The following is a 57,671-nucleotide window of genomic DNA, read 5'->3' on the forward strand; positions in this document are numbered from 1 at the left end:
ATAAACTATTAACTTGAGTACAAACTACCAACCATAACGTTGCCTTCTGCACTCTTGTTGGTACCTCTTTTTTTTAGCTTCAGCTTTCTTTTTAGCTCTTTTTTCTGATTTTTTTTCATGATATTGTTTTTTCATTTTCAACCCTCTTCCTTCCTTTTGAATTGTTTTTTTCAATACTGGAAGAGCTCTGTCTACATCACCATAATGGACTGATACTTCTATCAAACTCTATACCTCCTTCGGTAATCATTTCAAAATCTATTTATAAATTAGAAAATTAACATTGTCAATTATTTTATAAACTTGAGCGTTAAAATGTAATATGCCATAATTTACATGGTAAATAATGTCATTCCAGTGTCAGCTACTTGCTTACTGATGGAGATTGCTCTTATGTTACAGCGTTCTTACGATTATGCTAACATCGGGGCGGAGAGATTTGAACTCCCGACCCTTTGGTCCCAAACCAAATGCGCTACCAGGCTGCGCTACGCCCCGACTTCTTTACTCAGAGTATCAATAACTCAGGCAAAATGCAAGATTCATTTGTTTACTTTAGAAAAAATATAATATGAGATTTAATATTATCTTAGAATATGTTTTTTATTAGCTCCTCTTTAACAACAGACTGCTTCGTAGAAAGTCTACAGGGTTTTTGTGCGCGCAACACTGAACCAGATTTCTTTATGACCCAAACCTTAGCCATATTTAAAAATCTAGCTACACCAATTGGTGAAAGTGAGTGCAGCAACTACAGCAGTATCGACCCTTAAAATTCTTTTTCCTAGACTCAATTTTTGACAAAACTTATCGGCAAGATCAAGTTCATAAGATGAAAAACCACCTTCAGGACCAACAATAATAGCAACATTTTTTTTGCCTTTCAGCACTTTATCAGCTTTACCTGTTTCATCACACAAAACAAAATTTTTACTTTGGGAATCAGGTAACTCACAAAAGTTAATAGGAGGCAAAATCTCTGGTATACTTATCCTACCTGATTGTTCCGCTGCTTCGATTGCTTGTAATTTTGCTCTACTTAGGTTAATATTTTTTACCACTGTACGTTCTGTTGAAATAAATTGAATGCAGATTACTCCCATTTCAGTTGCCTGTCTTACTATGTTGTTCAAAGCAGCACTTTTTACCATGGCACAATACAGGTATAAATTTTCCTCATATTGCTGTTGTTTAGTGCATTCTTTGGGTGTAACTTCTGTCAATTTACGCGATATATTAACTACTTCTCCTAACCATTCTCCATCTTTTCCATTAAAAAGAGAGAGATTATCATACTTCTTAAGCCGCATTACATTGCAAATATAGTGACTTTGTTGTGGATTAAGTGCTAAACTCACGCCTTGTGATAAAGCTTCTTCAACATAGAGCCTAATTTTTCCCATTCAAAACTTTAATTATATTCTACTTGAGTGACTCTTACGGGATTTGAACCCGTGTTACCACCGTGAAAGGGTGGTGTCCTAACCACTAGACGAAAGAGTCAACTTGAATCTAACTAGGTTATATCGATTACATATATAAAGTCAATTCAATTATTTTGAATCACATAGTTAGAGGGATATATCAGTAATCTTATATCGACAGCCTCCTATTACTCCATGCTCAATACTCACTGAACCTATCTCAGATTTAGGAGCTAATTCTAATTGTTGTTCAACTTTTGTATCGGAATCATAGCCAGAATCGTAGCCAGAATCTCTACGCTCATATTTCTGCCTTATTTCTTCTACACTAAAGCCAGCCTTGGTCTTAATTTTTTGATCATTAGTCTGTTGCTGACTTATCGACTTATTAGCACTTAGCTCATTTAGCTTCACTTGCCAATCATTCACTTTATCTTGCACTAACCCATGGCAAGTTCCAGAATTAGCTTTTATGTCTTTTGCTTTTCTTTCTGCTCTTTTCTTGGACAAATCTACCCTAGCATAAATAGGTTCTGACGACTGTTCTGGCTCTTTCTGTTTTAGGCTAGTAGGCTTTTTTGTTCTGAAAGATCATCTATAGTGCAATAAATAGGTTCTTCTGATATACTCAAATAACCACTATCTTCCAATGATAAATTTTCAGTGGATTTTTTATGTGAATCATATATTTCAGCATAAATAGATTCTTCTGATACACTCAAATAACCATTCTCCCCTAATGAGTTACTAACCTTAGTGTCATACACCTCAGCGTAAATGGGCTCTTTTGAAGGCAAAGCATCATAGCTAGTATTCTTTGACTTATACTCAAAAGTTCTAGGAGGTTTTTGTTGTATAGCTTCAATATTCAAATCATCTGTAGAATAATACTCTGCGCCTTTTCCTAGTAAAAAGGAAACTGTGGGGTGAAGAATTATCTCTGCTGGTAAGTTTTTCTCACTATCCAATTTTAGATTTTTTGATTCTGCTAAACTCTCAATAACACGAATTATAACATTCTTTCCATTCTCATCTATTGAGTGGATATCAGCTCCACGATTAATCAGCAATTCCATTATTTTGTGATCTGTAGCATGTCCTAAAGCCTGATTTAAAGCTTGATTATTATTTATATCAAATGATCCTGTATTCTTGAGAGACATAGTCTTTGAAAAGAATTTTCTAAAACTATTTAATGCATCATAGAGAATGAGAGTCAGTTTAACACCTTTTATGTCATTGTTTTTGACAGATTTAATTAAAAAATTATCTATTATGCCCATGATTATACCCCCTATATAAAAGCTCACTACCATGGTACAATTTTAAACTATGATGATTTATTTTCTACTAATAGCAGCTCTCTATAACCACTTAACAAGTGGTGGCATTGACATCATAATTGCATCTGGATTGCCGTCAGTCATTAAACCAAACCTTGTGCCACGATCGTATAACAGATTGAATTCTACATATCTGCCACGTTTTATTAATTGATTTTCTCGTTGTTCTTTTGTCCAAGATTTTTGCATATGTTTACGTATGACGTGCGAATAAATTTCCAAAAAGGCTTCACCTACTGCTTTTGTGAACTCAAAATCGTTTTCCCAGTTGCCAGAACTCAGATTATCATAGAAAATGCCACCAATGCCACGCGGCTCTTTTCTGTGTTGTAAGAAAAAATAATTGTCACATTGCTCTTTAAATTTTGGATAATATCCGGTGTCAAATCTATCACATGTCATTTTGATTGATTCATGGATATACTTGCAATCTTCTTCATTTTTATATATTGGCGTAAAATCCATTCCTCCACCAAACCATTGTTTTGAAGTATATATCAGCCTTGTGTTCATATGTGCTGAAGGGATAAGGGGCGATTGCATATGAGACACTAAAGATATGCCGCTTGCCCAAAACTCTCCGTTACTTTCACTTGCACCAGGAATTTCATTAATGGCTGAATCTGCAAATTTTCCGTGTACTTTTGAAACGTTTACTCCAACTTTTTCAAAAACATTACCAAAAATAATTGTAGATTCACCACCTCCACCACCTGGGCGATCCCACTTTCTCTTTTCGATCTTTGGCTCTGCGGATGATTGTTTTTCAATTAATAAGAAAGATTCTATGATCTTATCTCTTAGTGCACAGAACCATTTAAATGCTTGTGTTTTTTGTTTTTCCATAATATCCTCTTGCTAGCTTATTAACATTGTTATATCTGATATTTAAGGAACTTAATTAGATTTGGATGATAATTATCTATCAAAGACGTTAATAAATCTATAATAATTAAATCAATATAATAGAACATTTTCGTATGTACAACAATGCCAAGTAACAATAATGAATAAAAGATACATAGATAACAAAAAAGAGAACAGGGTTGACTTCATACTAAGAAATTATGGAATGTCAATTGTTGTGATGGCAGTTATTATGCTCTTACCTCCAGTAGCAATATCGATACTCTACTTTTTTGATATATATAGTCAGCATATTAATATAGAGATTAATTTATTAGTTAGCATTCTAACAACTCTCTTTATGATGTATAATGTAAAACGCTACAGATACCTACTTAATACTATAGAATTTCAAAATGCAATATTTGCAAATGCACTAAATCATAATACAGAATTTTGCCTTATTTTACATAAGGATGAAGGTATTATTTATGCTGATGCAAGGTTCTACGAAAGGTTTAAAGATCATATAGATGATGACATTACGTTAGCCAAGATTCTTGAAATAGGAGATGTTTCAGAAGCAGACAAAAAAGTACTCTATCATGCACTAAAAAATAACTCTTCTGTACAGGTATGCATTTCCTTAAACAAGAAGAATAGAGTATCTAACTTTCTTTTGCTCTTTGAGCCGATACCAGATAATCCCCAAATTGCTATAAATAGTAATAAGATTTTAAATTTATCATTAGTGCCAATAGCAAGGCCAGATGGGTATTTTGTATTAAAAGCAACACAGATAAACAAGGAGCAGATATATGAAGAGTTAATAGAAAAACACAGCATAGGAACTTACATTGCAAATGCCAAAGGGGTGATTTTATCTGTAAATAAAAGATTTTTAGACATATTTGAACTAAAAAAACTGGAAAAAGGTAGCTCAATCAGTGATTTTATATCTCAATCTAAATATAACAATACAACAACCGATAATGAAATTTTGTTTTTTACTATAAGTGGTATTCCATTCAAGGCTTATATGAGCACTGCTATATTTTGTGATAAATACAACCATAGCTATATATATGGCTTTATAACACCAACCGAATCAAATATTGTTGATTATCAATTACACCCTTGTTTTGCAAATTCATCAATTGCTATTGCACAATGTGACATAAACGGCAACTTTGTAAAGAAAAATACGGCACTAATAAAGCTTGCAGGGTCAGATAATAATTCAATCTTTACGTTGATATTGGATAGTTATCATGTGAAAATACGTGAATATTTTTCGAGTAATAGAATAAATAATGCGTCTTTTGATGTACAGCTCAACGGCGGTAATAACATAAAAATATATTTCAATAAGTTTCTTCATAATAAAATGATCTTCATACTTTGTTATTTTATTGACAATACTGAACACAAAAACCTAGAGATAAAGCTTGAGCATTATCAAAAGATGCAAGCTATAGGGCAGTTAGCAGGTGGTATTGCGCATGATTTCAACAATATATTGACTGGGATAATAGGATTTTGCGATTTGCTTTTACTCCAACACTCAGCTGGTGACCCATCTTTTGGAGATATAATACAGATACAGCAAAATGCAAAGCGTGGATCAAATTTAGTAAGACAATTGCTTGCTTTCTCAAGAAGACAGACCTTGCAGCCAAAAATTATTGATGTAAATAATACTATAGCTAATCTTTATGAAATGATAAAAAGATTAATAGGTGAAAATATAAAATTTAATATTTATTATGGTAGAGACTTGGGTGCTGTTAGGGCTGATCAAGGGCAATTAGAGCAAGTTATACTTAACTTAGCAGTCAATGCTAGTGCTGCTATGGAAAAGGGCGGAGAATTAACTATACGAACCTTTAATCAAAAGATTGACTCATTAAATTCTACACCTCAGGATATGTTTTCTCCAGACAAGGAAGCGATTGAACATGGAAATTATGTTGTGATTGAAGTAATTGATACTGGATGTGGAATGACGAGTGATACAACTGAAAAGATCTTTGATCCATTTTTTTCTACCAAAGATATTACCTCTGGTACAGGTCTTGGCCTCTCTACTGTATATGGCATTATTAAACAAACTGAAGGATACATCTATGTTGCTAGCAAAGTAAATCATGGAACTAAATTTAGCATATTTTTGCCCATGGTTTACATATCAGATGAAAATGATAGAGAGGAAGATAGTGAAGAAACAGAAAAACCGGTAGTAAGTGAAATTAAAGGTAATGGTATAATTTTATTAATCGAAGATGAAGATTCAGTAAGGGAATTCATCTCTAAAGCACTCAAAAGAAAAGGATTTGATGTAATAGAAGCAAGCATAGGCAGCGAGGCGCTAGAAATAATCAGTAAAAAAAGTCAACACATAGATCTTATAATCACTGATGTAATCATGCCAGAGGTGAGCGGCCCAGAAATAGTTAAAGAAGCATTGATCCATAGGCCAAATATCAACGTTATTTTTATTTCTGGGTATGCAGAAGATGCTTTTTTAAAGAGTGATGACATCAATATAGAAGATTTTCACTTTTTGCCAAAACCATTCACTCTGAATGAATTAGGAAACAAGGTTCAAAGTGTGTTACACAAAGTAAAAAAGACAGTCTAATTTTAGTGTGGTTAGCAACAAAAAAATTTTCTAATGCAAAAGTTTCTTGCATATATACAATGGAATTATTTTATACATAAGATAAAAGGCGTGAGCAAGATTATTGCAATAGTAAATCAAAAGGGTGGAGTTGGCAAAACCACAACTAGTATAAATTTGTCGACAGCCTTTGCTGCTGTAGGAAAAAGCACTTTATTGGTAGATCTTGATCCTCAAGGAAATGCTAGCACCGGACTCGGGATTTCTTATCGTAGTAGGGAAGAAAAAAACATATACAAAATACTACTAAGCAGCGAAAATAGATTGATAGAATCGGCAATTTTCAATATAAAGGAAATTCCAAATTTATCACTAATTTCGTCAGTAGTTGATTTATCAGCTGCAGAAATTGAATTATCGCAACTTGAGCGAGGAAAATTTGTGCTAAAAAGCGCATTAGAGAAGATACGCGATAATTATGAGTATATAATCATCGATTGCCCTCCATCACTTGGGCTTCTAACCATAAATGCTTTGACTGCTGCTAATTCTATTATTGTCCCTCTTCAGTGTGAATTTTTTGCTTTGGAGGGATTGAGCCATTTAGTTAAAACTGTAGAGCTGATAAAAAGAAATAACCTAAACCCTTTTTTGGCAATAGAAGGGATAGTGTTAACAATGTATGACAGGCGCAACAAACTCAGTGAACAGATTAAAAACGATATTTGCCAGTATTTAAATGATAAAGTATACAAAACTATCATCCCATTGTATGAGACTGTTATTCCACGTAACGTACGGTTATCAGAAGCGCCTTCTCATGGAAAACCCGCTATTGTGTATGATCTTAAGTGTCCTGGTGCACAAGCATATATAAGTTTGGCAAGGGAAATTTTAAAAAAGCATGCCAGCAGTTGTAAGGAGAAGAAACTAGTAAGCGAGGGCGTAGTATGAAGGATGATAGACGCCTCGGCAGAGGTCTTGCCGGCCTCATAGGCGATAATTATGATAATAAAGAAGATCGACAAGAGCATTTGCCTATTTCATTACTGCACCCAAGCAAATTTCAACCGAGGAAACATTTTGACGAGGAGTCATTAAGAGAACTTGCAAATTCGATAAAGAAAAGTGGCATTATACAGCCTATCGTGGTACGCAAAGATTCAAATGATGATGGTTATGAAATAATAGCTGGAGAACGTCGTTGGCGAGCAAGCAAGATTGCAAATCTTGATAGTGCGCCGGTTATCATAAAAGATCTGAGCGACAAGGAATGCTTGGAAGTATCCATTATTGAAAACATACAAAGGCAAGATATTAATCCAATAGAGGAAGGTGAAGCTTACAGAAAACTGATAGATGAGTTTTTCTATACACATGAGGAATTAGCTTCAGCTATAGGCAAAAGCCGCAGCCACATAACCAATATGATTCGGATGTTGTTGCTCCCTGATAGGGTGAAAACAATGATCAATGAGAAAAAATTGTCTATGGGTCATGCAAGAGCGTTGATTAATGTTGAAAATGCGGAAAGTATTGCAGAAAAAATAGTTTCTCAGGGCTTAAGCGTTAGACAAACTGAAAAACTGATAAAGGACCTACATCAAAACAACAATCAAAAAGAGCAGAGATATACTAGAAATCAAGATATGACAGTAATAGAAGGCGCTATATCTTCTCAACTTGGTTTAAAGATCAAAATTAATGACAACAATTCTAAGGGTAAAGTTATGATACGGTATGATAATCCAAATGAATTGGATTTGATATTGAAAATTTTGAATAGGAAACTTGAGGCATAGCTAGTAGTTGGCTAGCAAAGCAACAAACCAATATCAACTGTTGGTGTCATGAAAGTAGCTGACACTGGAATCCAGGAATTTTATTAAGTTGGTAAGCATAAAAGTATAACTTCTACGTCATACCGCCGCGGTATCCGCTAACAAGCAGCGGGATGACGATTGTCAGGGTAGCTGTCATCCCAGTGCCCTGACTACTTGGATCCAGGAAAAAGAATGGTGTCATCCCAGTGCGTGATACCCTAGTAGAAATCGTTTTTGTAATTGCAACATTCGTGCAATCTTTAGCCATAAATATTTAAAAAATTTACCAAATGAAAAAAAAGGCAAAAGAAACCCCGTGGTGGTTGGCTATTTACCATGTACTAAAATATCGGCGTTTTTTTTATTCTAAAACGCTTGATTAAGAGCGATTTAGCTGCTTTTAACTTGCAACTAACCTACACCGCAAGTGTTTAAGAAATTTACTAAGCAGGAAAAAAGGCAAAGAAACCCCGTAGTAGCTAGCATTCAAATTCTCCCTTGTCAATTTGACGTTTTTTGCTGTCTTAAACGCTTTGTAAGCGCGTTTCGGCTTATATAGGTAAAAACCTAAAAATTTTTAAAGACATGCGATGCACGTAGTGCGAAAAATTAAACATGAGACGCCAAATACCCTAAGTTTTTTGTCATTAACCTGCACAGATTGCGAAGATAAATAAATAGCTTCAGTTTTATGATAAGGGAGCTGGCGAGGCTTGTCAAGGAAGTTTTTCGTTTCATCCAATGCGCTGCCAAAAGCTATGCAAAAAGTCCAATGAGTTAACTCCCATATATCCTGAGTAATTCTTGTGCATTAGCTTTGATTAGGATAGGGCATTTTCTATCATTTAATAGGGAACGCAATATTTCAGTTGCACCCTTAACGTCGTTATTGTGTATCTTTACTATAGCGATGGCTTCTTGGCTTGAATAAGGGTATACTGTGCTTGATTCTAAATTATCAATTTTGTCTTTATTTATTTTTTCACCGTTGGAGTGAAGTAAGCTCATTACTTCTAAATATTGTGCTAACTCACGCAAAACACCAGGAGCATCTTTATCATCTGCCAAATCATTATAAATAGATGCTGTGTCTGTTGGCATTGAATCTGAGATATGATTGAATGCGCGTTCAAAATTTGCTAAATACTCCCAATTTGAATCTATTTCTTCTAGCAGCGGCTTATTATCTTTTTTTAAGAATAATACTTCGTAAAACTTGTCACCTGCAGTTATAGATTGTTTTGTGTTATCAATGTTGCGCAATAAGTATAATGTGATGCCAACTAACATTGGCGCGAGTGCAAGCAGAAAGATGTATTTTTTCATGGTAATATTCCAAATAGTTATATATTTATACATTAATGCTTTTGATTTGCAAAAACATATTGACATAGTGATTATATCATATAATAATATTCTTAAAGTTGTTTGAATAGTTGGAGATTAAAATATTTCTAAAGTAGAAATAAAGACAGCAGTATTAAGCTAAATTATTTTTTGTCGGATTTATCCGATGTACCCTCAACCTTTTATAGGTTGAAGTCTAAATTTGAGAGTTTGATCCTGGCTCAGAATGAACGCTGGCGGCAGGCCTAACACATGCAAGTCGAACGGAGTTATATTGTAGCTTGCTATGGTATAACTTAGTGGCAGACGGGTGAGTAATGTATAGGAATCTACCTAGTAGTACGGAATAATTGTTGGAAACGGCAACTAATACCGTATACGCCCTACGGGGGAAAAATTTATTGCTATTAGATGAGCCTATATTAGATTAGCTAGTTGGTGGAGTAATAGCCTACCAAGGCAATGATCTATAGCTGATCTGAGAGGATGATCAGCCACACTGGAACTGAGATACGGTCCAGACTCCTACGGGAGGCAGCAGTGGGGAATATTGGACAATGGGCGAAAGCCTGATCCAGCCATGCCGCATGAGTGAAGAAGGCCTTTGGGTTGTAAAGCTCTTTTAGTGAGGAAGATAATGACGGTACTCACAGAAGAAGTCCTGGCTAACTCCGTGCCAGCAGCCGCGGTAATACGGAGAGGGCTAGCGTTATTCGGAATTATTGGGCGTAAAGGGCGCGTAGGCGGATTAGTAAGTTAAAAGTGAAATCCCAAGGCTCAACCTTGGAATTGCTTTTAAAACTGCTAATCTAGAGATTGAGAGAGGATAGAGGAATTCCTAGTGTAGAGGTGAAATTCGTAAATATTAGGAGGAACACCAGTGGCGAAGGCGTCTATCTGGTTCAAATCTGACGCTGAGGCGCGAAGGCGTGGGGAGCAAACAGGATTAGATACCCTGGTAGTCCACGCTGTAAACGATGAATGTTAAATATGGGAAGTTTTACTTTCTGTATTACAGCTAACGCGTTAAACATTCCGCCTGGGGACTACGGTCGCAAGATTAAAACTCAAAGGAATTGACGGGGACCCGCACAAGCGGTGGAGCATGTGGTTTAATTCGATGCAACGCGAAAAACCTTACCACTCCTTGACATGGAAATTATACCTATTCGAAGGGATAGGGTCGGTTCGGCCGGGTTTCACACAGGTGTTGCATGGCTGTCGTCAGCTCGTGTCGTGAGATGTTGGGTTAAGTCCCGCAACGAGCGCAACCCTCATCCTTAGTTACCATCAGGTAATGCTGGGGACTTTAAGGAGACTGCCAGTGATAAACTGGAGGAAGGTGGGGATGATGTCAAGTCATCATGGCCCTTATGGAGTGGGCTACACACGTGCTACAATGGTGGCTACAATGGGCTGCAAAGTCGCGAGGCTAAGCCAATCCCTTAAAAGCCATCTCAGTTCGGATTGTACTCTGCAACTCGAGTGCATGAAGTTGGAATCGCTAGTAATCGTGGATCAGCACGCCACGGTGAATACGTTCTCGGGTCTTGTACACACTGCCCGTCACGCCATGGGAATTGGTTTCACTCGAAGCTAACGACCTAACCGCAAGGAGGGAGTTATTTAAAGTGGGATCGGTGACTGGGGTGAAGTCGTAACAAGGTAGCAGTAGGGGAATCTGCAGCTGGATTACCTCCTTAGGCTTTGCGCATAACTTACCATTTTTAATGATGGTGTTGTTATGTGCTGTACTGCTGTCTTTACTTCTACTTTATTTTAATTTCCCGATAACGGAATTTTATGAGTGATAGACCTCTTTCTCCACATTTACAAATATATAAAGTACAAGTTACTAGTTTTTTCTCTATTATGCATAGATTGACTGGTATCTTGCTATTCCTTTTATTAATGATACTTTCTTGGTATTTCATATTACATGTTTACTTTCCTGAGTTACTTATAGTAAGGTACTTAAATGCATTATTATTCACTCCTGTTGCTAAATTAGCTTATGTCTTATGTTTTATAAGTTTTGTATATCATTTTCTTAATGGTATTCGTCATTTATTGTGGGATGCTGGGCTTAATTTAGAAATTACTGGCGTTTCAAGGAGTGCTATACTGCTGACAGTAACGCTACTTCTTTCTACTATGGCTTTTTTATTTATGTTTATATGAGTCAGTCTGGAAATTCAGTACATCATTGGTGGGTTCAGCGTGTTTCTGCGGTAATTTTACTGTTCCTGTTTCCTTGGTTTATCTATTCATTTTCTTGCACATTTTATACTGATAGCTCTTTGTCTTTTAGTGAAAAATTTATTAATCACCCTCTAGAGCTTTTATTTTTTGTTGTGTTGTTGTTTTGCATTTTTTGGCACGCAGTTCTTGGAATGCAGGTAGTATGCGAAGATTATATACACAGCGTACCTTTGAGGATTTTTACAATTACATGCATAAAGTACTTATCAAGCATTACTTATATAACCCTCGCTTTTACAATCTTTATCTTCTACAGGCATATTTTCTTGTAAAATCACCGGTGCTGTGTTAATATATCATTAGTGTACTAGTTTTATTATTGAACTATAGCATTATAGCGATTTTGGTTTGACAATATGTTTGAAGCATTAAAAAAGGGAGCAATAGATCTTACACTTAAAGCAAAAGGTCTGCTTACTTCACCTGAATCTCAAGTTTACGTCGAAGACCTTAGAAAGGTAATGATGTATGATGGAAGGAAATGCCAGTATCCAAAAAATTATGATCAAATTGTACAGTCTGCTAAAATCATAGAAAACAGGGATATGCATGGAAATGCTATACTAGATAAAGATAAAAATCCAACCTATAAACTTTTGTATGGTCAAAAAGATGAGAATGGAGAACAACCAAGTTTCAGATTATCTTTAGTTACCAAAGATAAAGATAATGATAGATCTTATTTTACTATCAATTATATAGACAATCAGGGTAAGCAAATTCCGATAAATGAGTTGCATAAGTCATATTTTGAGCCATTAGGCTTTTCGAGAATGGATTTGAAAAAACACGTGCCAATTTTTGAAGCTGAAAAAACTAAGGATCCTCAATATCCATTTGAATTAACTAATTCTTCTGTGCTAACTAAAGAGGTAAAAAATAAAGAAGGTAAAGTTCAGGAAGTTGTTGATGAAAAAGGAAGAAATGGAGAATTATTATACACTAGTGATTACAAGAAGCTAAGCACCCATTTTTCAGAAATTAGAGATCAGGATGGTAATCTAGAGCTAGATAAAAGTCTTATATCTGTTCCTATCGTTTTTGCTACAAGCTTGGCTAAAGTTTGTACTAAATTGTTGACTTCTCTTCCTATAAAGTTAGGGGAGCATTTAATAAGCAAACAAAACCCAATTGCAAAGTCTTTTGGCTATCTTTTGTTCACCCCTGCGATGGCAGTGAAGAATTCAGTAAATATGGTAGCTACAATACTTAAGGCCCCAATTTTATTGTTTGTAGCAAATGAGAAAAAATATGGTGATGCTTACTTTACTATGTGGAAACACCAATTGAAAGGATGTTGGGAAGAAGCAAAAAGTGACTTTAATGTTATTAAAGGTGAAGAAAGGCTAAAGCCGGATCATGGGAATCGTGATTCACTAGTGGGCACATGGGATGAGCTTAACGCTAGAAGGCCAAAGAAACAAGGGGATGATAAAGAAGTTAGCAAGAGTAATGAAATACTAAAGAGTCCTGAGGAAGAACAAAATAAGGGTAATGAAATATTAAGTGATAAAAGAAAAGGTCATGTTGAGGAATTACAAAATAGAAGAAATTCACAGCAAGGGCAAGGCGCTACACATGATCACTCTCATTAGCAATTACTTTAAATCAACATTTACTTTCTTTATTAACTATTCCACAACAAAAACTTGCATGTATTTTGCCCTCAGTATAAGATATTAATTATTTAATTAATATCTTAACTAAATGCGCCCTGTAATATTGTGTGGTGGTAGTGGTAGCAGACTTTGGCCTTTATCTAAGCCAAAGCAATTTCAGAAAATATTTAGTCAGAACACTATGTTTCACAACACTTTGTTGAGGCTAAAAAGCGATTATATGCCGCCCATAATTGCTACAAATATACAGTACGAGTCATTAGTGATGGAGGAATTGCATGCACTGCAAGAATATAAAGTGATTTTCGAACCAGTGAAAATTGGAACAGCAGCGGCAATATTAATTGCTGCACTTCTCTGCAATGAAAACGAGACAATGTTAATTCTGCCTTCAGACCATTTTATAGGTGATTTGAATAGTTTTTATGCTTCTACTCAAAAAGCGTCTAAGTTAGCCTCTGAAACTAACTCTATAGTCACTTTTGGGGTTAAGCCTCATGAATTCAATTCTGAATACGGCTATATAAATGCAGTATATGATCAGAAAGAAAAATGTTATATAGTGAAAGATTTTACAGAAAAGCCCGAGCGTAAGTTAAGTAACGATCATTATTGGAACTCTGGAATATTTGTGTTTAAAGCAAAACGCTACATAGATGAGATTAAAAAATCTGCCCCGAATCTTTACAATTTATGTTTTAAATATTTCACACCGCAAGAGAGATTTCTGTATTTAAAACAACGAGATTTTGCAGGAATTGAAGGCATATCCATTGATTACTTGGTGATGGAGAAAGCAAAAAACGTTGCAATGATAGAAGCTAATTTCGATTGGTTGGATGTTGGAACTTGGAATTCAGTTTTAGAATTGAGTGAGAAGTTTAGTAAAGAACCGGCATCATTTCAGCATGTGATTAGAGAAAAAGAACCAGTTTCAACGACAGAAAGTAATAAAAATTTATTGAGTGGAGCTTGTAAGCAACCAAACAAAAGTCTAATTTCATTTATTCATAAAGTTAAGAAAGTAAAGGTGATAAGGAAAGAAGTTAAACCATGGGGATTTTGTAGTATAATTTTAATGAGCGAAAATTTTCTTATAAAATATCTTTTTATCAATCCATTAAGCTGCACTTCTAAGCAATTCCATCACTATAGAGATGAATACCATATAGTGCTATCAGGAGTTGGATATGTTAGTTTAGAAGACAAAGAATATGCTATAGCAAAGGACCATATGATAGAAATCCCAAGGGAAGTTTCCCATAGGATTGAAAATAGAAGCACAAGCTTTCCACTTGAAATAGTTGAATTTCAGATAGGAGAGCATTTATCTGATAATGATATAGTGAGATTGGATGATGTATATGGAAGAATATGGTAACGCCATAAATGCATTTGTTGGCAATTTATAATATGGGTATAGCTGCTTTATGTAAAAAATAATATTTACTAAATCTTAATATTTTAAACCTATACCCATATTTTAATAAATAATGAGTTGTAATTAATATGAAGGATCCATTTAAAAGTGACAATTATAGAGAAAATCTCGGTTTCCTTAAAGAAGCTATAAAAGCAAGAGATGAGTTAGTAACTATTAGACATTATAATAAAACGGTAAGGGATTTATCTCAGGCATTAAAGCGTTTTACAGATAAGGCAGAAGATGTAGCTAAGTTTGTTATACGTAGTGACTCAATTGATTATGTAAAATCGATGAATGGAAAGCCATCAGGTCTTAAGATATTAAAGGAAATATTGAATAGAATCTCGGGAAGAAATGTTCCAGTTAAGAATATAAGTAGTTTTATTGATAAATTACCTCCTCCTACTTCAATGACAATCTTTGAATATCTAGAGGCTTATCGTAAAATTTCAGGTTTGGAGCAAGTTGAAAGAGGAAATATTGCAATAGCTCCAGAAAAGCCAGAACGCAGTTTTCTAAAAGAAGATAGACAAGTAGAAGTTAATTATAATGATTCAGGCCATGGAAATTCATTAGATGAAAAGCCTGGATACAAAGAGATATCAAATTATCAAGAGAAGAAGAGTAAAATTTTAACAGAAAATTCACAAAGTTCAAAATCGCCTAGAGAAGAGCTAATTTATGTAACAGTTCCTAAAGAACATATGGAAGCAAAAAGAGAACTTAAACAAAAACAACAATCTAAACCTCCAATATTGCCAAAATCATCAATAGCACCACCATTGCCAAAAAAAATGTTTACTGCTGGTCAAGAAGTTAGACAAAAACCAAAAGTAGTAGGAACTGTTCCTAAATCAACTAAAGATAAACCTGAATTACCACTAAAACTTAAAAAGTTAGGTCATACTGATCAAAAATCAAGCACAAAGCTAGAAATGGTAGTATCTTCTATGGAAAAAGAAATTAATTATAATATCGATATTAAAGTACAAGAGATAAGAAAAAAATTCAAACAAAATCAAGCAAAAGAAAGTCCTAATGCGCAAACTATTGAAAGCAGGACCCCTCCTGTTGCACAAGTGAATATAGATGTGGAGAAAAAAACTAGGCCATCACCAAAAGTTGCTTCCCAATCTCGCTTATTTCCAATGAGGGATGAAATATCTCAGATGAATCCCTTATCAGCAAAATCTGATCCGAGACCTCATGTTAGCAAAAATGCTCTTCTCACAGATGTAAATGTAAAGCAACTAGTTGTACAATTTGAAAATTATGGAAGGAAAGAATTATAACTTATTGAATAAACCCAATAATATTCTTGATTTTTTCTATGTTATAAAAGCACAAGCTCTCCACTTGAAATAGTTGAATTTCAGATAGGAGAGCATTTATCTGATAATGATATAGTGAGGTTGGATGATGTATATGGAAGATTTTGAAATTCTAATGTTAAAGATACTCTATAAGTCTGCTAAATTTAAGGAAGCAAAAATCTCTAGTTTTTAAATAAAGAAAAGTCTACAATTATACGAAGTTTCAAAAATATAATGTCTAACCTCAAAATATTTTGTAATGTCCATTGCCTTTGAAATTACTATGGCTGCTTGCTATTTGCGAGCAAGAAATGCCAGATTTTGCTCTATAATGACTTTGTTCTCTATTATCGGCATTGCCCTTGGAGTTGCAACACTAATAGTGGTGATGTCTGTGATGAACGGATTCAGAGCAAAGTTGCTTGACTCAATACTTGGCATTGATGGCCATATTAACGTTTATTTTGATAGGAACATAAATTCAGATTACTACGCAGTTTCAAAATCTATTGAGAGAATTCCTGGTATATTAAAAGCTACTCCTATGACCAATGATCAAGTTATTATTGTAGCAAATGGTAAAATTGCAGGTAGCGTAGTGCGAGGTGTGTCAACTAAAGATTTGCTTGATAGTACTGCCGTTACAAATAATGTAATTATAGGTGATGTAAAAAAATTTGATGAAGGGATAATAATAGGAGCACGCTTAGCAGAAGTTTTGAACATTGACTATGGCGACGAAATTACGTTTATATCATCTGAAGAATTTGATGCATTACTTGGTGAAATGCCGCGAATGAAAAAATATAAAGTTATAGCAATATTTGATATGGGTATGTTTGAGTATGATAATACCTTGATATATATGCCTCTAAAATCAGCACAAGCCTTTTTTAATTATAAAAATAGCATAAAAAATATAGAAGTACTTGTAGACGACGTTACTAGAGCTGATAAGCTGGCAGATGCTATAGAAAAAGAAATAGGAATGGAAGCTGAAAGTTGGCAATCACAGCAAAGCCATTATTTTAGTGCTTTAAAAACTGAAAGAAATGTGATGTTTTTAATTCTCACTTTGATTATAGCTGTAGCAGCGTTTAATATTATCTCAAATTTAATGATGATAGTGCAAGAAAAGAAATCCGCGATTGCAATTATGCGTACATTTGGTGCAACAAGTGGAAGCATTATGCGTATATTTTGCGCTTGTGGTCTATTAATCGGTTTTACGGGAACTTGTCTTGGCTGTATTATAGGTGTCGTTTTTTCTCTCAATATCGAAAGCATTAGAGTGTTTTTAGAAAACATTACTAACGTCAAGCTGTTTGATCCTATGATATACTTTTTTTCAAGTTTGCCAATGATATTAGTTCCTCAAGATGTAGTGAACATTTCTGCACTTGCATTATTCTTATCATTTTTAGCGACAATTGCTCCTGCATTGCAGGCAGCTGCACAAGATCCTGCGGAGATACTACGTTATGAATGATACTCAGCAAAAGTACATAGGTTGGTTCTTAATTGTATTGTTATTTACCGGTTACATCACAATAAATAACATAATCTTTTTAAAAATAAATCAGCAAGAGAGTGAAAACAATGTGAAAGCTTTAACGGAAAACATGGATGAATTTAGAATGTTGCTTGAAGTTAATCAATCTAGAATAGAAAAAAAGATATTTGACCTCAAGAGAAGTCAGCATACTCAATGTGAGCAAGGTGATAATAACTCAAGATGTAAGAACCTTGCAAAATTGCTATTACTTGTGGTTAAAATGAAGAATTCGTTATTGCGAGAAGCAAAATTTGATAACCATATAAATTCAATAAAGCCTTTGATATCAGAGCTTGACGATCCAGAGATAGAAAATGCAGTAGATGAATTAGAAAATTTGAAAGAGATAAATACCTTACACGAATTGAAGTTATCTTTTGAAAAAACTATTGATACTATCGATTACAACAAAAGTACATTGTCTAAAAAAATCATTTCAAACTGGATAAAGGTAGACGACCGAAATGATCCATTAAGAGTAAAATTCGCAGAAATTGAGGAGTCAATAAATGATAATGATTGGCAAAATATAACTGTTACAGTAAGCAATTTAACGCATTCAGAATTCAAGCCATGGCTGAATAAATTGAATGGTTTTATTGTAGCTTCTAAGAATATTTCAACAATATATCATCACTTATTACAATATATCTCATGATTTATTTTATAATTTTCGCTTTTTCGTTTTTATTTGGTATATGGGTCAAGGTAAGTGGTGAAGTAATAAAATTGGAATTAGGCAATTACACTATAAGTATTGATCTATATTTCATTATTTTTACTTGTGTAGTTTTATTATTTTTATTAATTACACTTGTACGCTTTTTTTCCTCCATTTCATCAACATTTGCCAACATAAGAAATAGAAGAAGGGATAGGGAAGAATTGCTTCTCTTTGAAGCTTTCTTTAGCATAGACTTAGACAATATAGAGAATGCCCAAAAGCTAGTTAAAAGTCTGAGTGAGGAGAGCGATAGGTTGTCTTTAATAAAGCTCTTTAACTCAGGTAAGACGGGAAATTACAGCTTTTTCAGTAACGGTTTAACAAATATTGCAAATAAAAATCGTAACTTAGCTCTACTTCTAGCCAATAAGCTGATTGTCCACCTCAAACAAGAAAAAGTAGTCTTTCAAAAATTTATAGAATATTGCTCTAGTTCAATTAACGATAAAATGCTATCTATTCCCTTTCAAATAGAGCATGGCATATTGAAAGAAGATTGGATTAATGCAATTTTGAGGTTGAAGGAAGCAGTTAAGTCCAATATTTTTCTCCCCTTTGATCATAAAGAAATGTTTGCAGTGTTTTATTGCGCTTTAGCAAAGCAATATGAAAGTAAAGGAAATTTTAAGGAGGCTATAAAGTCTTTATTTAGAGCACAACGTTATAGTGCAATTTTTCAGCCCATCAATTATTTAAAGGCAGAATTATATATTAAACTTGGAAAAATCAGAAAAGCTTCTGCAGTGCTAGAGGCAGAGTATACAGTAAATCCTACTCCTCAGTCAGCTAAAATGTACATCAATTTAAATAGTAAAGGTGCTGAAAGACTATACAACTTACGCCCTGATTATTATTTTAGTTACTGTTTACTTGCTTTGTCCTCAATGAGTTCAGGTAAATATGATCTTGCAAGTCAATATTTAGACACTGCTATGAAAAAAGCTAATTACATGTCAATCTACTTTATTGTAATACAACTCAAGGTTACATTGCAAGAACACGACAAGGTAATTTATTGGCTAAACAAGATGGGCTCAGAAGCTTTGCCTGATCCAGGCTGGAAATGTAAAAATTGTAACAGGGAACTAGAACAATGGGACCATAAGTGTTCAAGTTGTAATAGTTTTAATTGTGTTTATTATATATTATAAAATTCCACAAAGTGTAGAAATTACCATTAGGCTACTTTCACATTGATATTGCTGAAGTTAGAGCACTTTCTTAATATAATCCTTATCTCCAAACAATAAACCTGCAAGTTTCTTAGCTAGACTTGGTTTTAATGTCAAAAAAACTTGCTTTTAGACACTAACAGTTATATATTTTAATAAATCAGGGTTGTATACAAAATGAAGAGCTTAAAGGAATTATCCTTAAGAATTAAGAATATTAGGTCTGTACAGAAAACCACGAAAATAATGCAAATGGTTTCTGCAGCAAAGTTGTTACAAAGCCAAAAGAAGTTATTAAATTCAAAATTATATGTATCTAAGCTGCATAACATTATTTTTTCATTAATGCTATCAGTTGATCAAGAATTACTGGCAAAAATTCTAAATGTCAGTAACGACGGTTCTTACCTAGTATTCATTATTGCGTCTGATCGTGGCTTGTGCGGCAACTTTAACTCTTCTATTGTCAAATTTAGTCAAGAGCGTGTAAATAAGTCAATCGCAAATGGCAAAAAAGTAGATATTGTATTTCTTGGTAAAAAAGCTTTTGATGTAGGTAAAAATAGATTTGACTCTAAAAGTATCTTAAAAATTGAAAATAGTAAGGGAATCACGTTAAAGCACGTAGAAGCTTTGGTTGATGGTATAGATTTAAGTAAATACGATAAAGTTAAAGTTTTTTATAGTAAATTCTATAATACCTTCACGCAAAAACCAATGTTGGAAACAATAAAACCATGGAGTAAAGACTCATCCTTGATTGATAGCTCTCTGGCTGGTCCAACAACAGATTACGGCTATGAGTATGAACCACAAAATATTGAATTTATTTTAAAATCTTTGGTTCAAGATTACGTTGTAATTGCTCTTTACTCTGCTTTACTTGAAAGTGCAACGAGTGAGAATAGTGCTAGAATGGTTGCTATGGAATCAGCAAACAGAAACACTAAAGAGATACTGAACAAATTAGCATTGCTTTATAATCGTTCTCGTCAAGCAGCGATTACGACTGATTTAATTGAAGTTATAGGTGGTGCAGAATCTTTATAGAAATCTAAGGAATAGAAAATGAATATATTAAATATTGCAGCAGATATTACTAAACTAATAAAAAAGCAAAATCAAGATGCGGAAGTTACAATATATGAAACTAATAAGACTTCAGTTTCTCAGCGTCTATCAAAAATTGAGCAAATATCACAATCTAAAAATTGCACTGTAGGAATCAGAGCTATAGCAGGTAAAAACAAAGCTGCGTATATTTCTACAAACGATTTGAATAATCTGAGTGATACAGTAAGCCAAGTGGTAGAAATGGCAAAGAATGCGCCAGAAGATCCTTGCATTAATTTTGCTGTAAATGGTAGTAATTATATCTCTTCTGCAGATTTAAGTATCTCAGATAATAATGTTGTAACCGTTGATAACCTAAAAGAAATTGCTGAAGCTGCAGAAAATTCAGCCCTTGCACATAAGAGTATCACTAATTCTGAAGGAGCCTCTTCTTCATACGCTTTAGTGAATACAGTATTATCGACTGTTTCTGGTTTTATTGGCTCGTTTAGTAAATCAACCTTTGCTAATCAGGTCTCTGTTGTTGCTGGAAGAGAAAGTGAAATGAAGGTTGGTTACGATTATGATATAGCATGTAATTTTAGTGATTTAAAGTTGCCAGAGTTAATGGGAAAAGAAGCAGCAAAAAGAGCAGTTGATCAATTGAATTCACGTACAATGAAAACTGGTAAATTTCCAGTTATTTTTGAAAAAAGAGCAGCAAAAGGGCTAGTAAAAAGTTTTGCTTCTGCTATAAATGGGAGCAGTATTATAAGCAACAGTTCTTTCTTGAGGGGTAGTTTAAACGCTCAGATTTTTAACGATAGAATTAATATTATCGATGATCCATTGTTGCCAAGAGGCATAGCATCGAGACCATTTGATGGAGAAGGGATAACTAGCAAGAAAAATATATTTGTAAAAAACGGAATATTACAAAATTGGATTTTAGACTTATACTCGGCTAGAAAATTAGACTCAGAAACAACCGGAAGTGCAACTCGTGCAAGTAATGCTGCAGTTATTCCTGCAGCTAGTAACCTCTACATTGAGAATGGTGATGTATCGTTTGAAGAATTAATTCAGGAAGTGAAAGAGGGAATATATGTAACTGATTTATTTGGTTTTGGTGTCAATTTAATCAATGGCGATTACAGCCAAGGCGCTTCCGGATTTTTTATAGAAAATGGAAAAATAACGTATCCAATACATGAGATTACCATTGCTAGCAATTTGAAGGATATGTTTAGCAATTTAGTCGTTGCAGATGATCTAACTTTTTGTGGGCAATTTAATTCACCAACGATTAAAGTTAGCGAAATGACGGTTGCAGGTTCGCTTAACGATTAAAAAATTTATTTGCATCAAGTACAACAATTGTGTATTATTGTCATGTAATGTTAAGAATAGACTATGGAGTATAAAGGTTTAGTTTCAATAGCTAAGCTTAAAGCATTCTCAATCGTAATTTCAAAGTTTTTCATCACATTAGTAATGTTAGTTAATAATTTAGGAGTTGTTTAAATGGAATTTGGTAATGTAAAATGGTTTAATGCCGAAAAAGGCTATGGTTTCATCAAGCCAGAAGGTAAAGGGGGTGACGTTTTTGTACATATTAGCACATTGGAACGTTCGGGAATAAGACCTGAGGCACTTAAAGGAGAGAATAAAGAGAAGGGAATAAAAGGAGAAAGGGTGAGTTATGAGGTTAAAGAGGAGCGCGGTAGAAACGGAGAAGATAAAAAATCTGCAATAAATTTAAGATTGGAAGATTAATCTATTATGAAGTCTTTTAACAGGATTAACGTATTGTGAATAATTTTCATGAGATGGGTCTCCCAGCTTCGCTTAGACAAGCTCTAGATAAAAATAATCTTTTCGTCCCAACTCCGATTCAAATACAAGCGATTCCCTTAGCGCTACAAGGTAAAGATATTCTCGGATCTGCTCAAACGGGGACTGGAAAAACTTTAGCATTTGCTATTCCGTTGGTTGCTAAGTTGCTGAATGAGCCTAACACTGGTTCAGCTTTAGTCATCGTGCCAACCAGAGAGCTTGCGCATCAGGTAACAAATGAGATAAGAAAACTCTTATCTCAAAATTCTGCACTAAGGGTCGCTTTGTTGATTGGTGGTGAGCCTATTTTTAGGCAGCTAAATCAGCTTCAGAAAAAACCACAAATTGTAATAGGTACTCCTGGTCGTATTATAGACCATATTGAGCGTAAAACTTTGATTAATCGCAATGTTAGCGTTCTTGTGCTTGATGAAACGGATCGTATGTTTGATATGGGCTTTGGAGTTCAGATTGAAGAAATTATGAAGCATTTGCCTAAAATAAGGCAAACTCTTATGTTTTCTGCAACTCTTCCTGGAGATATAGTAAAACTTGCTGAGAAGTACCTTAATCGACCAGAACGTATTTCTGTTGATTGTGAGGCTACAACTTCTGTAAAAATTAAGCAAGAAATTGTTTATGCATCAGAATCAGAAAAATATGAAAAGCTTGTTACACAACTATGTCAGCGCGAAGGATCAATCATTATCTTTGTCAAAACAAAGCGAGGAGCGGATCAGCTAGCTAACAGATTGCACAAAGATGACTATAGCGCTTTAGCAATTCATGGTGATTTAAGGCAGCACAAGCGCGAAAGGGTCATTAATTCTTTTCGTCGTGGCCGTAATCAAATCATGGTTGCAACAGATGTTGCTTCTCGCGGCCTTGATATTCCCCACATTCAACATGTTATCAATTATGATGCACCACAATCGCAAGCTGACTATATTCATCGTATAGGTAGAACTGCACGCGCTGGAGCTGAAGGGTATGCGCTGTCTTTTGTTACACCTCAAGATAAGAGAAGACTGCCTGCACTGGCAGACAAAGAAGGAGAGCTAAATTTTGATTGTAGTGTGCAATTTAAAAAACGTAACAGCAAAAAGGTCTTTAAAAGGCCAAGTACGTTAAAGACTAAATACGGTAGAAAAAAGATCAATGCATTTAAGAAGAAAAGCAGAGTACTAGAAAAAGCGTATTAAATAGGATTTACCTACAATTTGATAAGCGTAAAACTCGCCATTCCGCTACTCATTAGCGGAATCTATGCTGAGATATTGCGGTGCTATGACGTAGATCCAGAGTGGGATTCAAATTGGCTACAGCGAACTGCTGGATTTCAATTTTTTTAATAATTGTGTGCTATTCATTATATATGAGTTCCCACTTTTAAAGAGAATAGGAGATGATTTCCAAAAACTTAGAGGCAAGTTTGAATAGAGCACTATTCATTGCTTCTAATTTTAATCTTAAATATGCGAAAGTAGAACATTTATTGCTGGCGTTAACTAAAGACGTGGATGTAAATTACGTTTTATCAAGATGTAATATCAGAGCCGATGAAATCATCAGTATGGATAACATTCTATCAAGATGCAATATTAAGGCTAATGATTATAATAATAATATAAAAGGGTTTTTACAAAGCAGTTCTGAATTGATTATCAGTGGAGTTAAACCTAGCTCAATGTTTCAATGCATAATACACAGAGCAATAATACGGGCTCATAGCTTGGGGAAAAAAGAAATAAATGGAGCAAGTGTTCTAGTAGAAATTTTGTCTGGGCAAGATTTATACGTTGAAGATCTATTGCAGAAACAAAGTGCGAAAGATTCCAATTTGATTTACCACATATCTAACATGAAATATTCTAACGATATAGATGAATACACCACTAATCATAAAGTAAAACTTGATAAAAATAATGATGCTCCTACTACAGTAAATAAAGGTGAGCTACTAAAAGATGAGGAAATTCTACAAAGTTATTGTAAAAATTTAAATGACTATGCAAGAAGCAAAAAAATAGATTATGTTATTGGTCGTGATTATGAATTAAATCGCACTATAGAAATATTATTGAGGCGTAGAAAAAACAACCCTTTATATGTTGGAGATCCAGGTGTTGGCAAAACCACAATAGTTGAGGGTTTGGTACTCAAAATCATTGAAAACAGTGTTCCAAGTGCGCTCAGGTCCAGTATAATTTATGCTTTGGATTTAGGGTCACTCCTTGCAGGGACACGCTATAGAGGTGATTTTGAAGAGAGAATAAAATCTATAATAAAAGCGATTGAGGCAAAACCAGGTGCTATCCTTTTTATTGACGAAATACACACTATCATTGGAGCAGGTTCTACAAGTGGTAGCTTTCTTGATGCAGGTAACCTACTCAAACCTGCGCTTGCAAGAGGTACACTGCGTTGTATAGGTGCAACCACATATAGAGAATACAGCGCTAGTTTTGAAAAAGATAAAGCACTAGCGAGAAGGTTTCAAAAAATTAATGTTAAAGAATCTTCTGTTAATGAAACGATAAAGATACTAGATGGTATAAAGCACTACTATGAAGGGTATCATGGAGTATATTATACAAAGAATGCCATTAGGTCTGCGGCTGAACTTTCGCATAAGTATATTACTGGGCGAATATTACCTGATAAAGCGGTTGATGTTATTGATGAGGCAGGGGCATATTGTAAATTGCTAAGAAACAGGGGTAAAATTGTAAATAGTAGAGATATTAAGAATACCATTACTAGAATTACAAATGTGCCTTGCGGATCTGAATCTGATGATTTGCAGAAAGTAAAGTCTTTAAAAGCTAATCTAGAGAAGGTGATTTTTGGCCAAGAGCAGGCAATAGAATCTCTTGTTAATTCTATTAAAATTGCTAAATCTGGGTTGAGAAATTACAATAAGCCTTTAGCAAATTATCTTTTTGCAGGGCCAACCGGTGTTGGTAAAACCGAGCTAGCAAAACAATTAGCAGAAAGCATGGGCATGAATCTTATACGCTTTGATATGTCCGAATATATTGAGTCTCATACGATATCAAGGATGATTGGTTCTCCTCCTGGATATGTAGGTTATGATCAGGGTGGATTACTCACAGAGTCTGTATCTAACAATCAATATAGTGTTGTGTTGCTTGATGAAATTGAAAAGGCCCATAGCGATATCTATAATATATTGCTACAAATTATGGATTATGGTTGTGTTACAGACACTTACGGACGTAAAGTTGACTTTTCCAATATAGTCTTAATTATGACAACTAATGCAGGAGCAGCTGAACGCAGCAAAAGTTTTGTTGGCTTTGGGCATAAAAAATTTAACACTGGTGATAGTGAAAAAGCGATAGAACAGGTTTTTAGCCCTGAATTTCGTAATCGTCTTGATGCGATTATTTCTTTTTCCGACTTAAGTACGGATGTGATTTTGCATATTGTGGATAAATTTATCCTAGAACTGAAAAAGCAACTGACGCAAAAAGGCATAAACTGCTTAGTAGAGGATGAAGTGAAATCTTATCTTGTACAAATGGGTTATAGTAAGGAAATGGGAGCACGTCCGATAGAGAGACTTATTGAAAAAGAGATAAAAAGTTACTTAGCGGAAGAAATACTGAATCGTAAATTAATAAAAGGAAAGAAATTAAGAATCTATATGAATAAAGTAAAAAATAAAATTGCTTTTGATATAGTTTAAAATCCTTGTATTGAACTTCATCTTTGTTACAATCTATAACTTAAATTCAATTTGAATTATAGTGATAAGTGATAAAGTAAAACAAGTCCTGAGCTACTACGAAAGTGAAAACCCTGGGGTAAAAGCAAATCTTACTCGTATTCTCATGCATGGAAAGCTTGGCGGCACTGGCAAGTTAGTGATTCTGCCAGTAGATCAAGGATTTGAGCATGGTCCAATTAAAAGTTTTGAAGTTAACCCTGATGCTTATGACCCACATTATCATTTTCAGCTTGCGGTTGATTCGGGAGTAAGTGCATATGCTGCTCCACTTGGTATGATTGAAGCTGGTGCTGCAACTTATGCTGGAATGCTCCCACTTATTTTGAAACTTAATAGTTCCAACTCTTTACATTCAAAGGATCTAACCTCTGATCAGGCAATAACCTCTTCTGTGAAAGATGCGCTGCGTTTGGGATGCTTAGCTGTCGGATTTACTATATATCCTGGTTCTGCTAAGTGTTTCGATATGATGGAGGAAGCCCGTGGAATCATAGCTGAAGCCAAATCTTATGGACTTGCAGTAGTGCTATGGTCTTATCCACGCGGTGAAGGGATTTCCAAAGAAGGTGAAACAGCAGTTGATGTTATTGCCTATGCTGCGCACATGGCAGCTTTGCTTGGCGCTAATATAATAAAAGTAAAACTTCCAACTAAATATTTGGAAAGGGAGAAAATAGAAACAGAAAATATTGAATCATTATCTAAAAGAATTGAATATGTTAAAAGGTCTTGTTTTGCAGGGAAAAGAATAGTAGTTTTTTCTGGTGGTGAATCGAAGGAAGTAGATAACATATACAATGAAGCGAAAGAAATTAAGCAGGGTGGCGGTAATGGTTCAATCATTGGACGTAACACTTTTCAACGCAAAAGGGAGGAGGCTTTATCTATGCTAAAAGATATAATGGATATCTACACATAAAAAACGGCTGGGTGGCAGAATGGCTTATGCGGAGGACTGCAAATCCTTTTATACCGGTTCAATTCCGGTCCCGGCCTCTTTCATTCTCTATATCTTGTAAAAGTTGCTCAATTCAACAGTAGCTTTAAGTGTGTAACCTATAGAGAAAGCTTATCCATAGTAAAATCAATTTCTTTTCAAGTTATGGTTATACTCTTATAGCGTTTCATGGTAAAAAATAAACTAAAAATAAGCAAAGTGTTTTACAAACGTAATTTACTATTTTTACTACCGCCCGAAGTTGCTCACTCTTTGGCAATTATGGCATTAAAGAAAATACCTTATAAGAATCCTATAGAGCTACCAGAATCTTTGAGTGTGAATTTTTTTGGTAATAAGCTCAGAAGCCCCGTAGGTCTGGCTGCAGGTTTTGACAAGAATGCAGAAGTTATAAGGCCTATGCTCTCATTTGGTTTTGGGTTTATTGAAACTGGTACTGTAACTCGTAATCCACAATATGGAAACAAAAAGCCAAGAATTTTTCGGTTAATTAAAGATCAAGGGGTAATTAACAGATTGGGATTTAACAATAAAGGAATAGACTATTTTCTTAAACAAATAGATGAAACCAAGCTTGATGACTGCATTTTTGGCATCAACATAGGAAAAAACAGTACATCAAAGGACCAAATCAGCGATTATGTTGACTTAATAAAGATAGTATATGGAAAGAGCAATTATATAGTGCTGAACATCTCATCCCCAAACACGCCTAATTTACGCAATCTGCACAATAAGCAAGAATTATCGGAATTGTTGAAATCCGTAACTCTAACCCGAAAATCAATTGATAATTCTAAATCCATACCAATAATATTAAAAATCTCACCAGATGTAGATCAGCAAACGAAAGAAAATATCGCTGAGCTTGCGTTGGAATATAAGATTGACGGATTAACAGTAAGCAACACTACGGTAAGTAGAGATAATCTGCATTCTCACCATAATGAGAGTGGTGGGTTGAGTGGCAAACCGCTGTTTAAACTTTCAACCGAGTTATTGGGCGATATGTACAAATTTACTAAGGGCAAAATATTATTGATAGGGTGCGGAGGAATCTCAAGTGGTGCTGACGCATATAAAAAAATAAAGGCAGGAGCTTCTTTGGTGCAGTTGTACACTGCTCTCATATACCACGGACCTCAAGTTGTAAACAAAATTAATCTAGAACTTGCAGAACTAATAAGGAGAGATGGATTTAGTAACATTAGTGAGGTGGTGGGTTGTATACATTAATTTTGGAAGTTGGTGGTATTATTTTAATAAAATAAAACTAATTCTCTGGTATAAAGGTGGTAGAAAGTGCTTTTCTTTTAAATAATGGGTATGAAGAGTTTGAATGATGCAATATCTAAGATCATTGATTATAAATTTACAAATTATGCAATATTAGAAGAGGCACTAACTCACCCAAGCGTAAATAAAAGGAATAGCAAAAACCAGATTGTAAGCTACGAAAGACTAGAGTTTTTGGGCGATAGTGTTTTGAATATGGTTGTATCTGCCACACTGTTTAAACTATTTCCTGAAGAAAAAGAAGGAGCATTGGCAAAAAGAAAGACGGATTTAGTTTGTGGCAACACCATTGCTAATGTTGCTAAAGAAATAAAATTAGGCAGCTTTATCATCATGAATAATAGTGAACGCTGCAATGGAGGGAGATGTAACTTAAAAAATTTAGAAAACTCGCTTGAAGCACTAATAGGTGCAATTTATATTGATGGCGGGCTTGAAAATGTTGAAAAATTTATTATCCAATATTGGGAAAAGCTAGCTAAAGGCATGCTTGACCCCCCTCAAGATCCTAAAACCTCACTGCAAGAGTGGACTCAGAAAAACAAATTGCCTTTACCAGAGTATGAGCTTGTAAAACAAACTGGACCAGCGCACAATCCTGAATTTACTATATCAGTTTGCATAGAAGATTATGGTAAAGTTTCTGCATGCGCTTCTAGTAAAAAGATTGCTGAACAAAAAGCTGCTGAGTTGATGCTAGAAAAAATTGGAAAAGACGCTTCAGTTTAGGCAAAATAGGCATTAATGTAAATTTTAAGGAAGCTAATAGCGTTTAGGGTAAATGGTCAATTTAAGGAGAAGCATAGTATTATTCATAAAAAAGTTGATCTACCAAAAATCAAGCCTTATGTAGTGGAATATCAATGGCTGTTGTCGGAGATGCGGAAAAAAAGAAGTAGCAAGTTACCAAAAGGTGTTATGCCAGATACATTTGGTCCAAGAGTTGTTTTGTGAAGTTGACAGAGTCAAGGAGAATGAAAGTTTTAAAAAATAGCATATTTTTTAATTATAAAAATTTGATATTAACTGTTGTTGGTTGATTGAGTAAAAACCAGTGAATGGTCACGTTAAAACATATTTTTAAATTTCTGCCAAAATCCTGGTTTATTATCATTAACCTTTGTAAATGTTATATTTAAACTGTATTTCGGATCATTTGGCACGTCGTATTTTATGCTAAATGTTGAAACTTTATCGTTATTGTAAATATGTACATCATCATATGATAGCTTTGTTGTGTAACACTTTACATACTTTTGCTTATCATGCACTAAATCACCTGACTCCCTTTCTAGTTCCACAAATTTCGTTTTTTTCTGACATTCCTTCATTTTTATTAAATCCTTATCTAGTGATATTGAAACTGGCAACGTATTTCCAGCATATTCTTTAGCTAAAAGTTCACTTTGAGGATACATTTTTATTTCCCTGCCAAAATGTGAGTCTATGAAATTATTACTCCAAAATTTATCGCCAGAATGCACGTACTTATCAGTAGCATACGGCACCCCACCATAATTGCATTGAACTTTGTAATCTCCAACACCGTTGTTTTGAAAAAAATCATGAATAGCAGTGTAGCTACCGGCAGCATCATTTATATAATCCATTACTTTATTCCTTAAATCTTTAGTTCATTATATCATAATCATTATGCCAATCAATCAAAAAAGCTCTCCCTTGCTGTTTTTAAAACTGATTTTGAGCAAGCGCTCTCGATTAGTTGGGAGCGTATTTGTAAGATTGTGACATTCGTGCCTCCCAGTTTTTCACATACTGCTGAATCAATTTAGGATAATCTGTAATAATTAATAAATTTTCAGCATTTCCTTTTTTAGCTGTCTTACTAAGGTTAAATGACCCTGTGATGACTTTTTGATTGTCAACAATCATTATCTTATTATGAGCAATCTTTGGCTTATCATCGATCCAAATTGGTACTCCACCTGAAAATAATTCATTTATAACACTATATTTTGAGTAGAGTTGCGATTTATCTAAGATGACTTTAACATCAACACCGCGTTCTTTAGCATTAATCAAAGATTTTGCAACTGTTCCAAGAGTAAATGTATATTCTTGAACTAAGATAGATTTTTTAGACTGATCTATTACGTTGATTATCGGTACAGCACAATCTTCTCCAGGTGAAAAGCAAACCGTAGCTTTTGGGCAGGGCGAAAATATAAAACCCGCATAGTAATACAGAGAAAAACACATTAACAAGAATAAAAAGTGAAAAAGCCTCACAACAACCCACCCCCGGATATACGGCGATAGGCTACATTATAATTTAATCACCTGTCAATAGACTTCTTGCATAGTTTTTGGCAACAACCGTTAGAAACGAAAAAACTTACTTGACAAACTCCGCCAGCCCCCTTATCATGAAACTGAAGGTATTCAGTTATCTTCATCTGTGCAGATTAAACAGCAAGAAAACAACGTAGTTGGCGTCTTATTTTTAATTTTTTGCACTATGTGCACCTTATGTCTTCACAATATTTCTAGGTTTTTACCTACACAAGCTGAAACGCGCTTATAAGTCGTTTAAGACAGTATAGTACGCCAATTTGCAGGATTAGGGAGTGACAACTAGCTAACACGGGGTTTCTTTTGCCTTTTTTTCTGCTTAGTAAATTTCTTAAACATTTAAACTAAGGTGAGTTGCATTTAAAAGCAGCTAAATTGCAGTGTTTAAGACTTAAAAAACGCCAATGTTCTAAAATAGATATTAGCTGGGGCTTCTTTTGCCTTTTTTTCGCTTGGTAAATTTCTTAATGTTTATAGCTAACATGAAGCTAAGTACGAACTTTGTTAAATACAACAAATGGTGTCATCCCAGTGCTCCTTTTTTTGTCATCCGAGTAGCTGACACTGGGATGGCTTTGTTGCATCGCTCTTCGGATAGTAGGTAACGTACAATAAATTCATGAAGCTATCTCAAACTTAGCCATGCCTATTTCAGTAAATTTGTTAAGCAAATAACACTTGAGTAGCAGTTCCTTCTCACGATTAATTTCAGATTTGCTCCTAAAACTAAACCCAAATATTCGCTTCAACCTTGAGAAAAATCCTTCAATATACGATCTTTTTCCGTAATTTACTTCTTCTTTCCATCTTTTTATACCATTCTCACCATGTAATTTCATTAACTGAATAGCGGCATTTCTATCAAGCATATAATCCAATTTTGGATGCTCTGCTGCGTTGTTTTTCGGAGGAATTTTCGTTTTTATACCATATTGATTACACAGCTTATAGAGCTTTTCTCTGTCATATGCCCTATCTGCATATAGTACTTTTATGACATACTGAAAATCGACTTCTTTTAGCAAATCACAAGCTCCATAGTGATCAGAGTAGACACCGTTACTGTATTTTACAGCTATGGCTTTTTTGCTGTTTGTATTCAACATTACATGCAATTTTCTTGTCTGTTCATAGCTGCGATACTTTCTATCTTCGCTATTTTCTTTGCTATGACCAGGAGTGTTGTTGTATATACTAATTCCTGTACTGTCTATAGCAATTTCGATATCTTCCATATTATTTTCTGCAATCATTGATCTTAATATTGAGTTTCTTAAACCTTCTTGATGATTGTGAATAGCTGATAACTTGCAAATTTTTCCCAATTTGCTCAAGGTATCCTGCTATAAACCCAACTGTTTGCCTCAGGCCTATTCTAAATAAACAAGTTATTATGTGCACCAAAATTACAACTTTATCGCTATAAATATTGTTGCCACCTGGTATTTTTGGACCATTCTCGTACCACTTTTCTATGGCTTCGTTGGTATAATGAAAAATATTTCCTCTTTTTTCTAGAAATTTGTTATATTCGCTATGGTTACTGACCCTCATTTTTTGTGGCATATTTTTTCTTCAACAGTTAAATCGCTATTTATAATGAATTTTGTCAGTAGCCACCAGATTTTTCAGTTGCTATGCAACAAAGCCCACTGGGATCTATTTTGCATGTAACTCCAATTGTGTTTTGGCATAAAACGCGACGCGTATTAGACTTATTTGCAAGCAAAGCTTGCTAGATCCAAGTAGTCAGGGCACTGGGATGACATCATAGGGACACTGGGATGACACCCTGACAATCGTCATCCCGCTACTTGTTAGCGGATGAGATACCGCGGCGGTATGACGGTTCGTGGCGGTATAATGAAGCTTGAAAGCGGATCACCTTTCACGACCCGTGTTTACTTCATTCACTTTAGGAGTATTAACAGGCGTTATTGCCGGGTTCTCAAGCTTTGTTGCCTGCTTCAAACCCTCGCTTACACTTTTGTCCTTTAAAATTTCATCAAGCTGCTTACTCTTTTGTTGCTCTTCGTTATTTGACGTATCTCTTTGAGCATCTTCTTTCATGCCACGAGCATTCTCTACATCCTTTTCACCTTCACCTAAAAATTTTTCTAATATTTTCTTAACAAAGCGCTTCAGAAGACTCAAAAACCCTTCTTCTTTTTGATTTTCTTGTGGTTGAGGCGTGTTATCTTTTTTGTCCGGCTCAGTGTTGAGCTTCTCTTTTACAGAACTCTTGCTCACTGAGGGATTAACGGTTTGTGAATCGTGCTCTGATGCTGTTTGCACAGAAGCTTCAGTAGTCTTTTTTTGTGTATTATGTTCAAGGTCTTTAACTGCTGTTGTAGTTTTTCTCGGAGTGTCTTGGAGTTTTTTGTCACTTTTTGGCTCTGCAACTTTTTCACTTGTGAAGATGCCCTTCCCTTTATATTGTTGGTCAAGCTCAGCAATTCTTTCAAAATCTTGACGTACTTTTTCATCTGCACGTCCTTTTTGACTTTCAAATTTCTGACTCAATTCTGCAACGTTTTTCATTTTGTTCTCAAGCTCCTTACTTTTCACAGCTTTTAGAGCCTCTGTTCCTTTTGCGATATAATTAACCTTCTTTTCTAATGAGGTACCTTCTGGAAAAGCACCTGGAGAACGTTCAAAAACATCTTTAAACTTTTTTTCAACACTTTCTTTAGATGTCTGGGCCATACCTGTTACCTATTAAAACATATCATATAATCAGTATATTAGCTAATTATATAAAAAACAGTTAACATAACTTGTGGTAAAAAGTGTTTATCAAGGGCGTCCTATTTATATCTCTTTCATTAAAATGCTATTTACTTATTAAGTTAAAATGTATAATTATGTAAGAAATGAAAGATAGCCCATTAGTAGTAGTATTCGATTGGGATAATACCTTAGTTGACACTCAAGATAACATTTTTAATGCTATTAAGCATACCATAAACTCAATGGGGTATAGTAATAAAGCTGCTGATAGAAATTCCCATGAGTCGAGAAAGAGCTATATGGTCAATTTGTTTGGCGATCAGTGGAAAAAAGCAAATCACATATATCAACAATACTTAGATAATGCGCTATTACAAAACATTGCTCTGAATCAAGGAGTAGAGGAAATGTTGCAGACACTGAAAAGCCACAATGTTTATCTAGCAATAGTAAGTAATAAGAAAAATACTAATTTACGTGAAGAAGTTACCTATTTTAAACTAGATTCTTACTTTGAAAGAGTGGTTGGGTCATGCGATACTGCAGAAGATAAACCATCTGCAACCCCACTGCTATTTGCATTAGAAGAGAGTACGTTGCCTATAAATAGAGAAAATGTGTTTTTCGTTGGTGATAGCATCACAGATGTTCTGTGTGCACAAAATGCCAATTGTTTACCTATTATATACGGTCAATCAATAAGCGGTTATGAAGATTTGTTATGTTTTCAACATTTTGATAAACTTACAGATTTTGTAATAAAGTATTTAGAAGATAGGTAATGACCGCTGTTACAGAGATTGCCAGTATAACAAGACGCTTTTGCGCGTATTTAATAGATGTAGCAATTTTATTAATTCCAACTTTATTAATTATACTGCTATTAGAGGATTCTCCGTTGATCTTACATCTATCATACATGTGTGTAAATTGTAGTTACTTCACATATTTTATATCTTCAAAGGCCCAAGCAACTCCCGGTCAACAGTTAATGAATATGTATACTATCAATTTAGATAATTCTAAAATAGACTTGAATTTAGCGTTTGACAGAAGCTCTTCCCAGTTTTTTCTTCCTTTGTTAAACAGTGTAGTAGTTGTCCTTACTGAATTTTTGCGAGATCAGGAAGTATTAGTGAATGTCTTGAGTGCATTGAAAGTAATTATAGTGCTACTCACTCTCTGCTGGTATCTAGTTGCTTGCTTCTCTAAGAAAAAACAGACATACCACGACATGCTATTTAATACGGTTGTTATCAAAGGAACTATTAAATGAGTTGCTATAACTATCGTTATCATATAAATTATGCTGATGAATTGAACTAAGGGAAGATTATGAATGAAGAGATAGTAAAACATTTGAACAAATTATTGACCAATGAGCTGACTTCTGTACGCCAGTATCTTTTGCATTTTGCGATTCTCAAAAACAATGGAATTAATAGACTTGCAGAAAAGGTAAAAAATGAGCTTAACGAAGAACTTGAACATGCAAACAAGTTGGCAGAAAGAATTTTGTTATTTAAAGGAGTCCCAAATTTTCAGGATACAAACGAAATATCAAAGTATGATGGAAAGTTTACAAAAGACACAATACGGAAAATCTTAGAAGCTAATTTGAAATTAGAGGGAAAAGGTATTAAGGATATCAAAGAAACGATTTCTATCGCTGAGAAAGAAAAGGATTTTGTTAGTGTAATGTTATTAGAAGAGATGTTAAAAAATGAAGAAGAGCACTTTCATTGGATTGAGAAACAGATCGATCTTATTGAACTAATGGGTGTTGAAAACTATTTAAGAACACAAATATAGAGTGTTAAAAAAGATAGTATTTATTTTAATTATACCTTGCTCACTTCTTTTTTTATTAGGGTTATGGCAAATATTCAGATTGAACTGGAAGAATAATATTATTAAAAGTATGAGTCTTCCAGTGGTTCATCTATTGCCCAATAACGACCTTGAAAAATTTAACTATAGGCATGTCAAGATTGATGGGATTCTAAGTGATATAGAACTATATGTTTTTGCAGGGCAACACGGCTATCACGTGCTGTCTCCTATGTTGCTCACCACTGGACGTTACATGTTGGTGAATAAAGGAATAGTTAGAGAAAAAAAGGAGAAAAAAGTAAAAATTGAAAAAGTAGTTGCAGATGGAATTTTATATTGCGATAGCAATAAAAGTAAAAATTGGTTTATCAAGAACGATACTGCTTCGAATACATGGTTTACCCTGAGTACAGAAGAAATTTCCAATGAGTTAGGTATTAAGCTAGAGAAGTGTGTATTGTGGCCGAACAATTTTGGCAGCAAAGTAGCTATACAGCCAATGAAGCATTTGGAATATGCAATCACTTGGTTTGCACTTTCCTTAACTTGGTTGATTATGTGCGTAATTTACTATAGGCAAAACCTCAATGTATCTGTTCAGCAGGGTGGCAAAATAAGGTAGACGAAAAAAGACAACTATAGGAACAAATGGGTGTCATTCCAGTGCTTGACACTGGAATGGCTTTGTTGCATCGCTCTTCGGATAGTAGGTAACGTACAATAAATTCATGAAGCTATCTCAAACTTAGCCATGCCTATTTCAGTAAATTTGTTAAGCAAATAACACTTGAGTAGCAGTTCCTTCTCACGATTAATTTCAGATTTGCTCCTAAAACTAAACCCAAATATTCGCTTCAACCTTGAGAAAAATCCTTCAATATACGATCTTTTTCCGTAATTTACTTCTTCTTTCCATCTTTTTATACCATTCTCACCATGTAATTTCATTAACTGAATAGCGGCATTTCTATCAAGCATATAATCCAATTTTGGATGCTCTGCTGCGTTGTTTTTCGGAGGAATTTTCGTTTTTATACCATATTGATTACACAGCTTATAGAGCTTTTCTCTGTCATATGCCCTATCTGCATATAGTACTTTTATGACATACTGAAAATCGACTTCTTTTAGCAAATCACAAGCTCCATAGTGATCAGAGTAGACACCGTTACTGTATTTTACAGCTATGGCTTTTTTGCTGTTTGTATTCAACATTACATGCAATTTTCTTGTCTGTTCATAGCTGCGATACTTTCTATCTTCGCTATTTTCTTTGCTATGACCAGGAGTGTTGTTGTATATACTAATTCCTGTACTGTCTATAGCAATTTCGATATCTTCCATATTATTTTCTGCAATCATTGATCTTAATATTGAGTTTCTTAAACCTTCTTGATGATTGTGAATAGCTGATAACTTGCAAATTTTTCCCAATTTGCTCAAGGTATCCTGCTATAAACCCAACTGTTTGCCTCAGGCCTATTCTAAATAAACAAGTTATTATGTGCACCAAAATTACAACTTTATCGCTATAAATATTGTTGCCACCTGGTATTTTTGGACCATTCTCGTACCACTTTTCTATGGCTTCGTTGGTATAATGAAAAATATTTCCTCTTTTTTCTAGAAATTTGTTATATTCGCTATGGTTACTGACCCTCATTTTTTGTGGCATATTTTTTCTTTCAAGGTTAAATGGCTATTTTATAATGAATTTTGTCAGTAGCCACCAGATTTTTCAGTTGCTATGCAACAAAGCCCACTGGAATCCAGTCCTTTTGCACAGTTCCATCAAAAACGTTGTAAAGCGCTTTCGTGTTTACCAACTTAGTGCCCAATCTGGATCCCAGTGGGCTTTGTTGCATCGCTACTTATGAAAGGCTAACTATAGTTAGGATTATAAGCAACCTATTGAAAATCTTGTTTTTTTGCAATCAATCTGATCAAATTTAAGAATAGTAATTTGTTATTTATATTAATAAATTTAATTCTATTGAAAATAGCTAAAGCATTGAAATTCTTGAATTTTAGCCAGATTAGTGAGTGGTAGTGAAATTTCTTTTACTCAAATTTAGGTATTCACTGACCGTTCTTGTTATAAATACCAGAATAATAAGCTACTGATATTCGCTATCTTTTTTATCTTTAATCCATCATAGCTAGCGATGCAACAAAGCCATCCCAGTGTCACGCACTGGGATGACAAGAAAGGGAGCACTGGAATTTTTGTTTCAGCATTAGCCATGCATCTGACCTCAACAAAGCTTGAAGCTTTCTGTACATAAAATTAGAGAAGTAGTTATTCATCTTTATCACTACCAAGGTCTTTTAACATACTATAATTGCCTTTTCTAAATCTACTTTTTAAAGACGTAACTCCACTTTCGCTAATACCACTAAGGCTCAGTGCAGCTCCACCTAGCTGCAATCCTATCTCAGATGTTTCAGGAATAATTTTACTAGCTCCTAGATCTCTATAAACCTCCACATTACTCAGATCTGGTAAGCGTATTACAATATTTACATGCGGAAAATTTGCTGCAACTAAAGAAACAACTTTTTTTATAGTAACTTCATTCTTTATTGAAATAACGAGAGCTTGAGCTCTTTCTATTCCTACCGATTTTAAAATTTCACATCTTGTAACATCTCCAAGATATATAGGAAAACTATCACTTTTTCCTTCTTTGACTATTTTCGATTGAATATCTACAACAACGTAACTTAAATGCTCTGCAGTAAGCATTTTTGTTACCATATATCCCACTCTACCAAATCCAGCAACTATCACATGGTTATAAAGATCTTGTGTATCTGTTTCAACAGCTTCATCATCTAATATTGTTTTCTCAGTGCTAAATGAGTTTGCTATCCAATCTCCAAGCCCCGATAAAAGAGGAGTGAAAGCCATGGTTACTGTAGTTACCATCATAAGTACTTGAGCGATTTCACTTGGTAGCACATTTAGCTCATCCGCTAAGCGAAATAAAATAAACGCAAATTCACCGCCTTGTGAAAGCAGTAACCCAGCTTGTATAGCAGGTGCACTCTTAAACCCAAAAAATCTACACAATATATATATGATAGATGTTTTTAAAACGATAAGGATAATCGATAATAAGGTGATTAGTGGTAACTTATTGAGTAAAAGTTCGGTATTGATGGACATACCAACAGTCATGAAAAATAAGCCAAGAAACAAATCTTTAAATGGTAGTACCGCGTGTTCCACTGAGTGTCTGTATTCTGTTTCTGCAACTAACAATCCAGCGACAAATGCACCTAATGCCAACGATAAATGGAATTGCTCAGTAATAAATGCTGCTCCTAATACTATTAAAAGCGTTGTTGATATAAAGACCTCATTACTTTCCATTTTAGCAATAACCGAAAATAAAGGTCTAAGCAATAATCTACCAGTTATAAATATCAGCACTAATGCAATAGCTGCTTGCACCAATGAACCTGCCAATGAGCTTATCAGGCTGTGCTCAGAATTGCCAGTAAGTAAAGGTACCAATACTATTAATGGTACCACTGCAAAATCTTGCATTAATAGCACTGCTACCGACAATCTACCAACCTGACTTGCTTGAGAACCTTTTTCTTGCAGAACCTGCAACACTATTGCTGTTGAGGATAGCGCAAGCCCACCACCAATAACTGTTGCTATATTCGTATTCACTCCGAAAGCAAGAGCGATGCACCATATTGCTACCATGGTAACTATAACTTGAAGAGAACCGAACCCAAATACATGAATACGCATAGCGATCAGGCGTTCAAATGTCAATTCAAGGCCTATAATGAATAATAGAAAAACTACACCAAATTCTGCAAGATTATCCATTGCTTCAGCTGAGTGTATCAGATTAAATCCGTGAGAACCAATAACTGCACCTGCAACGAAGTAACCAAGCACTGGACTAATATTCATTTTCCAAAATGCTATGACTATAAACACAGCAGCAGAAAGTAAAATTATAATATCAAACAAATGCTGAGAGCCACTGTGCATGATATTTAACCTGTAGAATTAGACCATTTAATTGAGCAGCCAATACTTGATTTTTGGTCAATTGGAGAATTACCAGTTTCTGCAATAAATTTCATAGCTTGAAATAAGTCACTACTTCCTACTTCATAGCTTTGAACCTTTTCTTTTTTTGTGTCGTTAAAACGTCCACGATAGCAAAGGTTTAAATTGGAATTAAAGCCGAAAAAGTCAGGAGTGCAAACAGCCCCGTATTCTTTAGCTATTTTCTGTGTACTATCAATTAAATATGGAAATGTAAACTTATTTTCCTTGGCAAAATTAATCATATTTTCAAAGGAATCTTCTGGATATTCATTTACATCATTTGGCATTATTGCAATGGTGTTTACCTGATAATCTTTTTTCAATTGATCAACATCGCTTACCAGATTGCTAATAATTGACTGAACGTAAGGACAGTGATTGCATATAAACATTATAATAAGACCATTTTTTCCACAACAGTCACTTAATGCATAATATTTATTGTCTACTCCCAAAAGATTAAAATCTTTTGCAGTAAAACTAAAATCAACTTTAGGAGTATTCAGAGCAACCATAGAATATTATTATACCACATGTAATTTACGGTCTTATTATTTAAATGTCAAACGGTTTCTATGTATACTGTTTGCATATTCTTTTTTAGTATTATAATTATAAAACTTATGTTCATAACTTTCGAAGGAATAGACGGCTCTGGTAAAACAACACAATCTAAGCTACTTGCAAATCATTTTAAGCAAATTCGCGGCGAAAATAATGTGGTATTGACTCGAGAACCAGGTGGCACTAACTTTGCAGAGAAGGTAAGAGGAGTATTGTTAACGAATAATATTGATTCTATTTCTGAACTCTTGCTACTTATCTCGATGAGGCGCGAACATATGAAAAAATTAATATTACCAGCTCTTGCAGAAGGAAAAATAGTGATTTGTGATCGGTTTATTGATTCAACTATTGCATATCAAGGATATGGGTTTGGAGTTGACTTAGGGCTAATAGGGGACTTACATAAGCTAGTGGAAATTGAATGTCCAGATATTACATTTATTCTAGATATTGATGTTAAAGTTGGGTTAAATAGAGCAAAAGACAAGAATAAATATGAAGAAATGGATGTTAATTTTTACAATAAGGTCAGAAAAGGATTTCAGGAAATAGCCATAAAAGAGCCCGTTAGGTGCAGTGTTATCACTGGAATTGAAACAAAAAATGATAATCACGTACACAATGAAATTATTGATAAAATCACCTAGCTTGTGATAGAAAATTATCAATTTCAGGTAACATTATTTCATATGAATAACTTTTTGTTTGAGTAGCTAAAAAATCCTGTATTTTGTCTGGATCTTCTTCACTTATCATCTTATATGCCCTTGCGAGGTTCATTAATTCACTTCTATTTTTTTTATTGCTTACTTCAGTAATAGTAAAAAATTGATCAAAATGGTCTAAGAGGTCTTTATTTTTTATTGAAGACACAATATCGTCAATTTCTTTCACATATAATGCAAGTTTGTGTGCTTTACTACGATCTTCAAAACAAAGATTAACAAGCACGTTGCGAAACCTATCTTTCGTAGTACTTCTCACTTCTGCTAATAAGGACTTAATATTTTCTTGGCAATGCACTCTCTTTACCGATTCAGCCGGTTCAACCATACCAAGAACATTCTTTACCAAAGATTTTTCTTCACAACTAAATATGAACATGTAATAACCCATCGATAAAGTGAAGAGCAAGAACATAGCCGGAAGTAAAAACGGAGCTAATACATTTTGTGACGCAGGGAAAATAAACCAGGTAACAGTTGCTATTGACACAGTTACAAATAATCCTGATAAACATAATTGTGCTTTTCTTCTATAATTCTGATCAATAACTGTACTTACACCAATAGAAGCTATATCAATCATTACTCACACCTCATTAAACATTAATACTAACTGAATGATAGCATTATTGTGATGAAAATGCAATATTATGAATATTTTAATACAATTTATATTGACAGTTACAATTCTAAATTGTTTTATTGCAGCGTTAGCTGATTAACATTTTTAAGATGAGGTCAACTCTCATAGAGAGAGGATTTTTTTATTTTCTCATTCTTCTCATTTTCCTCTCTAACAATTTTTTTCCCATTTAATATGTCCTTTATTTCATCTCCTGTTAAAGTTTCAAACTCCAGTAGATTTTCGGCAATGAGATCTAAGCCTTTCTTATGCTTGGTCAAAATCTCTTTTGCTTTTTCATAGCAAGAAGACACAACTTTCTTCACTTCTTCATCTATAAGTTTTAACGTATCTTCAGAAATTATCTCAGAACCATGCATGGTTTGTTCGCGATTGTGATAGATCGGACCTATTTTGTCACTCATTCCACATTTTGTTACCATAGCGCGTGATAAATCAGATGCTTGTTTTATATCCGAAGATGCACCGCTTGTGACTTTATCGTAGCCAAAAATTAGCTCCTCTGCCACTCTTCCACCCATAGCAACAGTAATATCTGCTATCATCTTTTCTCTTGTGAGGGACACTCTATCTGTTTCTGGTAGTCTCATAACTAAACCGAGTGCTCTACCGCGTGGAATAATTGTTGCCTTGTGTATAGGATCAGAAGCAGGCATATTAACAGCAATTATCGCATGACCAGCTTCATGGTATGCAGTCAGTCTCTTTTCCTCTTCTGTCATAATTAGGGATCGTCTTTCTACGCCCATCATCACTTTATCACGTGCATATTCAAAATCGTCCATGGTAACAATCTTCTTGTTTCTTCTTGCAGCAATAAGTGCAGATTCGTTCACTAAATTTGCTAAATCAGCTCCAGAAAAGCCTGGTGTTCCTCTTGCAACTGTTTTCACGTTTACATCTGGTGCTATTGATATTTTCTTTATATGAGTATTTAATATCTTTTCACGCCCATTTATATCGGGTAAAGAAATAGTAATCTGTCGGTCAAAACGACCAGGTCTAAGCAGTGCTGGATCTAAGACATCCGGACGGTTAGTCGCAGCAATTATTATTACACCTTCATTAGACTCAAAGCCATCCATCTCAACTAATAACTGATTTAATGTTTGTTCTCTTTCATCATTGCTGCCACCAAGACCAATGCCACGATGTCTACCCACCGCATCTATTTCATCTATAAAAATTATACAAGGAGCATTTTTCTTGCCTTGATCAAACATATCACGAACGCGACTTGCACCAACACCCACAAACATTTCAACAAAATCAGATCCAGAAATACTAAAGAATGGCACATTAGCTTCTCCTGCAATTGCACGAGCAAGTAAAGTTTTACCAGTTCCAGGAGAGCCAATCAAAAGGCACCCTTTTGGTATTTTTCCACCTAATATTTGAAATTTTTGCTTTTGTTTAAGAAAATCAACGATCTCTACTAGCTCTTCTTTTGCTTCATCAATTCCGGCAACATCATCAAATGTTACTTTTTTTCCACTAGTAATGAGTCTAGCCCTTGACTTGCCAAAGCTTATAGTTCTGTTGCCCCCCGCTTGTGTTTGTTTAAGAAAGAATAGCAAGAAGCCAATAAAGATAAATGTTGGGACCCATGAGATAAGTAATCCACCAATTACGTTCATGGCAGAATCTCCAGTTGAAAAGGAGAATCTCACTTTTCTATCATGTAAATTTTTTATTAGGTCGCTATATATGACACCGCTTGAATTGAAACTTGAACCGTCCCTGAACTTGCCTTCAATGCTCTGGTTTTTTATGACAATATTTTCTACATCATTGTCTTCTAATCTAGTTAAAAATTCCGAAAAAGGTATAATTGTTTTACTTTTACCTACATTTCCGCTGAACTGAATATAAGCAACTGAAATAAGAACAATAATTACTAACCAGATCAATAAGCCTTCTAAAAATTTTTTCATTTCTATTTCTAACTAAATACTAATCAAGCTTACCAAATTTTGTTTTATCGTGCTATTAATAATGCATTGAACCTTATCGTCATTGGTATTTTTTCCGTTATAATTTACATCAGGATAAGCAAGCACCTTTCCATCTTTTAGCACTACAGGCAAAGAATAGAAAACTTCAGGGCAGCAGTTGTAATCCTTCAGAAATTCAGGAACTTTTTGTGTTTTTTTTAATGGAGCGATGATAACTGAACACTCTTGATTTCCGAGTATTGTGCAGCTAAATCTGTTATCCCATTGAGTAGATTCATTTAAAGGTAGGTTTAAGGTAATTTCTTGTATCTTTGACGATTCTCTAATTATCAAGATATTTTCTCCATGTTTTCTTATTTTACACCCAGAAAGTGTACAGTTAACATTACTATCCTTTTGCAATATTTTATTAAATATTACGATAAGGCTGTTGTACCTTGGTTTATAATGTTTACTGGCAATTGCCATTATGGAGTAAAGAAGAAGCCTCAAGGCTATTTCCTCTGGCAATTGATAAAACTCACTTAGTTTAATTTCAATATAACCAAGATCATGCACATTAACGCAGTCATTAAACGCAAGGCGTGTGTAGTGCATCAACGCTTTTGCAGCTCTTTTCATATGAAGGGCTGTGAGGCATATTCGCTCTGTTAAAATCTCTTGATTATCACTTGCTTTAAGTAAGTTACGGTATAAAGTTCGCCTGTATTTTAAGTCATAGTTGCTTCTATCTTCGATCCATTTTAACCGATGAAGCTTAGCGTACTTTTCTATTTCACTACGACTAAAATTTAACAATGGCCTAAATATATAAATACCATTTAGGAAAGACTTGTAGTCCATTGATGATAATCCATCTACGCCACTACCTCGCTCTAATCTTAACAAGAACGTTTCTGCTTGATCATCTTTGTGATGAGCAACAAGTAAATATTTAACATTATTATTTTTACACCACTCTGCTAGTAACTTATACCGTGCTTTTCGTGCCTGTAACTGAATATTGCCTTTAATATTTTGCTTCTCCCAATTTAATATGAACGATTCCTTTGCTCCAAGTTCCTTTGCATAACTTACAACAAAATCAGCTTCTTTTTGAGACTCTGGACGTAACCCATGATTTACTGTTAATGCTGTAGGAAGTGAAAGCTTGTTTTTTTTTGCCCAGTTAGTCATTAAGTGCAGTAAGACTATACTATCTACACCACCTGATACTGCAACTGCAACTTGATTGTTATAGAAAGCAAAACTATTAACCACATTTTGAAATAATAACTCTAATTCCATTATGTCTCTTGATGGCCAGACAGGTCAGATCTCTTACGTCATACCGCGACTTATTTGTGGTATATATAGATCCCGCTAACAAGCAACGAAATATGACAAGTTTGTCCTTTTTTGTCTACCCCAGTGCCCTTTCTTTATGTCATCCCAGTGTTTGACACTGGGATCCAGGTTTTAATGCAAGAAACTATTTCTTTATTCCAGAAAATGAAAATTCCACTCTACGATTTTTAGCATGCTCTTTTTCATATTTAGAATTTCTAGAATCATCTTTTACATTAACCAAAGGCTCAGTTTCACCTTTAGAAGCAGTTTTTATTCTGTTTTCTATGTAGGGTGTACAACTAACCATAAATTTTTTAGCTGCATCTGCCCTTCTAGCGCCTAGCGCAAGATTATATTCATGAGAACCACGGTTGTCAGTGTGACCAGTTAAAGTAACCTTCGCGTCAGGGTTATCTTGTAACACCTCCATTACGTCAAGTAATGCATCTGCACTTACTTCAGCAATACTAGATTCATCATAACCAAAGAAAACTCTTTTATCACCTATCTGCTTAACAACAGAATTTATTTTATTTGTTGTATTTGCTCCTTTTTTTGGGCAAGAACTTACACCAGTAAGTAATAAACAAAAACAGCACATTATAACCAGTCTACTCCACATTACTAAACCTCCATAAATTCTAAATAGTGCGTAACTTTAATTTCAGTAGCTAATATCTCTCCATATTGTAATATAGTCAAGAGAAATAAAATACTAAATACTTTTTCTACAACCTTACAATTAATTTTCCTATAATATGCTGGACTCTGAGTAGAAAAATCCAATAAAAGAATAAAAAGTACAATTTTTTATTGTACTTTAAGCAAATATACTTTTAACTTTATTATTAATCTATTACGGTATTAAACAGATGTTTTCTAAAATAATGAACAAATATGCAATCTTATAAGTTTTTAGAGGAAGTATTATATAGGGTAAAGAATATCGAAAATACGCTAAAAGTACTAAACCAAAGCCAATTGAATATAGAGGACAAAGTTGAACAAATGAGCCTTCTAGAAGAAATCAGACATGAAATTATCTCTCATGACGTAATAAAGGAATCATTAGCAGATGCTCTTGGTAACAAAAAAAGTGCAAATACTCAGCAGCTAAAGTTAATAGAGAGAATACATAAGAGCAACAGTGCTGTTCCTATTGATTTAGTAAAATCTTTGTCCAAAGCTAAAGTTGAATGCCAAAGTTTATGGAGGCTAACCAATTCTGAAGCCAGTAACTTGGAAAAACTAAAAGAACGTTTTACTGATTTAATCAAACTCATTCGCGAAGTAGCTTCTATAAAATCGCAGCAATTAAAATGCTCAAAATACGACTCACTGCTTGCTGACTATGACTCTGATATCACAGAAAAGAATATAAAGGAAATATTTCCCAAGGTAGGCAAATTCTTTAGTGGAAATGTAGATAAAATAATTGAAAAGCAGAAAAAGGATAAGGTTACTAATATACAAAAAGTTGCTACTCAGAAGCAGATTGAACTTGGCTCGTCATGTTTACAGCAAATGGGTGTCGCACTGCATGAGGTTCGTACTTCTTATTACTACCCTATAGATTATGATGAATCTGACTTTTGTTATGGTTTATTTTCTCTTTTACGGCATAGTGGTTATGCAATTTATCAAAAATGTTTAGCGCAAAATTCTATAAGTAGCCCAATTACGAGACATGTTATGTATGAAACTCAAGGGTTATTCATGGAAAGGATGATTGGAACATCCAGAGAATTTATTGAGTTTATTCAACCACACATAAAAGAGAAATTTGCTATAAAAGGCAAAACTAACGAGAAAGTTAGCAGTGTTGAAAATTTGTACTTGATTTTCAATGAAATAAACCTTTCTTCTTTTTTAAAAAATGCAGATGAATTTAGTCTGTTAGCTCATATTATGTTGAGAACTAGGTTAGAACAAGATATAATAAATGGTACATTGGAAGTCAAAGACCTGCATGATGCGTGGCTGGAAGGTATGAAGCACTATAAAATTCCAGTAAAAGCTGAAAATGAGCTAAACACTTATTTTCAAGATGAATATTGGGCAAGCGGTGTTATGGGCTACTTTCCTATAAAAATTATTGCTTTAATTGCTGCTGTGCAGATTTTCTCTTGCGTTAAAAAGAATCATTACGAATCATTAAGTGCTATAATAAAAGGAGATTTTAGTTTACTTATCAGTTGGTTATCTCAAAATATATACAGTGCAAAGTGTGGCCTGGAACTGCTAAAAAAAGTAACAGGTAAGGGTTTAGACGTTGAGTGCTGCATTAGCTACTTATCTGGAAAGTATAATTTGTCTTAATAAATGATTTTCTTGAGTTGCGTATGAATTTTGTTCGAAAATTAACCGAAAAGTTTTGTAGTCTTTTCACTTTCAAAGGTTTATTTGCTAGCGATATTGCTATAGATCTTGGCACTGCAAACACTTTAGTTTATCAGAAAAATCAGGGAATAGTGCTTGATGAGCCTTCAGTTGTAGCAAGAATAAAAGAAAAAGGAAGCTACGTTCCTTATGCTTTTGGTAAAAAAGCTAAAATGATGCTTGGAAAAACGCCTGGAGAAATAGAGGCGATAAGGCCCTTAAAGGATGGAGTTATTGCTGATTTTAAAAGTGCGGAAGAAATGCTAAAATATTTCATACGCAGTGCAAACACAAAATTCACTGTTAATAAACCTAATATTATCATATGCGTTCCATCTGGATCCACGCCAGTTGAAAGGCGTGCTATACAAGATGCAGCAGAAAGTGCTGGTGCAAATGAAGTATTTTTAATTGAAGAACCAATGGCTGCAGCAATCGGAGCTGGGCTCCCGGTTACTGAACCTGAGGGTTCTATGATTGTTGATATAGGAGGCGGTACAACTGAAGTTGCAATTATTTCTTTAGGCGGAATTGTTTATTCACGTTCTGCCAGAGTAGGTGGCGATATTATGGATGAAGCAATAAAATCATATATTCGTGAAAATCATAAGTTATTAATCGGTGAAACAACCGCTGAGAAAATTAAGAAAAGCATAGGTTCAGCCAGTCTGCCAGGTGAAAATAACAAAGAGGGAATGATAATTAAAGGCAGGGATTTAGTGAGTGGCATGCCAAAAGAAATGCTTTTATCAGAATACCAAGTTGCAGAGAGTTTAATAGAGCCTGTACATCAGATAATTTCTGCTATTAAGACTGCGCTGGAGAGCACTCCACCTGAACTTTCTTCTGATATAGTCGATAGAGGAATAGTTTTATCCGGTGGTGGTGGATTATTACGTAATCTAGGTAAAGTTATCAGTGAAACAACAAAATTACCGGTTCGTGTTGCAGATGACCCACTTTGTTGTGTTGCCTTAGGTAGTGGAAAAGTGCTTGAAAACATGGATTATTTTGGCCATGTTTTATTCAAGCAAGATTAAATTATTTTTGAAGGTAGTTTATCGAATTGTTTTGATGGAATTATGTAATATAAATGAGATCCCAGTGTCATGCACCAAGTAATTTGAAGGCAACTTCTAGCAGAAAAGGGTGTCATCCGAGTAGCTGACACTGGGATCCAGGAAACTTGATTACAAATAAATATGCTGTTTTAATGAATTTGTGTAATAGAAGCTAGATTCCAGTGTCAGCTACTTTCATGACATTATCTACTATGTAAATTGCCCCCAAATCAAAACGTTTGCACAGTTGTATGTTGGAATGACACAAGATTTGCGTTTATAAATTAAGGCGGTTATGCTAAAAGAATTTGAAATTGAACCTCTGCTAAAAGATAAAACTCCGCACCAGACTAAGGCTGTTGTTGCAATGTCCGGGGGAGTTGATAGCTCGGTTGCTGCAGCACTGCTACATAACCTTGGGTACCAGGTGATAGGTGTGACTCTTCAACTCTATGGCACTGACGGTAATGCTAACGCAAGAAAGGGTGCATGCTGCGCTGGACAGGATATTTATGACGCTAAGCGTGTAGCTGAAAGTGTTGGCTTTCCTCACTATATTTTAAACTATGAGGAAATATTCAAAAAGGAAGTAATAGAGGATTTTGCGAGTACCTATATGCGTGGGGAAACTCCCATACCATGCGTGAGATGTAACCAAACGGTAAAATTTCGTGATCTATTACAAGTTACAAAAAATCTTGGTGCGGATGTGCTCGTAACAGGACATTACGTGAGAAGGTTAGAAAAAAATGGTGAGGTAAAGTTGTGCAGAAGCATTGATAAAAGTAAAGATCAAAGTTATTTTTTGTTTGCTACAACTCAAGAGCAATTGAAGCTTTTGCGATTTCCACTAGGTGGGTTCTATAAAAGTGATATAAGAAAATTAGCAAAGTATTTCAGCTTACAAATTTCTGAAAAGCCGGACAGTCAAGATATATGCTTTGTTTCCGAAAGCTATAGTAAAACAATAGCTAAATTAGCTCCACAATCTGTACAGAAAGGTAAAATAGTGGATGTTAATGGAAAAGTGCTAGGCGAGCACAGTGGCATAGTAAATTTTACAGTGGGGCAAAGAAAGGGCTTGGGTATCGCACACAATGAACCTCTTTATGTGATAAAAATTAATACAGAAAATAATGAGGTTATAGTAGGTCCGATCAACGTATTAATGCAAAAAAAAATATTGATCAAGGAGTTAAATTGGTTAGAACAACCAAAGGAAGGTATGGAAGTAACTGTGAAGCTGAGATCATCACATGCGGGAAGTTTAGCAACAATACATTCAACTGACGAAAAAAATAAAGCCTGTGTCATTTTAAACGACGATTACTTTGGCATCAGTCCAGGTCAAGCCTGTGTAGCGTATAAAGATGAGCAAGTTATCGGCGGTGGATGGATATGCTCTTAACTAAAAGCTTTAATGCAGAGTGTAAACATACAATAGACTTCTTGCATAACCATATAACATTGGGAATAGAAACAAAAAAACTTGCTTGACAAACTCCGCCAGCCCCCTTATCATGAAACTGAAGCTATTTATTTATCTTCTCTGTACAGATTAAATGACAAAAAAACTCACGTATCTGGCGTCTCATGTTTAATTTTTTGCACTATGTGCACTCTATGTCTTTATCAAATTTCTGGGTTTTTACCTACACAAGCTGGAATACGCTTATAAAGCATTTAAAACATTAAAAAACGCCAACTTAAAAAATGGATAGTGAATAACTAGCTACCTTAGGGTTTCTTTTGCCTTTTTTTTCATTTGGTAAATTTCTTAATGTTTGTAGCTAAACGACAACCGTCATCCCGCTGCTTGTTAGCGGCTAAGAGATACCGCGAATGAATCGCGGTATGACGGTTCGCGGCGGCATCAAGATAAGTCTCGTCATCCCGCTGCGTGTTAGCGGGATCTCTTGTTAGTGGCTGAGATACCGCGGCGGTATAGCTATACCTTTTTCTACTTAGTTTGGGTTATGCAAGAAGTCTAATAACATTTATTGCTATTTTGCCATGTATCCCTTATACTATAAAGTAGAACATTATAGGTTTTAGCAATGGTTAAAGAAGTTGAAGAATTAATAAAAATTGTTGGCAAGGGCAATTTATTAGAGGCTTTGTTTATTCGTTGGGGCAGTTATCAACATGCTGGATTAAAATGGAGAGATCATAGAAATCATTTTGGTTTGCCTGAATTCATTGGAAAAGAAAAAGAACCATTAGATAAGTATTTTAACTTAAGGTTTAGTCTACAAGGGCTATTCTTAATTTATGCTCAAGCTTATAGAATTCTTATAGAAAATGTTCAGCTCAATACTCAAGAAGTAATCGACAAGATATATATATCAGTTAGCAAGGGTGAATTAGAGGAACAGTTAAGTTCAATAATTAGTGGTGAGCAATCAACAGAAGATCAAAAAAAATTAAAGCTTCTTAATATTTTAGCGAATCCAAAAGGCAAAACTTTATTTAACAATAATAATGATTTTGAGAAACAAGTACTTAATAATGTTAAAAAGTTACTAAAGATAAATTATGCAAATGAATTTGATAAAGAATTTAGCTTATGTAAAGAAGTAATCGATCACTATTATTCTATCCACAATATAAAAGTAGATAAAGATATAGCATTACTATTTTCTAGTTATGGCATATTTTCTATACATACCAAAGATAATGATATTTCCAAAGATAAAGATATTTTATCGCTTAATCAATATATTAATGAGAAAGCTAAAATGATCAATACACCACTGTATTTTGATTACATTGTGAGATTATCACAAATGTTAAGCAAAATCGAGTTACTAAGTAGAGATGGAACCATCAAATATACAGCCGACTGTGAAAATATGGATTGGCAAGAGGAAGAATTGAAAATGAATGGATTAATATGTCCTATAAATACAAAAAACACCCTAGAGCAACTGTTAAAAAACCAAAATAGTGATGAATTTGAACAATTAATAACGAGCCCTGAGAATATATACTACTCAGTGTTGCCAGAAGAGAATGAATATAGGCCAGATCTCATTGTCAGCAAGAAAAAAGAAAAGGACCATAAAAACACAGTCTGTAAACTTATTTTAGGTATGTTTGTATTATCTGTTGGGTTATATGTTGCTGATTATTTCTTTATGGAGCAAAAATTGTTCAACTCAATAAAGAATGTTTTGCCACAAGACAACCTTACTAACCTGATAGTTGGTGCGGTGCTTACTATTGTAATAGTATATGCTTTATTTCAATTATCACAGAAACCACCACTTTCAACAGTCGATGATGTGCAGAATACCGCTCCATGCAAAATAAGCTTAGAACTACATAAATGTAGCAACTTAAAAGCACATATTGTATAATGCTTATTCTTAAGTTAAGAGGTAATTTATGGATTTAAGTAAAATAACAGCGGGACCAAATGCGGTGAATGTGGTAATTGAAATAAGTGCAAATGCTGAGCCTGTAAAGTATGAATTTAATAAAGAGCTTGGGTTGTTACAAGTTGACAGATTTTTATCTACCTCAATGACTTATCCTTGCAATTATGGATTTATACCAAATACCTGCGCAGGTGATGGTGACCCTGTGGATGTTTTGGTGCTAACTCAATTTCCCTTAGCATCTAGTGTTTTAATATCGGTACGTCCAATAGGCGCATTACTCACTAAAGATGAAAAAGGAGAAGATGAGAAAATATTAGCAGTGCCTGTTTCCAGTGTTGATAGCTATTATGACAATATAAAGAACTATTCTGATTTATCTAAAAATCTACTAGATAAAATTACTCATTTCTTTTCTCATTATAAAGATCTAGAAAAGGGAAAAACAGTAGCAGTTGGAGAATGGGTTGGTGTAGAAGAAGCAAAACAAATTGTTGCAAGCTCTATCAAAAGCGGAAATTAGTTTTTGTTGATTTATAGCTAAAGTGGCTCTACGATTTGAAAAACAACAAATTCGTCATTCCGCTACGTGTTAGCTGATGAGATACCGCCCACAACTGTACGAACATTGCAATATGGCACATAGTAAACGATGTCATCCCAGTGCTTGACACTGGGATGGCTTTGTTGCATAGCAACTGAAAAATCTGGTGGCTACTGACAAAATTCATTATAAAATAGCCATTTAACCTTGAAAGAAAAAATATGCCACAAAAAATGAGGGTCAGTAACCATAGCGAATATAACAAATTTCTAGAAAAAAGAGGAAATATTTTTCATTATACCAACGAAGCCATAGAAAAGTGGTACGAGAATGGTCCAAAAATACCAGGTGGCAACAATATTTATAGCGATAAAGTTGTAATTTTGGTGCACATAATAACTTGTTTATTTAGAATAGGCCTGAGGCAAACAGTTGGGTTTATAGCAGGATACCTTGAGCAAATTGGGAAAAATTTGCAAGTTATCAGCTATTCACAATCATCAAGAAGGTTTAAGAAACTCAATATTAAGATCAATGATTGCAGAAAATAATATGGAAGATATCGAAATTGCTATAGACAGTACAGGAATTAGTATATACAACAACACTCCTGGTCATAGCAAAGAAAATAGCGAAGATAGAAAGTATCGCAGCTATGAACAGACAAGAAAATTGCATGTAATGTTGAATACAAACAGCAAAAAAGCCATAGCTGTAAAATACAGTAACGGTGTCTACTCTGATCACTATGGAGCTTGTGATTTGCTAAAAGAAGTCGATTTTCAGTATGTCATAAAAGTACTATATGCAGATAGGGCATATGACAGAGAAAAGCTCTATAAGCTGTGTAATCAATATGGTATAAAAACGAAAATTCCTCCGAAAAACAACGCAGCAGAGCATCCAAAATTGGATTATATGCTTGATAGAAATGCCGCTATTCAGTTAATGAAATTACATGGTGAGAATGGTATAAAAAGATGGAAAGAAGAAGTAAATTACGGAAAAAGATCGTATATTGAAGGATTTTTCTCAAGGTTGAAGCGAATATTTGGGTTTAGTTTTAGGAGCAAATCTGAAATTAATCGTGAGAAGGAACTGCTACTCAAGTGTTATTTGCTTAACAAATTTACTGAAATAGGCATGGCTAAGTTTGAGATAGCTTCATGAATTTATTGTACGTTACCTACTATCCGAAGAGCGATGCAACAAAGCCCACTGGGATCCAGACTTTCCGTAAAAACGTTATATTTTAACATAACACTTATATGCTCACCAACTTAGTGCTAATCAAAATCCTGGATCCCAGTGTCTGGGCACTGGGATGACAAGAAAGGGAGCACTGGAATTTTTGTTTCAGCATTAGCCATGCATCTGAACAGATACAAATATTGCAATTAAAAGCATTAGACAGGCGGTAGAGGTCTTGGTATTATATAATCTTTAGGTTCTAAATTTGGAAGGGTGGCCGAGCGGCTGAAGGCGGCGGTTTGCTAAACCGTTATACGACCCAAAAGTCGTATCGAGGGTTCGAATCCCTCTCCTTCCGTATACTGTTTTGAGCACGGTCTAAATTCGCTATATTAGCATGTTTTTAGCCTATTTACCAGCGTACCTGATTTTGTTGCAATGGTTTTTATTTCCATTGTCACTGAGGTCACTATTAAAAAGTTGGCTAGCATTGACTCAGTATTTATTATAGAATTGGTTATTAACTAAACAACTTTACTTGTATGTATAAAATACTAATCTTACTGTTGATAGTGTTGCCACTTAGGTTGCTTGCAACCGAGATTGAAATTGTTGCAGATGTAAATGGTGAACCAATTTCAAATTTAGATATCGAAAAACGCATCAACTTTATAAATTCATTGTTTGGCACTCAAAGTGTTAATCAAAAAGAAGCAAAGCCTCAAGTGCTTAGGGAGCTAATAGACGAAATTATCATTATCAATGAAGCACAGAGGCTGAATATAAAATTGAGCAACGAGGAGTTAGATAATGCTATTATGTTATTTTTAACCCAAAGTTTTAAACTTAAGGCTAATGAAGTTGATCAATACATAGAGAAGCATAATATAGATCTTGGTATTTTAAGAAAACAAATAAAATGTCAGTTACTGTGGAGCAAAATTATTGAAGTAAGAATTGTGCCATTTATTAATATAAGCGATAAAGAAGTAGATGATGTAAAAAGGCAAACAGAAAAGCCGGATTATCTTATCACGTTCCAAGAGTTTATAATTCCTGATCAAAAAGACAAGGACGTTTATGGTATAGCTGAAGATTTAGTAAAAAAATTACGCAACAGTAATAACCCAGAATCTCCAATAAAGATGCGTAAAGCAACAGTTAATTTAAGTCAGCTAAAAGGAAAACTCAAGAGCGTTTTAGAAGGATTAGAAACCAGCGACATAGCAGGTCCATTCAGTTTTAGTGAAGGTTACTCTGTTATAAAAGTAATAGATAAAGTACAACTTAATCATGCACTGCTGGAAAGCACTTTAAAATTAAAACAGATTGTGGTTGAAGGTTCAGAAAGTTTATTAGATAATCTCAAGGAGCAAAAAGTTAATTGTTTAAATTTTGATAAATTGGCAGATAATTTTAAGTTGCCAAACGCAAAGGAATTTGAAATAAAAATGCGAGATTTAAATCCTGATTTACAGATTTTATTTAGTAAAACAAGTGTGAATGAAATAGTAGAATTGAGAGAAAATGGCACTGCAAAGTTGATGATGTTGTGTGATATCAAGAGTAATGTAGCGGGTATAGAAGCAATCAAACAGAAAATGTACCAACAAAAGATTATGATACAAAGCAACTTGTTATTAGATGATATGCGTAAAAATGCAGCTATCAGTTATCGGTATAGTTGAAGTCAGAGAGTGTCCTTGTCTTTGTGTATAGAACTATATAAATTACTTTGTTCTATAAAATTTCAAAAAATTTGAACAAATGCAGTTAAAATAGCACATGAAGAATATAATGCTAATTGGTGGTGGAGTTGGAAATGCAGTGTTATTTTCGATAGGGAAGGCATGTCTTGAAAATAATAACAAGGTTTTGTACTTTGCTGGCTATAAGAAGTTAAGTGATGTATTTAAACGAGCACTGATAGAGCGTGCATCAAATGCAGTAGTTTGGGCATGTGAAGAAGGATTGATAGAAACAAGCAGAGATCAAGATAAATCCTTTCATGGTAATATAGTTGATGCAATAGTCTCTTATCAACAAGGAAGATTAGGTATTAATTTGAACGTTATAGATAAAATTATCACTATTGGTTCTGACAAAATGATGAAAGCTGTGAATGAAGCTAGAAAAACAATTTTAAAGCCATATCTGAAATCAGGCCACATAGCGATATCATCAGTTAATTCTCCTATGCAGTGTATGATGAAAGAAATCTGCGCTCAGTGTGTGCAGCAACATATAAATGCGAAAACAGGAGAAAGGAGTTTTGTTTATAGTTGCAGTAATCAAGACCAGGATATGGGGTGTGTTGACTTTGACTTTTTAAGTGAGCGCTTGAAGCAAAATAGTTTACAAGAAAAACTTACTGCAAAATGGATAGATCATGTTCAAAGATATTAAACAGCACAAAAAGGAAATAAGAGAGCAATATAGAGCTATAAGAAAAGATATTGATGAAAGTTATTCCAGTTATGCGGCAAATTCCCTTATTAATCTCTTTAATCAGAACTTAAGCTACGTTAAAGGCAAAACAATAGCAGCTTACATTCCAATGGATGAGGAAATAGATGTTGTGCCTTTGATGCATAGTTTACTCGATTTAGATTATAAAGTAGCAATTCCTAATAAAAATAAGTTACTAAAATTTGAGGAATGGAACGAAACAAATGAAGATGTAATTCCCGACACAATCATTACTCCTGTTATTGCTTTTGATGATCATTTTAATAGATTAGGTTTTGGCGGTGGTTGGTATGATACAATGATAGAAAAACTGCGGCCACTTGGAAAAATATTTATAGGTGTAGCCTATGAGAAACAATATTGTAAAGATTTACCTGTAGAAAAACATGATCAAAAATTGGATATTATAATCACTGAGATGTGTGTTAGATGTGGAAGTGGATTGCTCAAGAAAGTGGATAGAAAGGAGTAGATCCCTATCTTTCCCATTCCCTCCCCAAGCCATCAGAGGGTTTTATTTTCTTCTTCACTCACTCGTTCAGTACTTGAATCACCTAATTGAGAATCTGGCTCCATTTCCTGAGCTTTCTCATTAACTTTTTGTTCTACATCTTCTATTTTACCGTTACCAATAGCCATAATTGCAGGTTGAAATTTATTTATAAGATCATTAAGTGCTTTCATATCTGCTACATGAGTACTGAGGCCCTTTTCCAGAAGTCTGCTCATATCATCTTCTGAAAAATTTTGAATGGTTCCATTCTTTACTAACTCTTGTATAGCAGATCGCTGCCTTTCATTTTGAAGCATTTCTAATATTTTTTTCCCATCATCAAAACCTTTTTTAGCGTCAACGCCTTCGTTATCTTTAAGACTAATGTTTGCAATAGTTTCAAGCACGTTTGTTCTTGATCTACTAAAGTTATTCTCTCTGTCTTGAATCGTAGGTAATTTATCTATTAAATCCTTATATGAACTTTTTACTGCTTTTCCTGTTTCAATCGCACCTTCTTTTATTTTTTCCCCTGCCTTTCCTATACCTATTCCTACATAACGTGCTCCAATAGCTACAAGCGCTATTAATGTAGCAAGCACAATAAGCGGAGAAAATGCTGCTCCTAATACCATTCCAGCAGAAGCTATTCCTATTTTTTCATTTGCAGATGCTGATTTAAAATAATTGACTAGATTGTCCAGCGGACCTTTATTATTATTTATAACATTACTTATTGCTTGCTGATTAACAGATTTTAACGCCTCTTCTATTATTTTTGAGTCAACGTTTTCAGAAGTTAACCCTTTAAGTGCTTCTTCAATGAGTTTTATAAATAATTCTTTATTTACTTCCTTTTGCAAGCCTTGGTCATTAATCGCTAAACCTAAATCTTTGAGGTTCATCCCTTTAACTTGTTCTGATAGGGTTGTAAATAACTCTTTTTTCCCCTCTTGTGAGGATTGTGCAATACTTTCTATTATATCTGAAATAGCTTTTCTTAGTTCTGGATAGTCAGTGTCAAAAAACATACTATTGCTAGATTCCATATTCAGCTTCGTTGATTATAAATATGCCTAATTATACATACTAATCATTAATTATATTATAATTGATATAACATACCCCTTTCCAAATATAGAATTTGTATTAAAATATCTAGATTATATGAAATCAAGGTACTTTATGGGTGAAAAAAAATTAAAAGCTGCTGTGGTCTTATCAGGGTGTGGTCACCTTGACGGTGCAGAGGTAAGAGAAGCGGTTTTAAGTTTGCTTGTGCTTGATCAGCAGGAAGTGGATGTTAAATGCTTTGCACCTGATATCAATATCACACAAGTTATGAATCATAGAACAAAAGAGGCAACAAAAGAAAAAAGGAATGTACTTGTGGAAGCAGCAAGAATCGCAAGAGGCGAAATATATGACTTAAAAGAAGCCAAAGCTGAAAATTTTGACATGCTAGTTGTACCTGGTGGATACGGGGTTGCGAAAAATTTATCTGACTTAGCTGAAAGTAAAGACATGGTGACAGTAATGCCTGAATTTGAAAGATTAGTTTCAGAATTTTTTGTTACAAAAAAGCCAATAGGAGCGATATGCATATC

57 protein-coding genes, 4 tRNA genes and 1 rRNA gene (1 of these 62 running past the window's edge) are annotated in these 57,671 nt (G+C 34.4%); 38 read left to right on the forward strand and 24 right to left on the reverse strand.

Going from position 1 to position 57,671, the window contains the following annotated elements; translation table 11 throughout:
* Positions 1-24: 24 nt before the first annotated feature.
* From rpsU to hemF, 7 genes are all read right to left on the reverse strand, one after another.
* A complete protein-coding gene (gene rpsU, locus ABWU47_RS01850) occupies positions 25-225 on the reverse strand; it encodes a 30S ribosomal protein S21 (protein WP_006279819.1) in 201 nt (66 codons plus the stop codon).
* 199 nt (positions 226-424) lie between these two features.
* A tRNA-Pro gene (locus tag ABWU47_RS01855) sits at positions 425-498 on the reverse strand.
* Between the two features lie 218 nt (positions 499-716).
* Complete coding sequence (locus ABWU47_RS01860) at positions 717-1,403, reverse strand: 16S rRNA (uracil(1498)-N(3))-methyltransferase (protein ID WP_006279818.1); 687 nt, start codon at positions 1,401-1,403, stop codon at positions 717-719.
* Positions 1,404-1,431: 28 nt separating this feature from the next.
* Positions 1,432-1,503: transfer RNA gene (locus ABWU47_RS01865), tRNA-Glu, on the reverse strand.
* Positions 1,504-1,571: 68 nt separating this feature from the next.
* Entirely contained in the window at positions 1,572-1,934 is a 363-nt protein-coding gene (locus ABWU47_RS01870) for a hypothetical protein (RefSeq protein ID WP_223823129.1), read from the reverse strand.
* A gap of 50 nt (positions 1,935-1,984) precedes the next feature.
* Positions 1,985-2,707, reverse strand: a complete 723-nt coding sequence (locus ABWU47_RS01875; protein ID WP_236717764.1) for a hypothetical protein — start codon at positions 2,705-2,707, stop codon at positions 1,985-1,987.
* Between the two features lie 81 nt (positions 2,708-2,788).
* Positions 2,789-3,613 (reverse strand): oxygen-dependent coproporphyrinogen oxidase, encoded by an 825-nt coding sequence (gene hemF, locus ABWU47_RS01880; protein WP_006279817.1) that lies wholly within the window; start codon positions 3,611-3,613, stop codon positions 2,789-2,791.
* A 160-nt stretch (positions 3,614-3,773) separates the two neighbouring features.
* Between hemF and ABWU47_RS01885 the strand changes: the two genes are divergently transcribed.
* The 3 genes from ABWU47_RS01885 (at position 3,774) to ABWU47_RS01895 (ending at position 8,035) form a co-directional block, all read left to right on the forward strand.
* A complete protein-coding gene (locus ABWU47_RS01885; RefSeq protein ID WP_006279816.1) occupies positions 3,774-6,254 on the forward strand; it encodes a response regulator in 2,481 nt (826 codons plus the stop codon).
* Positions 6,255-6,344: 90 nt separating this feature from the next.
* Positions 6,345-7,187 (forward strand): ParA family protein, encoded by an 843-nt coding sequence (locus ABWU47_RS01890; protein ID WP_077188426.1) that lies wholly within the window; start codon positions 6,345-6,347, stop codon positions 7,185-7,187.
* Positions 7,184-8,035, forward strand: coding sequence for a ParB/RepB/Spo0J family partition protein (locus tag ABWU47_RS01895; RefSeq protein ID WP_006279814.1), 852 nt, complete (start codon positions 7,184-7,186; stop codon positions 8,033-8,035). The genes ABWU47_RS01890 and ABWU47_RS01895 overlap by 4 nt, the downstream gene beginning before the upstream one ends.
* Before the next feature lie 112 nt (positions 8,036-8,147).
* On the opposite strand, the gene ABWU47_RS01900 is transcribed toward ABWU47_RS01895, so the two are convergent.
* Together ABWU47_RS01900 and ABWU47_RS01905 are read right to left on the reverse strand one after the other, a co-directional pair.
* Positions 8,148-8,324, reverse strand: coding sequence for a hypothetical protein (locus ABWU47_RS01900; RefSeq protein ID WP_174930890.1), 177 nt, complete (start codon positions 8,322-8,324; stop codon positions 8,148-8,150).
* Between the two features lie 509 nt (positions 8,325-8,833).
* Positions 8,834-9,448 (reverse strand): hypothetical protein, encoded by a 615-nt coding sequence (locus ABWU47_RS01905; RefSeq protein WP_006279813.1) that lies wholly within the window; start codon positions 9,446-9,448, stop codon positions 8,834-8,836.
* A 153-nt stretch (positions 9,449-9,601) separates the two neighbouring features.
* Between ABWU47_RS01905 and ABWU47_RS01910 the strand changes: the two genes are divergently transcribed.
* The 18 genes from ABWU47_RS01910 (at position 9,602) to rnc (ending at position 29,100) form a co-directional block, all read left to right on the forward strand.
* Positions 9,602-11,106, forward strand: a 16S ribosomal RNA gene (locus ABWU47_RS01910).
* A gap of 100 nt (positions 11,107-11,206) precedes the next feature.
* Positions 11,207-11,584, forward strand: coding sequence for a succinate dehydrogenase, cytochrome b556 subunit (gene sdhC, locus ABWU47_RS01915; RefSeq protein WP_007548462.1), 378 nt, complete (start codon positions 11,207-11,209; stop codon positions 11,582-11,584).
* The gene (gene sdhD / locus ABWU47_RS01920) at positions 11,581-11,937 is read left to right on the forward strand and encodes a succinate dehydrogenase, hydrophobic membrane anchor protein (RefSeq protein ID WP_010963113.1); all 357 of its coding nucleotides are present in this window, start codon (positions 11,581-11,583) and stop codon (positions 11,935-11,937) included. Before sdhC ends, sdhD begins: the two co-directional genes overlap by 4 nt.
* A gap of 84 nt (positions 11,938-12,021) precedes the next feature.
* A complete protein-coding gene (locus ABWU47_RS01925; RefSeq protein ID WP_253303522.1) occupies positions 12,022-13,260 on the forward strand; it encodes a hypothetical protein in 1,239 nt (412 codons plus the stop codon).
* A 112-nt stretch (positions 13,261-13,372) separates the two neighbouring features.
* Positions 13,373-14,665 (forward strand): sugar phosphate nucleotidyltransferase, encoded by a 1,293-nt coding sequence (locus tag ABWU47_RS01930; protein WP_006279926.1) that lies wholly within the window; start codon positions 13,373-13,375, stop codon positions 14,663-14,665.
* 128 nt (positions 14,666-14,793) lie between these two features.
* Entirely contained in the window at positions 14,794-16,002 is a 1,209-nt protein-coding gene (locus tag ABWU47_RS01935) for a hypothetical protein (RefSeq protein WP_077188429.1), read from the forward strand.
* Positions 16,003-16,282: 280 nt separating this feature from the next.
* A complete protein-coding gene (locus ABWU47_RS01940) occupies positions 16,283-17,512 on the forward strand; it encodes a lipoprotein-releasing ABC transporter permease subunit (protein ID WP_353285736.1) in 1,230 nt (409 codons plus the stop codon).
* Positions 17,505-18,236: a hypothetical protein gene (locus ABWU47_RS01945; protein ID WP_038250643.1), complete on the forward strand. Its 732-nt coding sequence runs from the start codon at positions 17,505-17,507 to the stop codon at positions 18,234-18,236. Before ABWU47_RS01940 ends, ABWU47_RS01945 begins: the two co-directional genes overlap by 8 nt.
* A complete protein-coding gene (locus ABWU47_RS01950) occupies positions 18,233-19,453 on the forward strand; it encodes a hypothetical protein (protein ID WP_006279922.1) in 1,221 nt (406 codons plus the stop codon). The genes ABWU47_RS01945 and ABWU47_RS01950 overlap by 4 nt, the downstream gene beginning before the upstream one ends.
* A 198-nt stretch (positions 19,454-19,651) precedes the next feature.
* On the forward strand, positions 19,652-20,524 hold the full coding sequence (gene atpG, locus ABWU47_RS01955) for an ATP synthase F1 subunit gamma (RefSeq protein ID WP_010081973.1): 873 nt from the start codon (positions 19,652-19,654) through the stop codon (positions 20,522-20,524).
* A gap of 18 nt (positions 20,525-20,542) precedes the next feature.
* The gene (locus tag ABWU47_RS01960; RefSeq protein ID WP_010081974.1) at positions 20,543-21,877 is read left to right on the forward strand and encodes a TldD/PmbA family protein; all 1,335 of its coding nucleotides are present in this window, start codon (positions 20,543-20,545) and stop codon (positions 21,875-21,877) included.
* A gap of 174 nt (positions 21,878-22,051) precedes the next feature.
* The gene (locus ABWU47_RS01965; RefSeq protein WP_006279919.1) at positions 22,052-22,303 is read left to right on the forward strand and encodes a cold-shock protein; all 252 of its coding nucleotides are present in this window, start codon (positions 22,052-22,054) and stop codon (positions 22,301-22,303) included.
* A 35-nt stretch (positions 22,304-22,338) separates the two neighbouring features.
* Positions 22,339-23,565, forward strand: coding sequence for a DEAD/DEAH box helicase (locus ABWU47_RS01970; RefSeq protein WP_049973634.1), 1,227 nt, complete (start codon positions 22,339-22,341; stop codon positions 23,563-23,565).
* 203 nt (positions 23,566-23,768) lie between these two features.
* Positions 23,769-26,075: an AAA family ATPase gene (locus ABWU47_RS01975; RefSeq protein ID WP_006279917.1), complete on the forward strand. Its 2,307-nt coding sequence runs from the start codon at positions 23,769-23,771 to the stop codon at positions 26,073-26,075.
* Positions 26,076-26,139: 64 nt separating this feature from the next.
* Positions 26,140-27,036 (forward strand): class I fructose-bisphosphate aldolase, encoded by an 897-nt coding sequence (locus ABWU47_RS01980; protein WP_038228077.1) that lies wholly within the window; start codon positions 26,140-26,142, stop codon positions 27,034-27,036.
* Between the two features lie 5 nt (positions 27,037-27,041).
* Positions 27,042-27,113: transfer RNA gene (locus ABWU47_RS01985), tRNA-Cys, on the forward strand.
* Positions 27,114-27,243: 130 nt separating this feature from the next.
* Positions 27,244-28,311, forward strand: a complete 1,068-nt coding sequence (locus ABWU47_RS01990) for a quinone-dependent dihydroorotate dehydrogenase (RefSeq protein ID WP_077188430.1) — start codon at positions 27,244-27,246, stop codon at positions 28,309-28,311.
* 90 nt (positions 28,312-28,401) lie between these two features.
* Positions 28,402-29,100, forward strand: a complete 699-nt coding sequence (rnc, locus tag ABWU47_RS01995) for a ribonuclease III (RefSeq protein WP_006279914.1) — start codon at positions 28,402-28,404, stop codon at positions 29,098-29,100.
* Between the two features lie 338 nt (positions 29,101-29,438).
* Here the strand turns inward: rnc and ABWU47_RS02005 are convergent, their stop codons facing one another.
* The 5 genes from ABWU47_RS02005 to ABWU47_RS02025 form a co-directional block, all read right to left on the reverse strand.
* Positions 29,439-29,981, reverse strand: a complete 543-nt coding sequence (locus ABWU47_RS02005; protein ID WP_353285737.1) for a hypothetical protein — start codon at positions 29,979-29,981, stop codon at positions 29,439-29,441.
* Between the two features lie 109 nt (positions 29,982-30,090).
* A complete protein-coding gene (locus ABWU47_RS02010) occupies positions 30,091-30,621 on the reverse strand; it encodes a phospholipase D family protein (protein WP_049973633.1) in 531 nt (176 codons plus the stop codon).
* Positions 30,622-31,301: 680 nt separating this feature from the next.
* Complete coding sequence (locus ABWU47_RS02015) at positions 31,302-31,937, reverse strand: transposase (RefSeq protein WP_082246250.1); 636 nt, start codon at positions 31,935-31,937, stop codon at positions 31,302-31,304.
* Entirely contained in the window at positions 31,921-32,250 is a 330-nt protein-coding gene (locus ABWU47_RS02020; protein WP_049973609.1) for a transposase, read from the reverse strand. Before ABWU47_RS02020 ends, ABWU47_RS02015 begins: the two co-directional genes overlap by 17 nt.
* Before the next feature lie 315 nt (positions 32,251-32,565).
* Positions 32,566-33,390: a hypothetical protein gene (locus tag ABWU47_RS02025; RefSeq protein WP_022626161.1), complete on the reverse strand. Its 825-nt coding sequence runs from the start codon at positions 33,388-33,390 to the stop codon at positions 32,566-32,568.
* Positions 33,391-33,557: 167 nt separating this feature from the next.
* Here ABWU47_RS02025 and ABWU47_RS02030 point away from each other — a divergent pair, with 167 nt between their 5' ends.
* From ABWU47_RS02030 to ABWU47_RS02045, 4 genes are read left to right on the forward strand one after another with little or no spacing between them, the layout of a single operon-like run.
* A complete protein-coding gene (locus ABWU47_RS02030) occupies positions 33,558-34,196 on the forward strand; it encodes an HAD family hydrolase (RefSeq protein ID WP_077188431.1) in 639 nt (212 codons plus the stop codon).
* Positions 34,196-34,690 (forward strand): RDD family protein, encoded by a 495-nt coding sequence (locus ABWU47_RS02035; RefSeq protein ID WP_077188432.1) that lies wholly within the window; start codon positions 34,196-34,198, stop codon positions 34,688-34,690. The genes ABWU47_RS02030 and ABWU47_RS02035 overlap by 1 nt, the downstream gene beginning before the upstream one ends.
* 59 nt (positions 34,691-34,749) lie before the next feature.
* Positions 34,750-35,226 (forward strand): bacterioferritin, encoded by a 477-nt coding sequence (bfr, locus tag ABWU47_RS02040; protein WP_077188433.1) that lies wholly within the window; start codon positions 34,750-34,752, stop codon positions 35,224-35,226.
* A gap of 1 nt (position 35,227) precedes the next feature.
* Positions 35,228-35,869 carry an SURF1 family protein gene (locus ABWU47_RS02045; protein WP_077188434.1) on the forward strand — a complete coding sequence of 214 codons (642 nt, stop codon included), beginning with the start codon at positions 35,228-35,230 and terminating at the stop codon, positions 35,867-35,869.
* A 104-nt stretch (positions 35,870-35,973) separates the two neighbouring features.
* Here the strand turns inward: ABWU47_RS02045 and ABWU47_RS02050 are convergent, their stop codons facing one another.
* The 5 genes from ABWU47_RS02050 to ABWU47_RS02070 form a co-directional block, all read right to left on the reverse strand.
* A complete protein-coding gene (locus ABWU47_RS02050; RefSeq protein WP_082246250.1) occupies positions 35,974-36,609 on the reverse strand; it encodes a transposase in 636 nt (211 codons plus the stop codon).
* Positions 36,593-36,922 (reverse strand): transposase, encoded by a 330-nt coding sequence (locus tag ABWU47_RS02055; RefSeq protein WP_049973609.1) that lies wholly within the window; start codon positions 36,920-36,922, stop codon positions 36,593-36,595. Before ABWU47_RS02055 ends, ABWU47_RS02050 begins: the two co-directional genes overlap by 17 nt.
* 420 nt (positions 36,923-37,342) lie before the next feature.
* Positions 37,343-37,492, reverse strand: coding sequence for a hypothetical protein (locus ABWU47_RS02060; RefSeq protein WP_353285738.1), 150 nt, complete (start codon positions 37,490-37,492; stop codon positions 37,343-37,345).
* A 54-nt stretch (positions 37,493-37,546) separates the two neighbouring features.
* Complete coding sequence (locus ABWU47_RS02065; RefSeq protein ID WP_077188441.1) at positions 37,547-39,265, reverse strand: cation:proton antiporter; 1,719 nt, start codon at positions 39,263-39,265, stop codon at positions 37,547-37,549.
* Positions 39,266-39,270: 5 nt separating this feature from the next.
* A complete protein-coding gene (locus ABWU47_RS02070) occupies positions 39,271-39,843 on the reverse strand; it encodes a thioredoxin family protein (RefSeq protein WP_006279694.1) in 573 nt (190 codons plus the stop codon).
* Positions 39,844-39,951: 108 nt separating this feature from the next.
* Between ABWU47_RS02070 and tmk the strand changes: the two genes are divergently transcribed.
* Positions 39,952-40,542, forward strand: a complete 591-nt coding sequence (gene tmk / locus ABWU47_RS02075) for a dTMP kinase (RefSeq protein ID WP_049973615.1) — start codon at positions 39,952-39,954, stop codon at positions 40,540-40,542.
* Here the strand turns inward: tmk and ABWU47_RS02080 are convergent.
* The 4 genes from ABWU47_RS02080 to ABWU47_RS02095 all read right to left on the reverse strand — a co-directional run bounded on the left by ABWU47_RS02080 (position 40,535) and on the right by ABWU47_RS02095 (position 45,169).
* Complete coding sequence (locus tag ABWU47_RS02080) at positions 40,535-41,203, reverse strand: hypothetical protein (RefSeq protein ID WP_010081999.1); 669 nt, start codon at positions 41,201-41,203, stop codon at positions 40,535-40,537. The genes tmk and ABWU47_RS02080 overlap by 8 nt on opposite strands.
* Positions 41,204-41,358: 155 nt before the next feature.
* Complete coding sequence (ftsH, locus tag ABWU47_RS02085; protein ID WP_077188440.1) at positions 41,359-43,197, reverse strand: ATP-dependent zinc metalloprotease FtsH; 1,839 nt, start codon at positions 43,195-43,197, stop codon at positions 41,359-41,361.
* A 12-nt stretch (positions 43,198-43,209) separates the two neighbouring features.
* On the reverse strand, positions 43,210-44,505 hold the full coding sequence (tilS, locus tag ABWU47_RS02090; RefSeq protein WP_236514317.1) for a tRNA lysidine(34) synthetase TilS: 1,296 nt from the start codon (positions 44,503-44,505) through the stop codon (positions 43,210-43,212).
* Between the two features lie 184 nt (positions 44,506-44,689).
* On the reverse strand, positions 44,690-45,169 hold the full coding sequence (locus ABWU47_RS02095; RefSeq protein WP_010081889.1) for an OmpA family protein: 480 nt from the start codon (positions 45,167-45,169) through the stop codon (positions 44,690-44,692).
* A gap of 275 nt (positions 45,170-45,444) precedes the next feature.
* Between ABWU47_RS02095 and ABWU47_RS02100 the strand changes: the two genes are divergently transcribed.
* From ABWU47_RS02100 to ABWU47_RS02150, 11 genes are all read left to right on the forward strand, one after another.
* A complete protein-coding gene (locus ABWU47_RS02100; protein ID WP_077188438.1) occupies positions 45,445-46,866 on the forward strand; it encodes a carboxypeptidase in 1,422 nt (473 codons plus the stop codon).
* Between the two features lie 23 nt (positions 46,867-46,889).
* Positions 46,890-47,966, forward strand: coding sequence for a rod shape-determining protein (locus tag ABWU47_RS02105; protein ID WP_236514315.1), 1,077 nt, complete (start codon positions 46,890-46,892; stop codon positions 47,964-47,966).
* A gap of 316 nt (positions 47,967-48,282) precedes the next feature.
* Complete coding sequence (gene mnmA / locus ABWU47_RS02110) at positions 48,283-49,395, forward strand: tRNA 2-thiouridine(34) synthase MnmA (RefSeq protein WP_006279545.1); 1,113 nt, start codon at positions 48,283-48,285, stop codon at positions 49,393-49,395.
* A gap of 649 nt (positions 49,396-50,044) precedes the next feature.
* Positions 50,045-51,346: a hypothetical protein gene (locus tag ABWU47_RS02115; RefSeq protein ID WP_236717765.1), complete on the forward strand. Its 1,302-nt coding sequence runs from the start codon at positions 50,045-50,047 to the stop codon at positions 51,344-51,346.
* 28 nt (positions 51,347-51,374) lie between these two features.
* Positions 51,375-51,890 carry an inorganic diphosphatase gene (gene ppa, locus ABWU47_RS02120; RefSeq protein WP_077188435.1) on the forward strand — a complete coding sequence of 172 codons (516 nt, stop codon included), beginning with the start codon at positions 51,375-51,377 and terminating at the stop codon, positions 51,888-51,890.
* 242 nt (positions 51,891-52,132) lie between these two features.
* Positions 52,133-52,462, forward strand: coding sequence for a transposase (locus ABWU47_RS02125; RefSeq protein ID WP_049973609.1), 330 nt, complete (start codon positions 52,133-52,135; stop codon positions 52,460-52,462).
* Entirely contained in the window at positions 52,446-53,081 is a 636-nt protein-coding gene (locus ABWU47_RS02130) for a transposase (protein ID WP_082246250.1), read from the forward strand. The genes ABWU47_RS02125 and ABWU47_RS02130 overlap by 17 nt, the downstream gene beginning before the upstream one ends.
* Before the next feature lie 288 nt (positions 53,082-53,369).
* Positions 53,370-53,460, forward strand: a tRNA-Ser gene (locus ABWU47_RS02135).
* 184 nt (positions 53,461-53,644) lie between these two features.
* Positions 53,645-54,790: a SurA N-terminal domain-containing protein gene (locus ABWU47_RS02140; protein WP_077190587.1), complete on the forward strand. Its 1,146-nt coding sequence runs from the start codon at positions 53,645-53,647 to the stop codon at positions 54,788-54,790.
* Positions 54,791-54,887: 97 nt separating this feature from the next.
* Complete coding sequence (locus tag ABWU47_RS02145) at positions 54,888-55,508, forward strand: hypothetical protein (RefSeq protein WP_006279429.1); 621 nt, start codon at positions 54,888-54,890, stop codon at positions 55,506-55,508.
* Positions 55,492-56,043 carry a 5-formyltetrahydrofolate cyclo-ligase gene (locus ABWU47_RS02150; RefSeq protein WP_077188443.1) on the forward strand — a complete coding sequence of 184 codons (552 nt, stop codon included), beginning with the start codon at positions 55,492-55,494 and terminating at the stop codon, positions 56,041-56,043. Before ABWU47_RS02145 ends, ABWU47_RS02150 begins: the two co-directional genes overlap by 17 nt.
* A 32-nt stretch (positions 56,044-56,075) precedes the next feature.
* On the opposite strand, the gene ABWU47_RS02155 is transcribed toward ABWU47_RS02150, so the two are convergent.
* A complete protein-coding gene (locus ABWU47_RS02155; protein WP_353285739.1) occupies positions 56,076-57,113 on the reverse strand; it encodes a hypothetical protein in 1,038 nt (345 codons plus the stop codon).
* 136 nt (positions 57,114-57,249) lie between these two features.
* On the opposite strand from ABWU47_RS02155, the gene elbB reads away from it, so the two are divergent.
* A protein-coding gene (gene elbB, locus ABWU47_RS02160; protein ID WP_022626165.1) for an isoprenoid biosynthesis glyoxalase ElbB crosses the window boundary here: on the forward strand, positions 57,250-57,671 show its 5' portion. The gene runs 286 nt beyond the window's last position; 422 of the gene's 708 nt are visible here — the first part of the coding sequence; the start codon lies at positions 57,250-57,252; its stop codon lies off the right edge, out of view.

The organism is Wolbachia endosymbiont (group A) of Gastracanthus pulcherrimus, assembly GCF_964028265.1.
Taxonomy (GTDB): domain Bacteria; phylum Pseudomonadota; class Alphaproteobacteria; order Rickettsiales; family Anaplasmataceae; genus Wolbachia; species Wolbachia pipientis.

Excerpts from the sequence above, each read along its gene's own strand:
- ABWU47_RS01905 (WP_006279813.1), bottom strand. The coding sequence starts at position 9,448 with ATGTCAATATGTTTTTGCAAATCAAAAGCATTAATGTATAAATATATA.
- ABWU47_RS02060 (WP_353285738.1), bottom strand. The coding sequence starts at position 37,492 with ATGGCTAATGCTGAAACAAAAATTCCAGTGCTCCCTTTCTTGTCATCC.
- ABWU47_RS02015 (WP_082246250.1), bottom strand. The coding sequence starts at position 31,937 with ATGATTGCAGAAAATAATATGGAAGATATCGAAATTGCTATAGACAGT.
- ABWU47_RS02025 (WP_022626161.1), bottom strand. The coding sequence starts at position 33,390 with ATGGCCCAGACATCTAAAGAAAGTGTTGAAAAAAAGTTTAAAGATGTT.
- ABWU47_RS01945 (WP_038250643.1), top strand. The coding sequence starts at position 17,505 with ATGAATGATACTCAGCAAAAGTACATAGGTTGGTTCTTAATTGTATTG.
- ftsH (WP_077188440.1), bottom strand. The coding sequence starts at position 43,197 with ATGAAAAAATTTTTAGAAGGCTTATTGATCTGGTTAGTAATTATTGTT.
- ABWU47_RS02130 (WP_082246250.1), top strand. The coding sequence starts at position 52,446 with ATGATTGCAGAAAATAATATGGAAGATATCGAAATTGCTATAGACAGT.
- ABWU47_RS01930 (WP_006279926.1), top strand. The coding sequence starts at position 13,373 with ATGCGCCCTGTAATATTGTGTGGTGGTAGTGGTAGCAGACTTTGGCCT.
- ABWU47_RS01885 (WP_006279816.1), top strand. The coding sequence starts at position 3,774 with ATGAATAAAAGATACATAGATAACAAAAAAGAGAACAGGGTTGACTTC.
- ABWU47_RS02145 (WP_006279429.1), top strand. The coding sequence starts at position 54,888 with ATGAAGAATATAATGCTAATTGGTGGTGGAGTTGGAAATGCAGTGTTA.
- sdhD (WP_010963113.1), top strand. The coding sequence starts at position 11,581 with ATGAGTCAGTCTGGAAATTCAGTACATCATTGGTGGGTTCAGCGTGTT.
- tilS (WP_236514317.1), bottom strand. The coding sequence starts at position 44,505 with ATGGAATTAGAGTTATTATTTCAAAATGTGGTTAATAGTTTTGCTTTC.
- mnmA (WP_006279545.1), top strand. The coding sequence starts at position 48,283 with ATGCTAAAAGAATTTGAAATTGAACCTCTGCTAAAAGATAAAACTCCG.
- ABWU47_RS02105 (WP_236514315.1), top strand. The coding sequence starts at position 46,890 with ATGAATTTTGTTCGAAAATTAACCGAAAAGTTTTGTAGTCTTTTCACT.
- ABWU47_RS01975 (WP_006279917.1), top strand. The coding sequence starts at position 23,769 with ATGATTTCCAAAAACTTAGAGGCAAGTTTGAATAGAGCACTATTCATT.
- sdhC (WP_007548462.1), top strand. The coding sequence starts at position 11,207 with ATGAGTGATAGACCTCTTTCTCCACATTTACAAATATATAAAGTACAA.
- ABWU47_RS02055 (WP_049973609.1), bottom strand. The coding sequence starts at position 36,922 with ATGCCACAAAAAATGAGGGTCAGTAACCATAGCGAATATAACAAATTT.
- ABWU47_RS02100 (WP_077188438.1), top strand. The coding sequence starts at position 45,445 with ATGCAATCTTATAAGTTTTTAGAGGAAGTATTATATAGGGTAAAGAAT.
- ABWU47_RS02095 (WP_010081889.1), bottom strand. The coding sequence starts at position 45,169 with ATGTGGAGTAGACTGGTTATAATGTGCTGTTTTTGTTTATTACTTACT.
- ABWU47_RS02005 (WP_353285737.1), bottom strand. The coding sequence starts at position 29,981 with ATGGATTATATAAATGATGCTGCCGGTAGCTACACTGCTATTCATGAT.
- ABWU47_RS02065 (WP_077188441.1), bottom strand. The coding sequence starts at position 39,265 with ATGCACAGTGGCTCTCAGCATTTGTTTGATATTATAATTTTACTTTCT.
- ABWU47_RS02070 (WP_006279694.1), bottom strand. The coding sequence starts at position 39,843 with ATGGTTGCTCTGAATACTCCTAAAGTTGATTTTAGTTTTACTGCAAAA.
- bfr (WP_077188433.1), top strand. The coding sequence starts at position 34,750 with ATGAATGAAGAGATAGTAAAACATTTGAACAAATTATTGACCAATGAG.
- ABWU47_RS01940 (WP_353285736.1), top strand. The coding sequence starts at position 16,283 with ATGTCCATTGCCTTTGAAATTACTATGGCTGCTTGCTATTTGCGAGCA.
- ABWU47_RS01860 (WP_006279818.1), bottom strand. The coding sequence starts at position 1,403 with ATGGGAAAAATTAGGCTCTATGTTGAAGAAGCTTTATCACAAGGCGTG.
- hemF (WP_006279817.1), bottom strand. The coding sequence starts at position 3,613 with ATGGAAAAACAAAAAACACAAGCATTTAAATGGTTCTGTGCACTAAGA.
- atpG (WP_010081973.1), top strand. The coding sequence starts at position 19,652 with ATGAAGAGCTTAAAGGAATTATCCTTAAGAATTAAGAATATTAGGTCT.
- ABWU47_RS01960 (WP_010081974.1), top strand. The coding sequence starts at position 20,543 with ATGAATATATTAAATATTGCAGCAGATATTACTAAACTAATAAAAAAG.
- ABWU47_RS01900 (WP_174930890.1), bottom strand. The coding sequence starts at position 8,324 with ATGGCTAAAGATTGCACGAATGTTGCAATTACAAAAACGATTTCTACT.
- ABWU47_RS02020 (WP_049973609.1), bottom strand. The coding sequence starts at position 32,250 with ATGCCACAAAAAATGAGGGTCAGTAACCATAGCGAATATAACAAATTT.
- tmk (WP_049973615.1), top strand. The coding sequence starts at position 39,952 with ATGTTCATAACTTTCGAAGGAATAGACGGCTCTGGTAAAACAACACAA.
- ABWU47_RS01935 (WP_077188429.1), top strand. The coding sequence starts at position 14,794 with ATGAAGGATCCATTTAAAAGTGACAATTATAGAGAAAATCTCGGTTTC.
- ABWU47_RS02155 (WP_353285739.1), bottom strand. The coding sequence starts at position 57,113 with ATGGAATCTAGCAATAGTATGTTTTTTGACACTGACTATCCAGAACTA.
- ABWU47_RS01875 (WP_236717764.1), bottom strand. The coding sequence starts at position 2,707 with ATGGGCATAATAGATAATTTTTTAATTAAATCTGTCAAAAACAATGAC.
- ABWU47_RS01950 (WP_006279922.1), top strand. The coding sequence starts at position 18,233 with ATGATTTATTTTATAATTTTCGCTTTTTCGTTTTTATTTGGTATATGG.
- ABWU47_RS02035 (WP_077188432.1), top strand. The coding sequence starts at position 34,196 with ATGACCGCTGTTACAGAGATTGCCAGTATAACAAGACGCTTTTGCGCG.
- ABWU47_RS01895 (WP_006279814.1), top strand. The coding sequence starts at position 7,184 with ATGAAGGATGATAGACGCCTCGGCAGAGGTCTTGCCGGCCTCATAGGC.
- ppa (WP_077188435.1), top strand. The coding sequence starts at position 51,375 with ATGGATTTAAGTAAAATAACAGCGGGACCAAATGCGGTGAATGTGGTA.
- ABWU47_RS01925 (WP_253303522.1), top strand. The coding sequence starts at position 12,022 with ATGTTTGAAGCATTAAAAAAGGGAGCAATAGATCTTACACTTAAAGCA.
- ABWU47_RS01965 (WP_006279919.1), top strand. The coding sequence starts at position 22,052 with ATGGAATTTGGTAATGTAAAATGGTTTAATGCCGAAAAAGGCTATGGT.
- ABWU47_RS02140 (WP_077190587.1), top strand. The coding sequence starts at position 53,645 with ATGTATAAAATACTAATCTTACTGTTGATAGTGTTGCCACTTAGGTTG.
- ABWU47_RS02125 (WP_049973609.1), top strand. The coding sequence starts at position 52,133 with ATGCCACAAAAAATGAGGGTCAGTAACCATAGCGAATATAACAAATTT.
- rnc (WP_006279914.1), top strand. The coding sequence starts at position 28,402 with ATGAAGAGTTTGAATGATGCAATATCTAAGATCATTGATTATAAATTT.
- ABWU47_RS02030 (WP_077188431.1), top strand. The coding sequence starts at position 33,558 with ATGAAAGATAGCCCATTAGTAGTAGTATTCGATTGGGATAATACCTTA.
- ABWU47_RS02050 (WP_082246250.1), bottom strand. The coding sequence starts at position 36,609 with ATGATTGCAGAAAATAATATGGAAGATATCGAAATTGCTATAGACAGT.
- ABWU47_RS01990 (WP_077188430.1), top strand. The coding sequence starts at position 27,244 with ATGGTAAAAAATAAACTAAAAATAAGCAAAGTGTTTTACAAACGTAAT.
- ABWU47_RS02115 (WP_236717765.1), top strand. The coding sequence starts at position 50,045 with ATGGTTAAAGAAGTTGAAGAATTAATAAAAATTGTTGGCAAGGGCAAT.
- ABWU47_RS02080 (WP_010081999.1), bottom strand. The coding sequence starts at position 41,203 with ATGATTGATATAGCTTCTATTGGTGTAAGTACAGTTATTGATCAGAAT.
- ABWU47_RS02150 (WP_077188443.1), top strand. The coding sequence starts at position 55,492 with ATGTTCAAAGATATTAAACAGCACAAAAAGGAAATAAGAGAGCAATAT.